The 57671-nt window shown below is 74.3% G+C and carries 18 protein-coding genes, 1 pseudogene and 1 riboswitch (2 of these 20 running past the window's edge); of the genes and pseudogenes, 7 read left to right on the top strand and 12 right to left on the bottom strand.

Features of this window, described 5'->3' with window-relative positions:
• Both scpA and mutA read right to left on the bottom strand, forming a co-directional pair.
• Window positions 1-601, bottom strand: the 5' portion of a protein-coding gene (gene scpA / locus MID12_RS02650; RefSeq protein WP_263164618.1) for a methylmalonyl-CoA mutase. 1631 nt of this gene lie to the left of the window's left edge; 601 of the gene's 2232 nt are visible here — the first part of the coding sequence; the start codon lies at window positions 599-601; the stop codon falls past the left edge of the window.
• Window positions 601-2487 carry a methylmalonyl-CoA mutase small subunit gene (gene mutA / locus MID12_RS02645; RefSeq protein WP_263164616.1) on the bottom strand — a complete coding sequence of 629 codons (1887 nt, stop codon included), beginning with the start codon at window positions 2485-2487 and terminating at the stop codon, window positions 601-603. The genes scpA and mutA overlap by 1 nt, the downstream gene beginning before the upstream one ends.
• Before the next feature lie 276 nt (window positions 2488-2763).
• Window positions 2764-2977, top strand: a riboswitch (cobalamin riboswitch).
• A 163-nt stretch (window positions 2978-3140) separates the two neighbouring features.
• Here mutA and metE point away from each other — a divergent pair.
• The 4 genes from metE (at window position 3141) to MID12_RS02625 (ending at window position 9190) form a co-directional block, all read left to right on the top strand.
• On the top strand, window positions 3141-5465 hold the full coding sequence (gene metE, locus MID12_RS02640; protein WP_263164615.1) for a 5-methyltetrahydropteroyltriglutamate--homocysteine S-methyltransferase: 2325 nt from the start codon (window positions 3141-3143) through the stop codon (window positions 5463-5465).
• 306 nt (window positions 5466-5771) lie between these two features.
• Window positions 5772-6965 (top strand): ribosome small subunit-dependent GTPase A, encoded by a 1194-nt coding sequence (rsgA, locus tag MID12_RS02635; RefSeq protein ID WP_263164613.1) that lies wholly within the window; start codon window positions 5772-5774, stop codon window positions 6963-6965.
• 255 nt (window positions 6966-7220) lie between these two features.
• A complete protein-coding gene (locus MID12_RS02630; protein ID WP_263172815.1) occupies window positions 7221-8648 on the top strand; it encodes a bifunctional transcriptional activator/DNA repair enzyme AdaA in 1428 nt (475 codons plus the stop codon).
• Complete coding sequence (locus MID12_RS02625) at window positions 8645-9190, top strand: methylated-DNA--[protein]-cysteine S-methyltransferase (protein ID WP_263164612.1); 546 nt, start codon at window positions 8645-8647, stop codon at window positions 9188-9190. The genes MID12_RS02630 and MID12_RS02625 overlap by 4 nt, the downstream gene beginning before the upstream one ends.
• A 34-nt stretch (window positions 9191-9224) precedes the next feature.
• Here MID12_RS02625 and MID12_RS02620 read toward each other — a convergent pair whose 3' ends face one another.
• The 10 genes and pseudogenes from MID12_RS02620 to MID12_RS02575 all read right to left on the bottom strand — a co-directional run bounded on the left by MID12_RS02620 (window position 9225) and on the right by MID12_RS02575 (window position 29330).
• Window positions 9225-9593 carry a PPOX class F420-dependent oxidoreductase gene (locus MID12_RS02620; protein WP_040246461.1) on the bottom strand — a complete coding sequence of 123 codons (369 nt, stop codon included), beginning with the start codon at window positions 9591-9593 and terminating at the stop codon, window positions 9225-9227.
• An 81-nt stretch (window positions 9594-9674) separates the two neighbouring features.
• Window positions 9675-10157, bottom strand: a complete 483-nt coding sequence (locus MID12_RS02615) for a DUF456 domain-containing protein (protein WP_263164610.1) — start codon at window positions 10155-10157, stop codon at window positions 9675-9677.
• A 136-nt stretch (window positions 10158-10293) separates the two neighbouring features.
• Window positions 10294-11295, bottom strand: coding sequence for a helix-turn-helix transcriptional regulator (locus tag MID12_RS02610; protein WP_263164609.1), 1002 nt, complete (start codon window positions 11293-11295; stop codon window positions 10294-10296).
• 135 nt (window positions 11296-11430) lie between these two features.
• Window positions 11431-12465: a ketoacyl-ACP synthase III family protein gene (locus tag MID12_RS02605; RefSeq protein ID WP_040246457.1), complete on the bottom strand. Its 1035-nt coding sequence runs from the start codon at window positions 12463-12465 to the stop codon at window positions 11431-11433.
• 37 nt (window positions 12466-12502) lie between these two features.
• On the bottom strand, window positions 12503-14983 hold the full coding sequence (locus tag MID12_RS32355; protein ID WP_411576895.1) for a type I polyketide synthase: 2481 nt from the start codon (window positions 14981-14983) through the stop codon (window positions 12503-12505).
• A 337-nt stretch (window positions 14984-15320) separates the two neighbouring features.
• Window positions 15321-24965, bottom strand: a pseudogene (locus MID12_RS02595) (SDR family NAD(P)-dependent oxidoreductase); the annotation flags it as partial.
• A gap of 375 nt (window positions 24966-25340) precedes the next feature.
• Window positions 25341-26123, bottom strand: a complete 783-nt coding sequence (locus tag MID12_RS02590; protein WP_263164606.1) for a VC0807 family protein — start codon at window positions 26121-26123, stop codon at window positions 25341-25343.
• A 139-nt stretch (window positions 26124-26262) separates the two neighbouring features.
• Window positions 26263-26880 carry a TetR family transcriptional regulator gene (locus MID12_RS02585; RefSeq protein ID WP_263172812.1) on the bottom strand — a complete coding sequence of 206 codons (618 nt, stop codon included), beginning with the start codon at window positions 26878-26880 and terminating at the stop codon, window positions 26263-26265.
• A gap of 39 nt (window positions 26881-26919) precedes the next feature.
• Window positions 26920-27960 (bottom strand): Gfo/Idh/MocA family protein, encoded by a 1041-nt coding sequence (locus tag MID12_RS02580; RefSeq protein ID WP_263164605.1) that lies wholly within the window; start codon window positions 27958-27960, stop codon window positions 26920-26922.
• The gene (locus tag MID12_RS02575) at window positions 27957-29330 is read right to left on the bottom strand and encodes an NDP-hexose 2,3-dehydratase family protein (protein WP_040246456.1); all 1374 of its coding nucleotides are present in this window, start codon (window positions 29328-29330) and stop codon (window positions 27957-27959) included. Before MID12_RS02575 ends, MID12_RS02580 begins: the two co-directional genes overlap by 4 nt.
• A 355-nt stretch (window positions 29331-29685) precedes the next feature.
• Here MID12_RS02575 and MID12_RS02570 point away from each other — a divergent pair, with 355 nt between their 5' ends.
• From MID12_RS02570 to MID12_RS02560, 3 genes are all read left to right on the top strand, one after another.
• Window positions 29686-42093: a type I polyketide synthase gene (locus MID12_RS02570; RefSeq protein WP_263164604.1), complete on the top strand. Its 12408-nt coding sequence runs from the start codon at window positions 29686-29688 to the stop codon at window positions 42091-42093.
• 48 nt (window positions 42094-42141) lie between these two features.
• Window positions 42142-57036 carry a type I polyketide synthase gene (locus MID12_RS02565; RefSeq protein ID WP_263164601.1) on the top strand — a complete coding sequence of 4965 codons (14895 nt, stop codon included), beginning with the start codon at window positions 42142-42144 and terminating at the stop codon, window positions 57034-57036.
• Window positions 57037-57176: 140 nt separating this feature from the next.
• Window positions 57177-57671 carry the start of a glucose-1-phosphate thymidylyltransferase gene (locus tag MID12_RS02560; RefSeq protein WP_040246450.1) on the top strand. Its footprint extends 573 nt past the window's final position, so the window shows 495 of its 1068 coding nt (coding positions 1-495); its start codon is at window positions 57177-57179; its stop codon lies beyond the right edge, outside the window.

The following is a 57671-nucleotide window of genomic DNA, read 5'->3' as shown; positions in this document are numbered from 1 at the left end:
CCGGGGGCACCCCCTGCTCCTCGGCCGCGACGATGTAGAGCGCGAGCACCGGGAGCACCGCGCCGTTCATCGTCATCGAGACGCTCATCCGGTCCAGCGGGATGCCGTCGAAGAGCTGCCGCATGTCGTAGATCGAGTCGATCGCCACGCCCGCCATGCCGACGTCGCCGGTGACCCGCGGGTGGTCGCTGTCGTAGCCGCGGTGGGTCGGCAGGTCGAAGGCGACCGACAGGCCCTTCTGGCCGGCCGCGAGATTGCGGCGGTAGAAGGCGTTGGACTCCTCGGCGGTGGAGAAACCGGCGTACTGGCGGATCGTCCAGGGCTGGTTGACGTACATCGTCGGGTACGGGCCGCGCAGATAGGGGGCCACGCCCGGGTACGTACCGAGGAAGTCGAGGCCGTCGAGGTCCTCGGCGGTGTACAGCGGCTTGACGCCGATGCCCTCCGGGGTCTCCCAGAGCAGGTCGGCGTCGCTCTTGCCGGTGGACTCGCGTACCGCCGCCTGCCAGTCGGCGTGCGCGCCGCCCGCCGCCTCGTCCGATTCCAGGCCCACGGCCGAGAAGTCCGGAATGGGGCCCGGCTGCCCCGTACTTGACGACATCACGCGACACCCATCTGGTCGAGAAGCGAAGTGAGGACGGCGACCGCGTCGCTGCCCGCGAAGACGAACTCGTCGACTCCGGCCCGTTCGTAGGCCTCGCGGGCCTCGCCCGGGCGGCCCGCGAGGAAGACCCGCTCGGCGCCCGCGCCCTTGAGGGCGGCGGCGACCGCCTCGGCCTGCTCGGCGTAGAGCTTGTCGCTGGAGCAGAGGCAGGCGACCGTCGCGCCGCTCGCGGTGAAGGCCGCCGCGGCGGTCTCGGCGTCGACGCTGACCGGCTCGTGGACCGGCTCGATCCCGGCGGTCTGGAAGAAGTTGGCGGCGAAACCGGCCCGCGCGGTGTGCGCGGCGGCCGGTCCGAGCGCCGCGAGGAAGAGGCGGGGACGTGCGCCGGTGGCGGCGAGGTGCGCGTCCGAGCGGGCCCGCAGCGCCTCGAAGGCCTCGTCGCGGCGCACCCGGGGGAGCCCGCCGCGCGGGGGCTCGGGCGCCGCCTCGCGCTCCACGGACCGCTCGGTCAGATTCGGGAACTCGCTGACGCCGGTGATGGGTTCGCGCCGCTCGGCCAGCTTCGCGGAGCGCTGCCGCCAGCTCGCCGCGAGCCGGTCGCCGACGAGACCGGACCGCAGGGCCTCGGCCTGGCCGCCCGCCCGCTCGATCTCCTGGAACCAGGCCCAGGCCGCCTCGGACAGCTCCCGGGTGAGCTGCTCCACGTACCAGGAGCCGCCCGCCGGGTCGATGACGCGGGCCAGATGCGACTCCTCGATGAGGACGGAGGAGGTGTTGCGGGCGATCCGGCGGGCGAAGGCGTCCGGCAGCCCGAGCGCGCTGTCGAAGGGCAGCACGGTCACCGCGTCCGCGCCGCCGACTCCCGCGCCCAGGGTGGCGACGGTGACCCGGAGCATGTTCACCCAGGGGTCGCGGCGGGTCATCATCACCGGCGAGGTGACGGCGTGCTGGCGCTGGGCACCGGTGGTCCCCGGCGCGCCGCAGACCTCCAGGACCCGGGCCCAGAGGCGGCGCGCGGCACGGAACTTGGCGATGGTCAGGAACTGGTCCGCGCTCGCCGCGTAGCGGAACTCCAGCTGCCCGGCGGCCTGTTCGACCGGGAGGCCGGCCGCGGTCAGCTCCCGCAGATAGGCGACACCGGTCGCGAGCGAGCAGCCGAGCTCCTGCGCGGGCGAGCCGCCGGCCTCGTGGTACGGCAGGGCGTCCACCGTGAGTGCCCGCAGGCCCGGGTACTCGCTGCGGCACCGGGCGGCGAGTTCGGCCGCCGAGGCGGTGAGCGCGTCGAGGTCCGCCGCCTCACCCGTGCGGGCGAGGCGGCTGAGCGGATCGGCGCCGAGGTTGCCGAGGGCGGCGTGCCGGGGGATCTCCTGGTCCTCGTACAGCCGAAGGAGTGCCGGGGCCGCCTCGCGGGAGTCGCCGCCGGTGTCCAGGACGACGGGCGCGAGGTCGAGGTAGACGCCCTCCAGGGCGGTCTTCAGACCGGAGACCGGGATCCCGCCGGGGCCGACCGCCAGCCACAGGGCGCTCACCCCGTTCTCCAGGTCGGCGAGGACCGCGGTGTTCGTCTTCTTCGGGTCGGGGTGCGCGTGCCGCTGGCGCACCTCCCAGCCGGAGACGGCGGTCCCCTCGGGGCGGGCGCCGCGCAGATAGGGGGCGAAGCCCGGGTAGCCGGTGACGGCCGCGGCGTCCTCCGCGGTGTACAGCGGCCGGATGCTCAGCCCGTCCTCCAGGGACGTGGCGAGCGCCTCCTCGGCGGCCGGACCCGCCAGACCCTCCTTGCCCGTCTTGCGCAGGACACCTTCTACGAGGTGCTGCCACTGCTCGCGGGTGGCGTCCGGGAATTCGGCAGCCAGACTGAGTTCGTCGTCGGGGAGGACCGTCATGCGGCACAGGCTAGGGGAGCGGCCGGGGAACCGGCAGCCGTACGTCTCTGTGACCTTCCCCTCCTTGACCCCCCGCTGAGCTGCTGCTGCTCGCCGTGCGTCACCGCTTCCGGACGGCCTGGAGTAGGGGCGGGCCCCAGCGGATTTAGGGGCGGTACGAGGGCTTCCGGTGCGCGCGCCGGGGCGGCTGCGACGGGCGCGGCCGGGCCCCGGCCACCGGGCCCGCGCAGAGCCGGGGGCACGGTCGGCGGACAGGGCTGTCGGGCTCACTCCTCTAGAGTGGCACCCGTAGCTGGTTCGCCCTGTCCGCCAGGCAGCGGCGTCGTAAGAGGGAACCCGGTGGGAATCCGGGACTGCCCCGCAGCGGTGAGTGAGAACGACAGCCGTCACGTGCACTGGGCCCATGGCCTGGGAAGCGACGGCCGGTAGGTGCCTGCCCCGGCAGGCGTGCTCGCGAGTCCGAAGACCTGCCCGCTGCCCGCGCGCCACCGGTGTGCGCGGAGTTCCCGGTGACCTCGAGGGCGGGTCGGCGTGCACGAGGCGAAGCGGCCGCCCGCGCCCTTCCGGCGTACGGCGCCCCGCTGTCCGTGCCGTCCCTTCGCGCCCCCGGCCGTCCCCGGGTCCAGAGGAGAACACTCGCGAAGGAGAGTTCCTTGAACACCAAGTCCGCAGCCGCGGCAGTGAGTTCCACCGTGTACGGCTATCCGCGCCAGGGTCCCGACCGGGAGCTGAAGAAGGCGATCGAGGGCTACTGGAAGGGCCGGGTCGAGGCGCCCGCCCTGCGGGAGACCGCCCGCGCACTGCGCCGGGACATCCTGCGCCGCCTCGCGGAGAGCGGCCTCAGCGAGGTGCCGACCGGCCACTTCTCGTACTACGACCATGTCCTCGACACCAGCGTCATGGTCGGCGCGCTGCCCGAGCGGCACCGCGCCGCCGTCGAAGCCGACGCGCTCGACGGCTACTTCGCGATGGCCCGCGGCACCCAGGAGCTGGCCCCGCTGGAGATGACCAAGTGGTTCGACACCAACTACCACTACCTGGTGCCCGAACTCGGCCCGGACACCGTCTTCCGCGCCGACTCCGGCAAGCAGCTCGCCGAACTGCGGGAGGCCCAGGAGCTCGGGCTCACCGCCCGCCCCGTGCTGCTCGGCCCGGTGACCTATCTGCTGCTCGCCAAGGCGGCGCCCAAGGTGGCGGCGGACTTCGAGCCGCTCACCCTCCTGGACCGGCTGCTGCCGGTGTACGCGGAGATCCTCGCCGATCTGCGGGCCGCGGGCGCCGCCTGGGTCCAGCTCGACGAGCCCGCCCTGGTCCAGGACCGCAGCCCGGCCGAACTCAACGCCGCGGCCCGCGCCTACCGCGAGCTCGGCGCGCTCACCGACCGTCCCCGCCTGCTCGTCGCCTCCTACTTCGACCGGCTCGGCGAGGCCCTGCCGGTGCTCGCCAAGTCGCCGGTGGAGGGGCTCGCCCTCGACTTCACCGGACCCGCGGCGGCCAACCTCGACGACCTCGCCGCGGTCGGCGGCCTGCCCGGCAAGCGCCTGGTGGCCGGGATCGTCGACGGGCGCAACGTCTGGATCAACGACCACGAGAAGTCCCTCGCCGTCCTCGGCACCCTGCTCGGGCTCGCCGAGCGGGTCGACGTCGCCGCCTCCTGCTCGCTGCTGCACGTGCCCCTGGACACCGCCGCCGAACGCGAGATCGACCCGGGGATCCTGCGCTGGCTCGCCTTCGCCCGGCAGAAGACCGCCGAGGTCGTCACCCTCGCCCGCGGCCTCGCCGAGGGCACCGACGCCATCGCCCCCCAACTCGCCGCCAACCGCGCCGCTCTCGCGCTGCGCGCCGGTTCCTCCCTCGTCCACGACCCCGCCGTACGCGCCCGCGCCGCCGCGGTCACCGAGGCGGACGGGCGCCGCGGCCTGCCCTACCCGGAGCGCGCCGCCGCCCAGCGCGCCCACCTCGGGCTGCCGCTGCTGCCGACCACCACGATCGGCTCCTTCCCGCAGACCACCGGGCTGCGCACGGCCCGCGCGGACCTCAGGGCGGGCCGGATCGACGAGGCCGGGTACGAGGAGCGCATCGAGAACGAGATCCGGGAGGTCGTCTCCTTCCAGGAGGAGGCGGGCCTCGACGTCCTCGTGCACGGCGAGGCCGAACGCAACGACATGGTGCAGTACTTCGCCGAGCGGCTCACCGGCTACCTCGCCACCCGGCACGGCTGGGTGCAGTCCTACGGCACCCGCTACGTCCGCCCGCCGATCCTCGCCGGGGACATCTCCCGGCCCGAGGCGATGACGGTGCGCTGGACCCGCTTCGCCCAGTCGCTCACCGCCCGCCCGGTCAAGGGCATGCTCACCGGCCCGGTCACCATGCTCGCCTGGTCCTTCGTCCGCGACGACCAGCCGCTCGGCGACACCGCCCGGCAGGTCGCGCTCGCCCTGCGGGACGAGGTCGGCGACCTGGAGGCGGCCGGCACCTCGGTCATCCAGGTCGACGAGCCCGCCCTGCGCGAGACCCTGCCGCTGCGCTCCGGGGCGCGCGCCGCCTACCTGGACTGGGCCACCGCGGCCTTCCGGCTCACCACCGGCGGGGTCCGGTCCGACACCCAGATCCACACCCATATGTGCTACGCCGAGTTCGGCGACATCCTGCGCGCCATCGACGAGTTGGACGCCGATGTCACCAGCCTGGAGGCCGCCCGCTCGCACATGCAGGTCGCCGGTGAGCTGGCCGCCGCGGGCTACCCGCGCGAGGTCGGCCCGGGCGTGTACGACATCCACTCGCCGCGCGTCCCGGACCGCGCCGAGGTGACCGCACTGCTCCGCAAGGGCCTCGAAGCCATCCCGGCCGAGCGCCTGTGGGTCAACCCCGACTGCGGCCTCAAGACCCGCGGCTGGCCCGAGACCCGGCGGTCCCTGGCGAGCCTGGTGGCCGCCGCCCGCTCGCTGCGCGCCGAACTCTCCGGCTCCGAGGGCTGATCCACCCCGCCCGGACCGGTCCTGCGGGGCCGGTCCGGGCCACCGGGGGCCCCGAGAGGGGCGGCACGGAAATACGGTGGCACGGCCGCCGGGGCCGCCCTACTGTGTGCGGAGTTCGCCGGGCGGCCGAGAGCCGGTCCCGGCCCAGAGGAATTCCCGGGAGGTGCGACTGATGACTGTCACGGCGCAGGGCTCTGCCCGCATCCACACGCTCGTCCTTGCCACCTCCGCGGCCACCGGCTGAACACACCGCACAGCATCCGCGCGCCTGACGCGCCGCCGGGGCCGCCCCTCGAAGGGTTCCCCTTGACTTCCTCCTCCGTTTCCTCCTGCTCTTCCTCCGCTTCCTTCTCCGCCCAACAGCCTTCTGCCACCGGGCAGTCGGCGTCCCGTCCGGAGTCCGCGGACGCGTCTGCCACCGCCGCGCACTCCCTCGCCGCCTACGGCTGGGACGACGACTGGGCCGAGGCCTTCGCCCCGTACGCCCGCCAGGGGCTGGTCCCCGGCCGGGTGGTCCGGGTCGACCGCGGGCACTGCGACCTGGTCACCCCCGAGGGGCCGGTGCGCGCCGACACCGCGTTCGTCACCCCGCACGATCCGCTGCGGGTGGTCTGCACCGGGGACTGGGCCGCCGTCGACCCGGACGGCGACCCGCGTTTCGTACGGTCGCTGCTCACGCGCCGTACCGCCTTCGTGCGCTCGACCTCCTCCAAGCGCTCCGAGGGCCAGATCCTCGCGGCCAACGTCGACCAGGTGATCATCGCGGTCTCGCTCGCCGCGGAGCTGGACCTCGGCCGGATCGAGCGCTTCCTCGCGCTGGCCTGGGAGTCCGGGGCCCAGCCGCTCCTGGTGCTCACCAAGTCCGACCTGGTGCCCGACCCGGTCACCCGCTCCCACCTGCTCGCGGACGCCGAGCAGACGGCACCCGGCGTGCAGGTGCTGCCGGTCAGTGCCCGGCTCGGCGAGGGCGTCGACGTCCTCGCCGCGGTCGTCGCGGGCACCACCACCGCGCTGCTCGGCCAGTCCGGGGCGGGCAAGTCGACGCTCGCCAACGCCCTGCTCGGCGAGGACGTGATGCAGGTCCAGGCCACCCGGGACGTGGACGGCAAGGGCCGCCACACCACCACCACCCGCAATCTGCTGCCGCTCGCGGGCGGGGGCGTGCTCATCGACACCCCCGGGCTGCGCGGGGTGGGGCTGTGGGACGCCGGTACCGGTGTCGGCCAGGTCTTCGCGGAGATCGAGGAGCTGGCCGCCGAGTGCCGCTTCCACGACTGCGCCCACGAGGCGGAGCCGGGCTGCGCGGTGCTCACCGCGGTCGAGGAGGGCGCGCTGCCCGCCCGCCGGCTCGACAGCTACCGCAAGCTGATGCGCGAGAACCGGTACATCGTCGCCAAGACCGACGCCCGCCTCCGCGCCGAGCTGCGCCGCGAGTGGAAGGCCAAGGGCGCCGAGGGCCGGATGGCCGGGGAGGTCAAGCGGGGGCGGCGCTTCCGCTGAGCCCGCGCTCAGGCGGGTGAGGCCGGGCCGGGACGCGGAGGGTACGGCCCTCGCGGCAGGGCCCGGGCCCGCGCGCGTGAGGCCGGGCCCGCGGGTGCGCGGCCGGGGTGCCCGCGTGCGGGCCGCCGAGCGCCCGCCCGTGCGTGGGCCCGCCGGGGGCAGAACCCCTCGGCGGGCCCACGCCACTGGCCCCCAACGCCATGTCCGATTTCCGCCAGCCGACGCCGTGGCCCCCGGCGCACACTGGGGAGCGTGATGGACGAAGAGACCAGGTACGAGGCGGTGCGCAGCCGGGATGCGCGCTTCGACGGCGCGTTCTTCTTCGCCGTGGCGACGACCGGTATCTACTGCCGTCCCAGCTGTCCCGCGGTCACCCCGAAGCGGACCAATGTCCGCTTCTACCCGACCGCCGCCGCGGCGCAGCACTCCGGCTTCCGGGCCTGCCGCCGCTGCCGCCCCGACGCGGCGCCCGGCTCCGCCGAGTGGGACCAGCGGGCCGATGTGGTCGGCCGCGCCATGCGCATGATCGGCGACGGGGTGGTCGACCGGGAAGGGGTCGCCGGGCTCGCCGGACGCCTCGGCTACAGCGCCCGCCAGGTGCAGCGCCAGCTCACCGCGGAACTCGGCGCCGGACCGGTCGCCCTCGCCCGGGCGCAGCGCGCCCACACCGCGCGGCTGCTCTTGCAGACCACCGCGCTGCCGGTGACCGACATCGCCTTCGCGGCGGGCTTCGCCAGCGTGCGCCAGTTCAACGACACCATGCGGGCGGTGTACGACAGCACGCCCACCGCGCTGCGCGGCGCCTCCGGGAGCGGCCCGGGCGAGGGCCCGGCGAGGCGGGGCCGCGAGCGCCCGGCGGCCGGTGTCCCGCTGCGCCTCGCCCACCGCGGGCCGCACCGGACCGGCGCCCTCTTCGACCAGCTCGCCGCGGAGGCGCTGCCCGGCATCGAGCAGCTGACCGGGCCCGCGGGCGCCCGCACCTACCGGCGTACGCTCCGCCTTCCGCACGGCACCGGCATCGTGGCCGTCGGCGAGCGCGGCGGACACGGTTCGGGCACCACCGCGGCCCGCCCCGGTGGCTGGCTGGAGGCGAAGCTGCACCTCGCCGACCTGCGGGACCTGACCACCGCCGTACAGCGGCTGCGCCGGCTCTTCGACCTGGACGCGGACCCCTTCGCGGTGGACGAACGCCTGGGCGCCGACCCGGAGTTGGCGCCCCTGGTGGCCGCCCGCCCCGGGCTGCGCGCACCGGGCGCCGCCGAGGCCGAGGAGTTCGCGGTACGGGTGCTCGCGGGGCCGGAGGAGGCCCGGCGGCTCGTGCTGCGGCACGGCACCCCGCTGGAGCGGCCCTGCGGCACGCTCACCCATGTCTTCCCGGCGCCCGCCGCGCTCCGCGCCGAGCCCGGGCCGGTCGGCGCGCTCGCCGCCGCGCTGACCGAGGGGCGCCTCAGCCTCGACCCGGGCGCCGACCGGGAGGAGGCCCACCGCGCCTTCCTCGCCCTGCCCGGTGCCGACCCGGCGGCGGCCGCCCGGATCCGCGCCCGCGCCCTGGGCGACCCGGACACCGCCCACCCCGGCGAGGACCCCCCGGACAGCTGGCGGCCCTGGCGCACCTACGCACATCAGCACCTCCGCCAGGGGGCGCCCCCACTCCCGTACGCGGAAAGGAAGTCATCGCGATGACCAGCACCATGACCCCGACCCCCGGGCGGCTGGACGAGTCCGCCCCCGCCCCGGTGTACTACGCGCTCGCGGACAGCCCGGTGGGTGAACTCCTGCTCACCGGGGACGAGTCGGGGGCGCTGACCTCGCTCTCCGTGCCCGGGCAGAAGGGCGGGCGCAGCGTCCGCGCGGACTGGCGGCGCGCACCGGAGCGCTTCCGGGCCGCCGAGGAGCAGCTCGCCGCCTACTTCGTGGGCGAACTCACCGCGTTCCGGCTGCCGTTGGCGCCGGTCGGCAGCGCCTTCCGGGAGCGGGTCTGGGACGCCCTGGACGCCATCCCCTACGGGCGGACCACCAGCTACGGCGCGATCGCGGCCCGGATCGGCGCCTCCCGGGCCGCCGTCCGCGCGGTCGGGGGAGCCATCGGCGCCAATCCGCTGCTGATCGTGCGGCCCTGCCACCGGGTGCTCGGCGCGAACGGTTCACTGACCGGCTACGCGGGTGGCCTCGACCGCAAGCGGCACCTGCTGGGGCTGGAGCGGGCGCTGCCCGGCACGGGCTGACGGTGCGCGGGCTCGCCCGGGGTCCGTGCGCGGGTCACTCCTCAAGTCCCCAGCTGTGCACCCACTTCGGGTGGATGCGGATCACCTCCTCGCTGAAGTGCGGGCCCAACTCGTGCGGCCCGGTGAGGAGTTCGGCCTCCCCGCGGATCTCCACCCCGCGCACCCGCCAGGGCCGCTCGCTCACGATGTCGTCCACGACCAGGGACAGCCGTGGATTCCCCTTGAGATTGCGCCACTTCTTGCTGGTCCCCATGGACAGTCCGCCGACCAGGAGGGTCCCGTCGTCCTGCGGGAAGTAGCCGACGGGGTTCGCCTGCGGCTGGCCCTCGGTGTCGACGGTGGCCAGTCTGCCGATGCGCTGCGTGCCCAGATAGGCACGTTCCCGCTCACTGAGTCCGGTCATGTCCTGATGCTCGCAGACACATCCGGTATGCGCACGGGGCGGCGAGCGCCTTCTTGCCCGCCGCCCCGCGGCCCCGGCGCCTCAGCCCGCGATCACCGCACCCAGCCAGGCCCCCATGATCAGCAGGCAGGCGAAGAGTTCGACCAGGATCCGGCTCCCGCCGTGGCGCAGCGCGGTGCGCGTCGCGGCCGCCGCGGCGGCGTGGGAGCCGAGCCGCAGCCGCTCGGAGAGATAGCCGCCGAGCAGGAAGCCCGGCACCGCGCCCACCACCGGCAGCAGCACGAAGCCGAGCAGCGCCCCCGCGCCCGCGGCGGCGACCATCCGCCGGTCCGCCCCGTAGGACCGCAGCCGCCGCGCGGGGAGCTGCCAGCGCACCGCCTGCGCCGTGAGCAGCACCGCGCTCGCGCCGAGGAAGATCCCCCAGGCCAGGCCGTGCGGATCCGCGAGCGTCCACCACAGCACCGCGGCCCACACCAGCCACGAGCCGGGTACGCCGGGCAGCAGCACTCCGCACAGGCCGATCAGCATCACCAGCGCGACCAGCAGGAGTTCCCAGGCTCCCATCCCTCCAGCCTGCCGGAACCCGCGCCGGGCCGCAGGACGCGCGCCCCGGGGCCTCGGGCCGCTCCGGTTCAGGACCCGGAGCCGAGCTGGTTCGGGCCCCGGAGCCGCGCCGGTTCAGCACTCGGAGCCGCCCGGATCAGGACCCGGAGGAGGAGAGCGGCCGCCGTGCCTCGCGCGCGATCCAGTCGCGTTCGTAGGCGTGCCAGCCGAGCTGGAGCCGGGTGGTCACGCCGGTCAGCTCCATCAGCCGTCTGACCCGCCGCTGCACCGTGCGCAGCCCCAGGTCGAGCTGTTTGGCCACGCTCGCGTCGGTCAGCCCGGCCAGGAGCAGGGAGAGGATCTCCAGGTCCGTCTCGTCCGGTTCCGCCGTCTCCGGCTCGTCGGCCACCGGCCCGGTGCGCGGGCCGAGCCGCAGCGGCACCGCCCGGCTCCACACCGATTCGAAGAGCAGCAGGAGCGCGTCGAGCAGGGCGCTGGCGTGCACCACCACCGCCGAGGGTTCCGCGGCTCCCGCGTCCAGCGCGACCAGGGCGAACGAGCGGTCGGCGACGACCAGGTGCGCGGGGACCCGGTCGACGACGCGCAGGGCCTCGCCGGGCTCCCGTGCCGCGCCCAGCTCCGGTACGCCCCGGGGCGGTGCCAGCGCCGAGCGCTCCACCACCGTCCTGCGCAGCGCCCCCTCCGGACCCGGCTCCGCCCCGGGCCGCCCCACGGCGGATCCGGGCAGCAGGACGCACAGCTCATCGCGGGCACCCAGCACCGCCTGCGTGAAGCGCCGGGCGACCGCGGCGGTACCGCTGACGACCTCGACCGGGTCGGGTCCCGCGGGCCCGCCGGACCGGCTGCGGTACTCCTCCGCGAGCTGGGCGGCCGCCTGCGCGGCCCGGTCCAGGGCGCCGCGCCGCTCGGCGAGCAGGGCTCCCAGGGCGGCGCCCGGCGGGGCCGCGACCCAGCGCTCCGGCCGGGCCGTGGACCGGGCGGCCAGGCCGTGCCGCTCCAGTCTGCGCAGCGCCCGCTCGGTGGCGTACTCGCCGAGCATGAGCCGGCGCGCCAGTTCGGGCACCTCGGCCGCGCCCGCCGAGACGAGCGCCCGGTACGCCGACTCGTGCACCTCGTCCAGACCTATCGCACTCAGCATGCGGCGCTGTTCCTCCCCCGCTCGGTCACTGGCCGCAGTCTGGCGTGAAACGGACCGCGCGCAAAGCCCCCGGTCAGGGGCGCGGGCGGACGGGAGCGCGCCCCGCCCGCCCGCGCCGTGCTGCCGCCGGACCGCTCAGATGGCCCAGGCCGGGTGCTCGGTGACGGTGACGATGCAGGCGGTGCAGATCCAGCCCGGCCCCTGGGAGATCAGCAGGACGTGGTCGCCGGGCTCCACCTCGCGGGTGCGGACCAGGTGCTCCAGGGTGATCATCACGTCGGCGCCGCCGACATGGCCGACGCCCCGGCCGAAGTCGAAGCTGGACCGCGACATGGGCAGCCCCAGGGGCATCATCACCGAGTACTCGATCATGCGGCCGTCCATGTTGATCGGGACGACCTTGGCGAGGTCGGCGGCGTTCAGACCGGCGTCCACCAGGGCCTGGTGGATGACGGCCAGGTCGAACACGGTGAGCTTCTCCAGGGTCTCCGAGAGCGACAGCTCGGTCTCGGTGAAGTGCTCGGCGCGCGCGGCCATGTCCGCCATGGAACCCTCGGCCTCGCGCAGCAGCAGCGGGCCCTCGCCGCGGTGCCACTTCTCCAGCGCGGGCAGCACCCCCGCGTGCAGCGAGCGCACCTCGGCGAAGCCCTCCTCCGCGCTCAGCAGGACCGCGGCCCCGCCGTCGCCGAGGAAGTACGACTGGCCGTAGCCGGTCCAGCGGTCGATCTCCGGGGAGGTGAAGTTCTCGCCCGTGGTCAGCAGCACCGCCTCCGCCTCGGAGGCGCCGGTCATCTGCCCGATCGCGACCTCCAGGGTGCCGAGCATGCCGTTGCAGCCCTGCTGGAGGTAGAGCGCGGAGACCTCCGCGAGGCCCAGCTCGCGCAGGATGTACCCGGGCGGGTAGGAGCCCGCGGGGCCCTGGTAGTGGACCGCGCTGTGGATGTGCGAGGAGATCTCCTCGGGCTCCAGCTTGGAGCGCTCCAGGGCGGTACGGGCCGCCGAGACCGCCAGGTCGACGGCCGGGATGTCCCCGGAGACATGCGTACCGGTGAGGCCGTTGGCCTCCGTCACCTCCGGTTCCACCCTGCCGTCCGCGACCGCCTTCTCGGCGCTCGCCCACTCGTGCAGCGTGACTCCCAGCGAATTGATGTGGACGTTCTCTACCCTCATGGGGGATCTCCGTTTCCGTGCGGCACCGTGGCCGGTCTCAGGCGAGCAGCTCTTTCTTGATGTGCTGGGCGAGTTCGGCGGGTGAGGTGAAGTCGAAGGCGACGCCGGGCGGCAGACTCAGCCGGGTCGCGGTGTTGAGGGCGTTGCGCAGGTTGAGCGAGGTCAGGGAGTCGAAGCCGAGGTCCTTCAGCTCGGCCGTGGCGGACACCGCCTCCGCGGAGCCGTGCCCGAGCACCTTGGCGATGTGCTCCCGTACGAGATCGCTGAGCGCGGTGTCCCGCTCGGTGTCGGTGGCCATCTCGGCCAGCAGGTGCCGCAGTTCGGTCGCCCTGGCCGGTGCGTCCTGGGCCCGGGGCCGCTCCGGTGCGGGCAGTACCGACCGCAGTACGGCCGGGGTCTCGCCCGCCCGCGCCCGGGCGTAGAGGACGTTGAGGTCCCACTGCGCGGCGACGGTGAGGCCGCGACCGGTGCGCAGCGCGCTGTCGAAGAGCTGCAGGCCCTGCCCGGGCGGGAGTTCGCCGATTCCCGGCAGGGCCAGGCCCGCCTTGCCGGAGGCCAGCAGCCCGCGTCCGGCCCACACGCCCCAGGCGATCGAGGTCGCCGGTACGCCCTCGGCCCGCACCTGGTGGGCGAAGGCGTCCAGGAAGGTGTTGCCCGCCGCGTAGTTGGCCTGCCCGGCGCCGCCGAGGATGCCGGCCACCGAGGAGAAGAGGACGAAGGCCGAGAGGTCGGCTCCGCGGGTGGCCTCGCGCAGCGCGAGCGCCGCGTCCGCCTTCGCCCGCAGCACCGCGTCCAGCCGCTCGGGCGTCAGGGAGGGGACGACACCGTCGTCGATGACTCCCGCGGTGTGCACCACCGCGCGCAGCGGCCGGTCCGCGGGCAGCTCCGCGAGGGCCTTCTCCAGCGCGGTCCGGTCGGCGGCGTCGCAGGCGGCGACCGTGACCTGGGCGCCGAGGGCGGTCAGTTCCTCCCGCAGTGCCTCCGCGCCCGGCGCCTCAAGACCCTGACGGCTCGTCAGAAGCAGGTCGCGTACGCCGTGTTCGGTCACCAGATGGCGGGCGACCAGGGTGCCGAGGACTCCGGTGCCGCCGGTGACCAGGACCGTCCCGGGCCGGCCGGTGAGTATCCCGGTGTCCTCGGATCCGGCCGCCGCGGCGTCGAGCCGGGTGAGCCGGGGGACGCGGGCGGCCCGCTTGCGCAGCGCCCACTGGGGCTCGTCGGTGGTGACGGCCTTGAGCAGGGCGCGCCAGGCGGGCTTGCTCGCATCGGTGTCCACCAGCAGGAACCTGCCGGGGAACTCGGCCTGGGCCGAACGCAGCAGGCCCCACGCGGCGGAGGCCGTCAGGTCGAGCCGGCCGCCCGGACCGGTGCCGTCCCAGGCGGGGACGGCACCCCGGGTGAGCACGACCATCCGGGACCGGGCGAAGAAGGGCTGCGTCACCAGGGCCTGCGCCCAGTCGAGCACCTGCGCGGTGGACTCGTGGACGGCCTCGGCCAGTTGGGCACCACCGCGCGGCGCCTCCTCGGCGGCACAGGTCAGCACGATCACCTCGGGCGCCTTGGCGGGATCGGCGACGGTCGCCGCCAGGCTCTCCAGATCGGCGTGGGCCTCGGTGTACTGCCCCGCCGCCATCAGCCCGGACCGGGCGTGCAGCACGTCCTCGCCGACGATCGCCCAGGTGGCGGGCGTCTCCCCGGAGGCCGGGAGCTCCAGATCGCTCCAGGCCACCTGGAAGAGCCCGTCCTGCTGGGAGGCGCCCGCCGTACGGAGGTCCTGCCGGGAGGCGGGGCGCAGGGTCAGGGACTCCACCGTGAGCACCGGGGTGCCCGTCGCGTCGGCGGCCCGTACCGTCCAGGTCCCGTCGCCCGCCGGGGACAGCCGCACCCGCAGCACCGAGGCGCCGGAGGCGTGCAGCCGCACGCCCTGCCAGGCCGCGGCGTGCCAGGGGGAACCGGCCGCCGCTCCCTCGATCCGCAGCGGGTTGAGCACCGCGTCGGCCAGCACCGGGTGGAGGCCGAAGTCGCCCGCGTCCGCGCCGAGTTGCTCGGGCAGGGCGACCTCGGCGAACAGCTCCCCCTCGCGCTGCCAGACGGTACGGGTGCTCTGCGTCGCGCCGTCCTCGGGCAGGGCGTCCGCGTGCGGTACGGCCGCTGCCTCCACGGGCGGCCATGCCTCCAGGTCCCAGTCGGCGGCGCGGGCACTCGGGGTGAGGGCACCGGTGGCGTGCCGGGTCCAGGGCCTGCCGACGCCGGTCTCCCCGCGCCGCGAGTGCACCGACACCGGCCGTGTCCCCTCGGGTGAGGGGTCGCCCACGGTCACCCGCAGCTGCACCACTCCGGACTCGGGCAGCACCAGGGGGTCGGTCAGGGACAGCGACTCCAGGTGCGGGCAGCCGGTCTGGTCCGCCGCGCTGAGCACCAGGTCCACCAGCGCGGTCTCCCGGACCCGGTGCAGACCGGGGGAGTCCTCCCGGGTGAGCCACGGGTGGTTGCCCGCCGAGACGCGGCCGGTGAACACCACCGTTCCGGAGTCGGGGAGTTCGACCGCCGCGCCGAGCAGCGGGTGCTCCGCCTTGACCGCACCGATGCCCCCGCCGCCGCCGGAGGTGGGCTCCGCCTTCAGCCAGTGGTGGGTGTGTTGGAAGGGGTAGGTGGGGAGGTCGGGGTGGGGTGGGGTGGGTGGGGGTGTGGTGGGGGATGCCGTGGGTGTAGGCGTGGGTGGTGGCGGTGTGGAGGTGGGGGGGGTGTCGTGGTGGCGGTGGAGGGTGGGTTGGACGGTTGTTTGGGGTGTGGGGTTGGTGGTGTTGGAGGGTTTCTTCGAGGGGGAGGGTGAGGACGGGGTGGGGGCTGATTTCGATGTAGGTGTGGTGGCCTTGTTGGAGGAGGGTGTGGGTGGCGGTGTGGAAGTCGACGGTGTGGCGGAGGTTTTTGTACCAGTAGTCGGGGGTGAGTTGGTGGCCTTGGAGTTGGGTGCCGGTGAGGGATGAGTAGTAGGGGGTGGTGGTGGGTTTGGGGTTGAGGGTGAGGTGTGTTGGGTGAGGGGGGTGTGGAGTTGTTGCATTTGGGGGCTGTGGCTGGCGTAGTCGACGGGGATGCGGCGGTGGCGGATGCCGTGTTGGGTGCAGTGGTTTTCGATGGTGGTGAGGGTGGTGGGTGGGTGCGCTGATGACGGTGGTGGTGGGGCTGTTGATGGCGGCGATGTGGGCGTCGGTGGTGTGGAGTTGGGTGAGGAGTTGTTGGGTGGTGGTGTGGGGGAGGGCGAGGGTGGTCATGCCGGCGTTGCCGGTGAGGGTGGTGAGGAGTTGGGAGCGTTGGGTGGTGAGTTTGGCGGCGTCTTGGAGGGTGAGGGCGCCGGCGACGGTGGCGGCGGCGATTTCGCCTTGGGAGTGGCCGAGGACGGCGGCGGGTTGGATGCCGGCGTCTTGCCAGGCGGCGGCGAGGGAGACCATGACGGCCCAGAGGGTGGGTTGGATGATGTCGACGCGGTCGAGGGTGGGTTGGTCGCTTTGTTGGGTGAGGACGCCGGTGAGTGACCAGTCGACGTGGGGGTTGAGGGCTTGTTCGCATTGGTGGATGCGTTGGGTGTAGGCGTGGTTGTGGCCGAGGAGTTGGGCGGTCATGCCGGGCCATTGGGAGCCTTGGCCGGGGAAGACGAAGACGGGGTTGTGTTGTGGGGGGCTGTGGTGGGTGGAGAGGTGGGGGTGGTCGGCGTGGGTGAGGTCGCGGAGTGTGGTGATGGCGTCCTGGCGTGAGCGGGGGACCAGCCCGGCCCGGTACGAGAACACCGCACGGCTCCTGAGCGACCGCGCGACCTCCGGCAGCGGCACCTCGGGGTGCTCCTCCAGGAAGCTCGCGAGCTGTTCCCCCTGGGCGTGCAGTGCCGGTTCGTCCCGTGCCGAGAGCAGCAGCGGGACGGCGGCCTCCTCGTCCTCGACTTCGCCTTCGGCCGATGCCGTCGGCTGGGCGGGGGCCTCCTCCAGGATCACGTGGGCGTTGGTGCCGCTGATCCCGAAGGACGACACTCCGGCCCGGCGCACCCGTTCCGAGGCGGGCCACTCCCGTTCCTCCACCAGGAGTTCGACCTCACCGGTGGTCCAGTCGATGTGCGGGGAGGGCGCGTCGACGTGCAGGGTGCGGGGGAGCTTCCCGTAGCGCATGGCCTGGACGACCTTGATGACCCCGGCGATTCCGGCGGCGGCCTGGGTGTGCCCGATGTTCGACTTGAGGGAGCCGAGCCACAGGGGCCGGTCCGCGGGCCGGTCCTGACCGTAGGTGGCGAGGAGCGCCTGCGCCTCGATGGGGTCGCCGAGGGTGGTGCCGGTGCCGTGCGCCTCGACGGCGTCGATGTCGGCGGGGTTGAGGCGGGCGTTGGCGAGGGCGGTGCGGATGACGCGCTGCTGGGCGAGGCCGTTGGGCGCGGTCAGGCCGTTGGAGGCCCCGTCCTGGTTGACGGCCGAGCCGCGGATCACCGCGAGGACCGGATGCCCGGCGCGGCGGGCGTCGGACAGCCGCTCCAGGAGCACCAGACCCACCCCCTCGCCCCAGCCGGTGCCGTCGGCGGAGGCGGCGAAGGACTTGCAGCGTCCGTCGGGGGACATGGCCCGCTGCGTACTGAAGGCGGTGAAGGTGCCCGGGGTCGCGATCACCGTCACGCCGCCCGCGAGCGCCAGGGTGCACTCGCCGTTGCGCACCGCCTGCGCGGCCTGGTGCAGCGCCACCAGCGAGGAGGAGCAGGCGGTGTCCACGGTCACCGCCGGGCCTTCCAGCCCGAGGAAGTAGGCCAGGCGTCCCGAGACCATGCTGAGCGCGTTGCCGGTGAGCAGCATGCCGTCGAGGCCCTCGGGAGCCTCGTGGAGCAGGGTGGAGCCGTACTCCTGGGAGAGGGCGCCGACGAAGATCCCGGTCGAGGAGCCCTTCAGGGCGGCCCGTGCGATACCGGCGCGTTCGAAGGTCTCCCAGGCGGTCTCCAGGAGGAGCCGCTGCTGCGGGTCCATCGCCAGCGCCTCGCGCGGCGAGATCCCGAAGAACTCCGCGTCGAAACCGCCCGCGTCGTCCAGGAAGGCGCCTTCGCGGGCGTAGGACGTACCGGGGTGGTCCGGGTCCGGGTGGTACAGGGCTTCGAGGTCCCAGCCCCGGTCGGTGGGGAAGCCGGTGACGGCGTCCGTTCCGGAGGCCACCAGGTCCCACAGGTCCTTGGGGGAGGCGACGCCGCCGGGGAAGCGGCAGCCCATGGAGACGACGGCGATCGCGTCGTCGTCCGCGAGGGTGCTCACCGAGGGCTGGAGCGGGGCCGCGGTCTCGGTCCCGGCGCCGCCGACCGTCTCGTGGACATGGTCGGCCAGGGCCTGCGCGGTGGGGTGGTCGAAGACCACGGTCGGCGCGAGCCGCAGCCCGGTGGCCTCGTTGAGCCGGTTGCGCAGTTCGACGGCCGCGAGCGAGTCGAAGCCCAGCTCCTTGAAGACCGCCTCCGGGGGCACCGCCTCCGCCGACTCGTGGCCGAGCACGGAGGCCGCGTGGGTACGGACGGCCGTGAGCACCTCGCGGGCGGCCTCGGCGGGCGACAGGCCCGCCAGCCACTGGCCGTCCGCGGCCTGCACCGCGCCGGCCGCCGCGGCGCTGCGGCGCAGGGTGGTCGGCACCAGGCCGGTGAGCAGGACCGGGACGCCGTCCGGGCGGCGCCGCAGGGCGGCCGGGTCGAAGCGCGCGGCGACGAAGGCCGGGCCCTGGTCGGCCGTGGCCGCGTCGAAGAGCGCCGTGCCCTGCTCGGCCGTCAGCGGTCGTACCCCGTTGCGGGAGATCCGGCGCCGGTCGGTCTCGCCCAGGTGGGCGGTGAGGCCGCCGTCCTCCCACAGGCCCCAGGCGATCGAGGTGGCGGGCAGGCCGAGCGCGTGCCGGTGCTGGGCGAGTCCGTCCAGGAAGGCGTTGGCCGCCGCGTAGTTGGCCTGGCCGGGGCCGCCGAGGACCCCGGCGACCGAGGAGAAGAGCACGAAGCGGGCGAGGTCCGCGCCGCGGGTCAGCTCGTGCAGGTGCACGGCCGCGTCCGCCTTGGGCAGCATCACCGTGTCGATGCGCTCCGGCGTGAGCGAGGGCAGGGTGGCGTCGTCGAGCCCACCGGCCACGTGCACCACGGCCGTCAGGGGGCGGTCGAGTCCGTCCAGGAGCGCGGCGAGGGCGGCGCGGTCGGCGACGTCGCAGGCGATTGCCTCCGCCTCGGCGCCCGCCGCGGCGAGTTCCGCGACCAGGTCCGCGGCGCCCGGGGCCGCGGGGCCGCTCCTGCTGACGAGCAGCAGGTGCCGGGCTCCGTGGGCGGCCACCAGATGGCGGGCGAGGACCGCGCCGAGCCCTCCGGTGCCGCCGGTCAGCAGGACCGTGCCCTCGGGGTCCAGCGGCCTTGAGCTCTCCTCGGGATCGCCCGCGCGGACCAGCCGCGGCAGCAGCAACCCGCCGTCACGCGCGGCGAGTTGCGGCTCCCGGGCCCGGAGGGCGGCGAGCAGGGCGGCGGCGTCGGCCGCCGAGGGGGCCTCGGTGCCGGACGCGGGGTCGAGGTCGAGCAGCGTGAGCCGGTCCGGGTACTCCGCCTGGGCGGCCCTGACCAGGCCCCACAGCGGGGCGGTGGTGAGGTCGGTGCCGTGCTCGTCGGTACCGGCCGCGACCGCCCCCCGGGTGGCCACGATGAGACGGCACCCGTCGAACTCCGGTGAACCCAGGCAGTGTTGCAGGTCGGCGAGGGCCCGGTGGGCGACCCGGCGCGCCTCCTCCGCGCTCGTCCCCTCGTACTCGGCCACCGGCGGCGCGAGCAGGATCAGCACCTCGGGCACCGCGCCCCCTTCGCCGGGGAGTGCCAGGGCCTCCTGCGGCCGGGCGTGGGCCGCGACCTCGGCGCCCGCGGTACGGAGCACTCGCGCCAGCTCGTCCGCGCCGGGCCCGGTGACGGCCCAGCGCTCCCGGCCCGCGGCAGCGGGCTCGGTGGCGAGCGGGGTCCAGCCGAGCCGGAACAGCGACTGCCGGGTGAGCCGCGCCGCCGGGGCGCCCGCGCCCCCGTCCATCGGGCGCGTGGTCAACGCGCCGACCGCCAGGACCGGTTCACCGGCCGGGTCCACCGCGAAGAGGGACACCCCGTCCGAACCGGCGCCGCTCAGCCGCACCCGCAGCGCGGTCGCCCCCGAGGTGAACAGCCGTACGGAGTTCCAGGAGAAGGGCAGCCGCACTCCCTCGGCCGTGCCGGGGCCGCTCAGGATGTCGGGGTGCAGGGCGGAGTCCAGCAGACCCGGATGCACGCCCCAGCCCTCCGCGGCGCCCTCCTCGGCGAGCGCCACCTCGGCGTAGACCTCCTCGCCGCTGCGCCACATGGCGCGCAGCCCGCGGAAGAGCCGCCCGTAGCCGTAGCCCTCGCCGGCCAGCCGCTCGTAGGCGCCCGTGACGTCGACCGCTTCCGCGTCCTGCGGCGGCCAGACGGAGGGGAAGCCGCCCTCGGTGTCCTCGTCCGCGCGGCTGGGCCGCAGGAACCCCCCGGCGTGGCGCAGCCACAGCGACTCGTCGGCGGCGGCGCCGTGCGCGGCGTCCGGCGGCGCGGAGTGGATCCGCACCGCGCGCCGTCCGTCGGCGTCGGCCGCGCCCACCGTGAGTTGCAGGCTGACCGCCTCCTGTGCGCCGAGCACCAGGGGGGCTTCCAGGACCAGCTCTTCCAGGACCGAGCAGCCGAGTTCGTCACCGGCGCGGATGGCCAGCTCGACGAAGGCGGTGCCGGGGAAGAGCACGGCGCCGTCCACCACGTGGTCGGCGAGCCAGGAGTGGGTCGCCGGGGAGACGCGGCCGGTCAGGATCAGCGAGTCGGCGTCGGCGGTGTGCAGCGCCGCGCCGAGCACCGGGTGGCTGATGAGCTGCTGGCCCACCGACTCCGGGTCGCCGCCCTCGGGCAGGCTCGACAGCCAGTGGTGGGTGTGTTGGAAGGGGTAGGTGGGGAGGTCGGGGGTGGGGTGGGGTGGGTGGGGTGTGGTGGGGGATGCCGTGGGTGTAGGCGTGGGTGGTGGCGGTGTGGAGGTGGTGGGGGGTGTCGTGGTGGCGGTGGAGGGTGGGTTGGACGGTTGTTTGGGTGTGTGGGGTTGGTGGTGTTGGAGGGTTTCTTCGAGGGGGAGGGTGAGGACGGGGTGGGGGCTGATTTCGATGTAGGTGTGGTGGCCTTGTTGGAGGAGGGTGTGGGTGGCGGTGTGGAAGTCGACGGTGTGGCGGAGGTTTTTGTACCAGTAGTCGGGGGTGAGTTGGTGGCCTTGGAGTTGGGTGCCGGTGAGTGAGCTGTAGTAGGGGGTGGTGGTGGGTTGGGGGTTGAGGGTGAGGTGTTGGGTGAGGGGGGTGTGGAGTTGTTGCATTTGGGGGCTGTGGCTGGCGTAGTCGACGGGGATGCGGCGGTGGCGGATGCCGTGTTGGGTGCAGTGGTTTTCGATGGTGGTGAGGGTGGTGGTGGGTGCGCTGATGACGGTGGTGGTGGGGCTGTTGATGGCGGCGATGTGGGCGTCGGTGGTGTGGAGTTGGGTGAGGAGTTGTTGGGTGGTGGTGTGGGGGAGGGCGAGGGTGGTCATGCCGGCGTTGCCGGTGAGGGTGGTGAGGAGTTGGGAGCGTTGGGTGGTGAGTTTGGCGGCGTCTTGGAGGGTGAGGGCGCCGGCGACGGTGGCGGCGGCGATTTCGCCTTGGGAGTGGCCGAGGACGGGCGGCGGGTTGGATGCCGGCGTCTTGCCAGGCGGCGGCGAGGGAGACCATGACGGCCCAGAGGGTGGGTTGGATGATGTCGACGCGGTCGAGGGTGGGTTGGTCGCTTTGTTGGGTGAGGACGCCGGTGAGTGTGACCAGTCGACGTGGGGGTTGAGGGCTTGTTCGCATTGGTGGATGCGTTGGGTGTAGGCGTGGTTGTGGCCGAGGAGTTGGGCGGTCATGCCGGGCCATTGGGAGCCTTGGCCGGGGAAGACGAAGACGGGGTTGTGTTGTGGGGGGCTGTGGTGGGTGGAGAGGTGGGGGTGGTCGGTGCGGGTGAGGTTGCGGAGTGTGGTGATGGCGTCCTGGCGTGAGCGGGGGACCAGCCCGGCACGGTACGAGAACACCGCACGCGTACCGCTCAGGGTGCGGGCCACCTCGCGCAGCGGGACGTCCTCGTGCGTCTCCAGGAAGTCGGCGATGCGCTCGCCCTGTTCGCGCAGCGCGTCCTCGGTGCGCGCGGACAGCAGCAGGGGCACCGCGGTGTCCTCCGGCTCCGGTTCCACCGCCGGGGCCTGCTCCTCGGCGGGTTCGGGCTGCTCCAGGATCAGGTGCGCGTTGGTGCCGCTGGCGCCGAAGGAGGAGACACCCGCCCGGCGCGGACGGCCGGTCTCGGGCCAGTCGACCGTCTCGGTGAGCAGCTCGACCCCGCCGGTGGTCCAGTCGATGTGCGGGGAGGGCGCGTCGACATGCAGGGTGCGCGGGAGCTTCCCGTGGCGCATGGCCTGGACGACCTTGATCACCCCGGCGATTCCGGCGGCGGCCTGGGTGTGCCCGATGTTCGACTTGAGCGAGCCGAGCCACAGGGGCCGGTCCGCGGGCCGGTCCTGCCCGTAGGTCGCGAGCAGGGCTTCGGCCTCGATGGGGTCGCCGAGCGTGGTGCCGGTGCCGTGGCCCTCGACGGCGTCGATGTCGGCGGGGTTCAGGCGGGCGTTGGCGAGGGCGGTGCGGATGACGCGCTGCTGGGCGAGGCCGTTGGGCGCGGTCAGGCCATTGCTGGCGCCGTCCTGGTTGACGGCCGAGCCCCGGATCACCGCGAGCACCGGATGCCCGGCACGGCGGGCGTCCGACAGCCGCTCCAGGAGCACCAGACCCACCCCCTCGGAGAACCCGGTGCCGTTGGCCGCCGCCGCGTACGCCTTGCAGCGGCCGTCGGCGGAGAGCGCGCCCTGACGGCTGAACTCGACCAGTGCGGCCGGGGTGGACATTACGGTCGCGCCGCCCGCGAGCGCCAGCGAGCACTCGCCGTTGCGCAGCGACTGCGCCGCGAGGTGCAGCGCCACCAGCGAGGAGGAGCAGGCCGTGTCGACGGTGAGGGCCGGGCCCTGCAGGCCGAAGGTGTAGGAGAGGCGGCCGGAGGCGACGCTGCTCGCGGCGCCGTTGCCGAGGTAGCCCTCCAGGTTCTTGGGTACGCGGCTGTGCAGCCCGGGGCCGTAGCCGCCGTGCATCACCCCGGCGAAGACGCCGGTGGCGGTGCCCTTGAGCGAGGCCGGGTCGATACCGGCGCGTTCGAAGGTCTCCCAGGCGGTCTCCAGGAGGAGGCGCTGCTGCGGGTCCATCGCCAGCGCCTCACGCGGCGAGATCCCGAAGAACTCCGCGTCGAAACCGCCGACATCGTCCAGGAAGCCGCCCTGCCGGGCGGAGGACCTGCCGGTGCCGCCGGTCTCCTCACCGAGGAGCCGGTCCAGGTCCCAGCCGCGCTCGGCCGGCAGCGGTCCGACCGCGTCCGTCTCGGCGAGGACGAGGTCCCACAGGGCCCCCGGGGTGTCGGCCCCGCCGGGGAAGCGGCAGCCCATGGCGACCACGGCCACCGGCTCGTCCGGGTCGTGCCGTTCGGGTGCGGTGGCGGCGGCCTCGGGTGCCGTGCCGAGCATCTCGCCCTCCAGGTATGCGGCGAGGGCGGCGGCGGTCGGGTGGTCGTAGGCCAGGGCCGCGGAGAGGCGGCGGCCGGTGGCCGAGGAGAGCTTGTCCCGGAGCGTGACCGCGCCGAGGGAGGTGAGGCCGATCGCGTGCAGGGCCCGGTCGGCGGGCACCTCGTCCACCGAGTCGAGCCCCACGGCCTCCGCCACGGCGGCCCGTACGAGATCCAGCAGACCGCGCCCCGCGGCCGTGCCGTTCTCCGGTGCCGGGGCGGCGGGCAGGGGGGTGTCCTGGTCCGCGGCCTCCAGGTCGGGGCGGCCGGACACCGAGGGGTTGACGAGGAGCAGGGTGCCGGACAGTCCGGCCAGCTCGCGGCGGGCGACCTTCCCGGCTGCGTTCCGCGGGACGGCGGGGACCAGGCGGAACTCGTCGGGCACCTTGAAGTACGACAGCTCCCGGCGGCAGGCCGCGAGGAGTTCCGCCGGGTCGACGGCGCCGGGCTCGCCCACCAGATAGGCGACCGGCACCTCGCCGAGCACGGGGTGGGGGCGCCCGGCGACGGCGGCGTCGGTGACCCCGGGGACGCGGCCGAGCACCTCCTCCACCTCGCGGGGGTGGACCTTCTCCCCGCCGCGGTTGATGACCTCCTTGACCCGGCCGGTGAGGGTGACGTATCCCTCGGCGTCGCGGCGGGCGAGGTCGCCGGTGCGGTACCAGCCCTCCTGCAGGACCTCCGCGGTCTCCTCAAGGCGGTTGTGGTAGCCGAGCATCAAGGCCGGGCTCTGGACCCAGAGTTCGCCCTCCTGGCCCTCGGCGGCCTCCTGCCGGGTCTCCGGATCCGTCAGGCGCAGCGCGAGTCCGGGCAGCGGCAGCCCGCAGGAACCGGGGACCCGCGGCCCGCCGGGGACGTGCGTGGTGATGGCGCCGCCGGTCTCGGTGCTTCCGTAGCTGTCGATCAGGCCGATGCCGAAGGCCTCCCCGAAGTCCTCGTGCAGACCGGCCGGGCAGGGCGAGCCCGCGGCCATGCACACCCGGAGCGTGTCCGGGCGCGGCGCGCCCCGGCGGATCTCCTGGACCATGCGGTGGAAGAGCGCGGGCGGGGAGACGAGGAAGGTGGAGCCCTCCTCGACGGCGGCTTCGAGGATCTCGTCGGCCGCGGCGCCCACCATGAGGTGCGCCGAGGCACCGGCCGCGAGCACACCGAGGACCCCGATGTTGTGCGAGACGGCGTGGAAGAGCGGCATCGGCCACAGCACCCGGTCCTCGGAACCGAGTCCGAGCAGCGGGACGTTGCAGGAGGCGGTCGCCCACAGCGAGGAGCGCAGCGTCAGGACGACGCCCTTGGGGGTGCCGGTGGTGCCCGAGGTGTAGAGCATCCAGGCGGGCTCGTCGAGGCCGCGCGCGTCGAAGGCGGCGCTGCCCGGCTCGGTGGTGGCGAGTTCCTCGAACCGGGGTACGCCGTCCGGGACTTCGCCGGGAGAGCCGGCGAGGACCAGGCCCGGCGCGGTGGTCGCCGCGCTCACCTCGCGGAGCTGCGCGGCCTGGGCGGCGGCGCCGATGACCAGTACCGCACCGCTGTCGGTGAGGTGGTGGCCGAGTTCGGCGTCGGTGGACTGGGGGTCGAGGGGTACGGCGACCCCTCCGGCGCGCGCGACGGCGAGGTAGCCCTCCACCATCTCGACGCGGTTGCCGAGGCGGAGCACCACGCGGTCGCCGGGCTCGACGCCCAGGTCCCTGAGGTGGCCCGCCAGGCAGCGCGTCCGCTCCGCCAGGAGCCGGTACGTCACCGCCCGGCGCGCGTCCCGGAAGGCGGTCTTCTCCGGAAAGCGACCGGCGTTGTGGGCAAGCAGCTCGTGCAGCGGGCGGATCAGATCATCCCGGAACTCGTCACTCACGCGTCTCAGATTCCAATCGCATCGGGAGCGGAAATGCGGTGCAGCCGACGAACCGGGGCGGAGCAGCGCCTGGCGTGAGTACGCGCGAGGGCCTGAAACCCGCTGCTGCCCGGTCAGTATCGGCAGACCGCCGCTAGGGGATCGCCTAGCGTTTCCGCCGCACCTCGCTGACCTGGGGGAACGGGTGCCGAGCGGGGTGTGGGCCGGGCGGTGGGCGGCCCGCCCGCGGACATGCCGCGGCCCCGGCCCACGGCACCGGGGTGCCGTGCGCCGGGCTCCCTCGCCCGCTGCCTGCCGGGTCGTCCACCGGGCGGGCGGGGCGGGAGGTCCTCGCGGTCCGGAGCCCGGGAAAGGGGGCACGCGGACCGCGCGGGCTCAGTGGGGTGAGGCGGAGCCGTCCGCGGCGGGTCTGCCGCTCGGGGTCTTCCGGCCGGGGCGGCGTCCCTTGCGACGCCCCAGGTCACCGAAGATCTTGCGGGTGGTGCCGCTGCGGTGGAGGGTGATCTGGGTGATGACCTGGAGCAGGATCCACGAGGCCGCGTAGAGGACCCCGTCGAGTACGGGCACCGAGTCGACCGGCAGCGTGTAGGCCATGAGCAGGCGCAGCCCGGCGTCGCACAGCAGGCCGACCCCCCACAGGATGTTCAGGCCCCGCCAGACTCCGCGGAAGGAGGCGTCCGTCGTCCACAGACGCTCAAGGAGGTCCTTCTTGGGGGGCAGCAGGGCCCGCAGCGCCTGGTAGGTGAAGGGGCGTGCGGTGAAGTGCGTGGCCAGCAGCCACAGCCCGGCCAGGGCGGTGAACAGGCCGTTGCGGGCCAGGGCGATCCGGGGGTCGTCGGTGAGCAGCGTGGCGAGCGCGCTCGTGACCAGGAGCACCATGGTGAAGACGCCGATGGCGTCGAGTCTGCGGTGGCGCGCGGCGGAGTACACGGTGTGCAGGGCGGGTGCCGAGCCGCTCAGGAGCAGCGCGTTGACCTCGCTCATGCCGCGGTCGCGCAGCAGGTAGTAGAGGGCCACCGGCAGGACGATGTCGCAGAGGACGACGAGCGCGAAGCCCCAGTGCGAGGAGCGGGAGGGCGCGTCGTCCCCGGACGGTTCGCCGTCGGAGGCGGTGGTGGGGGGAGGGGTGTCGGAGGAGCCGGGTGTGGGGGGCGTCATGAACAGAGCTCCAGAGGTTCGGCGGGCGGCCTGGCCGACCGGGTGTCCAGGGGGTGTCTTCAGAGTCCTGTGTGGTGTCCGCGGTGTCCGGTGCGGCGAGAGTGCCTGCCGGGCGCTGTGCGGGACTGTGAAGACACCCCTACTGCCGTGGCCGGGTGCACTGGTCGAAGGCGGCGGTCAGCTCCGCCGCGCACCGCTCCAGGTCCAGGTCGACGTTCTTGAGGTAGCGCCGCAGTACGCCGTCGAGCGCGCCGCGGATGGCGAGGGCCATCGTGAGCGCGTCGAACGCCCCGAACTCGCCCGCGCTGCGGCCCTGTTCGAGCAGCAGACTCAGCCGTTCCACGGAGAGCACACTGCGGGCCAGCGTCTGGGAGCGGGTGAGGTCGCGGCCGCAGTCCATCATGAGGATCTGGGCCAGCGCCTGCGTATGGGCCGGATACCGGGCGAGGAACTCGAAGTTGGCCTCGATGTACGCCCGGAGCCTGCCGCGGAAGGTCTCCTCCCGCTCCATGCGGGAGCCCGTGGTCTCCTCCGCCATCGCGAGGACCGTGGCGGCCACCTCGGAGTAGAGTTCGGGTTTCCCCGAGAAATGGTAGGAGATCATGCCGGTGCTGCGGAGATTCGCTCTCTTTGATATCTGATTGAACGACGTCTTCTGGTAGCCGATTTCGGCCAGTGTCTCGATTGCGGCCTGGATGATCTGAGTGCGCCGCGCATTCTGCGTGAAGGTGCGATTCGCCTGCTCTTCTTTGGGCATCACGACATCAAATTTACATGATCCGTTTCTGGGTATTCCTTATTCATTTCCCTGGCCGGCTGTGTCCGCACCGGCCTCCCCGGGGTCGGGGACGGGCACCTCGACGGCGCGGGCGCGCACCGCGTCGACCAGTTCCATGGTGGCCACCGCCCCGGCCGGGCGGTGTTCGCGCGCCGGGCCCCCGTGGCGGGCGGACTCGGCGAACTCATGCAGACAGGCCGCGAGTTGGTCGCAGGCGGGCAGGCTGAACCGCTCCTCGTGGTCCTGCTCCTCCAGGATCACCTCCGGCCGGTGCCCGGGCGGCGGGGTGAACGCCCGTGTCACCGTCAGCCGCGCTCGGTCGCTCCACAGCGTGTACGCGGAGGCGTAGGCGTGCTCGAAGCCGAAGGACAGCTCGGCGAGCACCCCGGCGCCGGAGACCAGGAGCACCTGCCCGGCGAGGTCGAGGCCGTCCGGGCGGGTGCGCAACGAGGCGCCGGCCACCCGCAGTTCGGGGCCCAGCAGCAGCGAGGCGGCGCGCAGCGGATAGACGCCGACGTCCAGCAGGGCGCCGCCGCCGAGGTCCGGGTCGTAGCGGATGTCGTCCTTCGGCAGCGGCGGGATGCTGAAGGAGGCCTGGAAGGAGGCGAGTCGGCCGAGTCTGCCGCTCGCCGCGAGCTTCGCGGCGAACTCGTGCTGGGTGTGGTGGAGGAACATGAAGTTCTCCCGCAGCACGAGCCCCTGCTTCTCGGCCAGGGCGCAGAGCTCCTCCGCCTCCCGGGCGTCGACCCCGATCGGCTTCTCCACCAGCACGTGCTTGCCCGCGTTCAGGGCGCGCTCGGCCCACCGGTGGTGCTGCGAGGTCGGGGTGGAGATGTAGACGGCGTCCACGTCGGGGCGGGCGAGCAGCGCCTCGCCGTCCTCCTCGGCCGCGCAGCCGAAGTGCGCGGCGAAGCGCGCCGCCTTCTGCGGGGTGCGCCCCGCCACCGCCACCAGGTCGAGGCCGGGCACCCGCGCGACCGTCGGCAGCACCCGCCGCCACGCGATCGAGGAGTGCCCGAGCGCGCCCAGCCGCAGGGGGCGCTCCGCGGCGGCGCTCACAGCGTCCTCAGCGCGGTGATCAGCGTCCGGGCCTGCACGTTCAAGTGGTGGCTGTAGCGCAGGAGTTCGTCCACCTGCGGGGTCGACACCCAGCGGAACTCGTCCGACACGACCGGCACTTCGTCCTCCACCTCGATGATCATGTAGTGGCTGCGGGCGTGCAGGAAGCGCCCGCCCTCCTCCGAGAGCACCACGTCGTAGCGGGCCTTCGCCCGGCGCTCCAGGGCCTCGGACAGATACGGCGGCAGGCTGCCCGCGGGCAGGTGCGCGTAGTTCTCCGGTACGCACTGCACGGTGGGGCCGAGCTCCACCGTCGTCAGGAAGCCCGCCTCGGCGCGGGCGCGCAGCAGTACGTGCGGCACCCCGCCCGCCCACCGGACGAAGAGCGCGGCGATCCCCGTGCCGTGCGGCTCGATCAGCGGCTGCGACCAGGCCGGGACCTCGCGGCGGCCGGAGGAGACGTCCACCGCCACCACGCTGAAGTGCCGCCCGTCCTCGCGCGCCACCGCCTCCGCGCTCCGGTGCCAGCCCTCGGTCCGCGCGAGCCCGATGGGCTCCGCGGTCACCTCGTGCACCGCCCGCCGGTCGGTGATCCAGCTCCGGATGTCGGCGTCGCTGTGCAGGGCGTCCCCGGCGGCTTCCCCCGCACGCCAGTCGGGCAGGCAGGACAGGACCGTACGGGCATCCATGTTGATCATGTCGTCCTGCCGCAGCAGCGCGTTGACCTGACCCAGCGTCAGCCAGGCGAAGTCCTCCTCCGCCGCCACCTCGGGCCCGACCTCCACGATCATGTTCCGGTTGCGTTTGTGCAGGAACCAGGAACCCTGCTCCGACTGCAGGACGTCCGCGACCACCGAACCGGGCGCGGCCCGCCGGAAGTGCTCCAGGTACGGCACCGCCGAACCCCCGTGCACCCGCGTGTAGTTGCTCTTGGTCGCCTGCACCGTCGGCGAGAGCTGCACGCCGTTGATGTTGCCCGGCTCCGCCTTGGCCTGCATCAGCAGATGCGGCACCCCGTCGAAGTACCGCAGCGCGATGCCCAGGATGCCGACCTCCGGCTGCCGGATGATCGGCTGGTCCCAGGCGGCCACCGGACCGAAGTCGGAGCGCACCCGCAGCCCGTGCACCGAGAAGAAGCGCCCGCTGGAGTGCCGCAGATCGCCGCCGGCCGCATCGAAGTCCCAGCCCCGCAGCGCCGCGAAGGGCACCCGCTCGACCCGCTGCGGCTGGGCCGCGCGCCGGTCCCGCAGCCACGCGGCGAGCTGCGCCTCGCTCAGCACGCCGCCGCCGGCCGCCGCCGAGACGGCGAGTCGCGCCCTGGTCCGGGCGTGCCCGGCAGAGGAAGGCACCAGCACCGATGTCGCTGTCATACGTCCGCCCTTTGGTTCGTCCGTGAGCACGGCGCGGCTCCGGCACACGGGGCCGGGCATGTACGGCCGTCTCCCCGCTGTGCGGGCCATGCATCGCATCGTCCCGGCAGGACACCGCCGCGCGTCCAGCGCCCGGCGCGGGTTTCGGGAATACGCCTAGTCTTTGCCGTCCGACCGCGCCGAAACCCTGCCGAAAGGCGGCCCGCAAAGCCGCCGCGGCCCCGCCGAAAAGCCGCCGCCGCGCGCTGTAGGAATTCCCCTAGAGCGTTTAACGGCAGCCTGGCGCACACCATTTGACGTGCGACTGTGTGGGCTGCCCCCCTCACCCGACGCTCTGGTGTTTGGAGTGCCTTCGATGAACGAGCCGGTGCCCAGCTGCTCCCGGAAATCCGCTCCGGGCCACGAGCCCGTGGCCGTGGTCGGCCTTGCCTGCCGGCTGCCCGGAGCCGAGGACCCGGCTGCCTTCTGGGACCTCCTCGTACGAGGCGGGGACGCGGTCGTCGACACCCCCGAGGACCGCCGCGCCGGAGCACCCGCCGAGGGATACCCGGCACCGCACGGCGGCACCGCCCCGCACCGCGGCGGATACCTGCGCGCCCCCGCCGACTTCGACGCCGCCTTCTTCGGCATCTCGCCTCGCGAGGCCGACGCCATGGACCCGCAGGCCCGCCTCGTCCTCGAACTGGGCTGGGAGGCCCTGGAACACGCGGGCATCCCGGCCACCCGCGCCCCCCGCACCACCGCCGTGTACATCGGCTCCGACGTCTGCGACTACGCCGACCTGGCGCGCCGGCACGGCTCCGAGGCCGTCGGACACCACACCCTCACCGGACTCCAGCGCGCCCTCATCGCCAACCGCCTCTCCTACGCCCTCGGCGTCAGCGGCCCCAGCGTCACGGTGGACAGCGCCCAGTCCTCTTCCCTGGTCTCGGTCCAGATGGCCTGCGACAGCCTGCGCCTCGGCGACAGCGCGCTGGCCCTCGCCGGAGGCGTGCACCTCAACCTCAGCCCCGACAGCACCCGGGCCGCCGCCCAGTTCGGCGCCCTCAGCCCGGACGGCCGCTGCCACACCTTCGACGCCCGCGCCAACGGCTACGTCCGGGGCGAGGGCGGTGCGCTCGTCGTCCTCAAGCTGCTCTCCGCCGCCGTCGCCGACGGGGACCGGGTGCTCGCCGTGATCCGCGGCGGCGCCGTGAACAACGACGGCACGGGCCGGAGCCTGACCACCCCCGACGCCGCCGCCCAGCAGGAGGTCCTGCGGGCGGCCTGCGCCCGCGCGGGCGTCGACCCCGCCCACCTCGACTACGTCGAACTGCACGGCACGGGGACCCGGGCCGGCGACCCCGTCGAGGCCACCGCCCTCGGCGCCGTCCTCGGCCGCGCGGACGGCCGCGCGACCCCGCTCGCCGTCGGCTCGGTGAAGACCAACATCGGCCACCTCGAAGGCGCCGCGGGCGCCGCGGGACTCCTGAAGACCGTGCTGTGCCTGGCCCACGGCACCCTCGTGCCGAGCCTGCACCACCGTGAACCGCACCCCGCCGTCGACCTGGCCGGACTCAACCTCCGGGTGCAGACCGCCACCGGACCGTGGACCCCCGCCGCGCCGGACCGGCCGCTGCTCGCGGGCGTCTCCTCCTTCGGCATGGGCGGCACCAACGCCCACCTCGTCCTCGCCCAGGCCCCCGCCGCCGAGCAGGCGCCCCGCGCCCCGCGCGAAGCCCCCGCGACCGTCCCGTGGCTGCTGTCCGCCCACACCCCCCAGGCGTTCAAGGCCCAGGCCGAACGGCTCGCGGACCACGTCACCCGGCACCCCGCCGACCCCGTCGACACCGCCTGGTCGCTCCTGGAGACCCGCGCCCACCTCCCGCACCGCGCCGTGGTCGTCGGCACCGACCCGGAGGACCTGGTGCGCGGCCTCGCCACCGCCCTGCCGGCCGGACCCGTGCGGGGCGACATCGACCGCCCCGTGTTCGTCTTCCCCGGGCAGGGCAGCCAGTGGGTCGGCATGGCGGGCCAACTCCTCGCCGAGGCACCGGCGTTCGCCACCCGGCTCGCCGAGTGCGCCGAGGCCCTGGCCCCGCACGTCGACTGGGACCTGATGGCCGTCCTGCGCGGCGACCCGGACGCCCCCTCCCTGGACCGCTCGGACGTCGTCCAGCCCGCCCTGTGGGCGGTCATGGTCTCCCTGGCCGCGCAGTGGCAGGCGCACGGCGTACGGCCCGCCGCCGTCGTCGGCCACTCCCAGGGCGAGATCGCCGCCGCCTGCGTCGCGGGAGCGCTCGGCCTGGCGGACGCCGCCCGCGTAGTCGCCCTGCGCAGCAAGGTCCTCGTCCCGCTCGAAGGGCTCAGCGGCATGGTCTCGCTGGCCCTCACCGAAGCCGACACCCGCCGCTTCACCGCGCGCTGGGGCGAGCGCGTCACCCTCGCCGCCCTCAACGGCCCCTCCTCCACGGTGGTCTCCGCCGACGCGGACACCGTCCTCGACATCCTCGCCACGGCCGAGCGCGAGCAGATCCGCGCACGCCGCGTCGGGATCGACTACGCCTCCCACTCCCCGCACGTCGAACCGGCCAGGGAGGAGATGCTGCGGCAGCTCGCCCCCCTCACCCCGCGCACCCCGCAGGTGCCGTTCCTCTCCACCGTCACCGGCGACTGGATCCAGGGCCCGGACACCGACGCCGGATACTGGTACGACAACCTGCGCAAGCCGGTGCTCCTGGAACCTGTGGTGCGCACCCTCACCGAGGCCGGCCACGGCGCCTTCCTCGAAGTCAGCCCGCACCCCGTGCTCACCGCGCCGGTCCAGGACACCGTGGAGACGGCCGCCGGACGCGAGAGCGCCGTGGTGACCGGGACCCTGCGCCGCGAGGACGGCGGCCCCGCACGCTTCCAGACCTCGCTCGCCGCCCTCTGGGTGCGCGGGGCCGACGTCGACTGGACCCCCTTCTTCACGGGCCTCGCACCGCGCCGCGTCGCACTGCCCACCTACGCCTTCCAGCGCCGCCGCCACTGGCTCGACGACGCCCCGGCGGCCCCCACCGCGGCTTCGGCCGAACCCGCCGCCGCCCCCGCGCGGCAGGCCGATCCCACGCCCGGCCCGGAGACGGACACCCCCGTCGAGAACCCCCTCGACCTGGTCCGCGCCCACGCCGCCGTCGTCCTCGGCCACCACGACGCCACCGAGATCGACCCCCAACTCTCCTTCAAGGAACTGGGATTCGACTCGGTGACCGCCGTCGAACTCCGCGACCGCCTCGCCTCCGCCACGGGCCGCAGCCTGCCCGCCACCGCCGTCTACGCGTACCCGACACCGGCCCGCCTCGCGCACCACCTGGGCGCCGGGGAGGACGAGAGCGCGCCCGAGCCGACCGGAGCGGGCGCCGCCGACGCGGACGACCCGGTGGTGATCGTCTCCATGGGCTGCCGCCTCCCCGGCGGGGTGGGCAGCCCCGAGGAGCTGTGGCACCTGGTGCGGGAGGAGGCGGACGCCCTCTCCCCGTTCCCGACCGACCGGGGCTGGGACCTGGACGGCCTCTTCGACACCGACCCCGACACCTCGGGCACCACCTATGTCCGCAGCGGCGGATTCCTCGACACCGCCACCCAGTTCGACGCCGCCTTCTTCGGGATCTCGCCGCGCGAGGCCCTCGCCATGGACCCGCAGCAGAGACTGCTCCTCGAAACCGTCTGGGAGACCCTGGAGCGCGCCGGAGTCGACCCCCGCTCCCTCGCCCAGTCGCCCACCGGAGTCTTCGTCGGGGCGACCGCCGCCGAGTACGGCCCCCGGCTGCACGAGGCCACCGAGGACGTCGAGGGCCACCTCCTCACCGGCACCACGGCCAGCGTGGCCTCCGGCCGGATCTCCTACGCGCTGGGCCTGGAGGGTCCCGCGGTGACGGTGGACACGGCCTGCTCCTCCTCGCTGGTGGCGCTGCACCTGGCGGTCCGCGCCCTGCGCGCGGGCGAATGCTCCCTCGCACTCGCGGCGGGAGCCACCGTCATGGCGAGCCCCGGCATGTTCGTGGAGTTCAGCCGTCAGCGGGGGCTCGCGGCCGACGGCCGCTGCAAGCCCTTCGCCGCCGAGGCGGACGGCACCGGCTGGGCCGAGGGCGTCGGCGTACTGCTCCTGGAGCGTCTGTCGGACGCGCGGGCGAACGGGCACCAAGTGCTCGCGGTGGTCCGCGGTTCCGCGATCAACCAGGACGGCGCCTCCAACGGGCTGAGCGCCCCCTCCGGTCCGGCCCAGCAGCGGGTGATCCGCGCCGCCCTGGCGGACGCGGGCGTGCCCGCCTCCGGGGTCGATGTGGTGGAGGCGCACGGTACGGGGACGAAGCTGGGCGACCCGATCGAGGCGCAGGCCCTGCTCGCCACCTACGGCCGGGAACACGACGCCGCGAACCCGCTCTGGCTGGGCTCGGTGAAGTCCAACATCGGCCACACCCAGGCCGCGGCCGGTGTCGCCGGGGTCATCAAGACGGTCCAGGCGATGCGCGCGGGTACGTTGCCCAAGTCCCTGCACGCGGACCGGCCTTCACCGATCGTGGACTGGTCGAGCGGGGGTGTCGCCCTCCTCGGCAGCGCCCGCCCCTGGGACACCGAGGACGGCCGTCCGCGCCGGGCCGCGGTCTCCTCCTTCGGCATCAGCGGCACCAACGCCCACGTCATCCTGGAGCAGCCGCCCGCCCTCGCGGAGGACGCTTCCGCGACCGAACCGGCGGCCCCCGCAGCCGAGTTGCCCTGGCTGCTCTCCGCCCGCAACGCCGACGCCCTCGCCGCACAGCACGACCGGCTCCGCGAGTACGTCGCCGCCCATGAGCCCCGTCCGGTGGACGTGGCGTGGTCGTTGGCGGCGGGGCGGAGCGTGTTCGAGCATCGCGCGGTGGTGATGGGGGGTGAGGTGGTCGCTTCGGGTGCGGCGGCTGCTTCCGGTTCCAACGGCTCCGAGCCGGTGTTCGTGTTCCCGGGGCAGGGGGCCCAATGGGTGGGCATGGCGGTGGAGTTGCTGGATTCCTCGCCGGTTTTCGCTGAGCGTTTCGGTGAGTGTGCGGCGGCGCTTGAGGAGTTCGTGGAGTGGTCGTTGTTCGATGTGGTGCGGGGTGTGGAGGGTGCGCCGGGCTTTGATCGGGTGGATGTGGTGCAGCCCGCTTTGTGGGCGGTGATGGTGTCGTTGGCTGCCTTGTGGGAGTCGTACGGTGTGCGGCCTGCTGCGGTGGTCGGGCATTCGCAGGGTGAGATCGCGGCGGCGTGTGTTGCCGGTGCGTTGAGTTTGGTGGATGGGGCGCGGGTGGTGGCGCTGCGCAGTCGGGCGTTGGTGTCGTTGGCTGGTCGTGGCGGCATGGTGTCGGTGGCGGTGGATCGTGCGCGGGCTGAGGAGTTGGCGGGGCGTTGGCCGGGCCGGGTGTCGGTTGCGGCGTTGAACGGTCCGTCGTCGACGGTGGTGTCCGGTGATGCGGATGCGCTGGATGAGTTGGTGGGGCAGGCGGATGAGTTGGGGGTACGGGCGCGTCGGATCGAGGTGGATTACGCCTCGCATTCGGCTCATGTGGACGCCATTGAGGGCGAGTTGGCGGAGCTGCTTGCGCCTGTGGTGGCCCGGGAGCCTGAGGTGCCGTTCTTTTCGACGGTGACGGGGGAGTGGGTCGCCTCGGGGGAGACGGAGGCGGGTTATTGGTTCCGTAATCTGCGCGGTCGGGTGCTGTTGGAGCCGGTGGTGCGTGCCTTGGTGGAGGAGGGCCATGGTGTCTTCGTCGAGGTGAGTCCGCACCCCGTGCTCGCTGTCCCGGTCGGTGAGACCGTCGAGGCTGCGGGGGTTGAGGGTGCGGTGGTGGGTTCGCTGCGTCGGGACCAGGGTGGTCTGGAGCGGATGTACGCCTCGCTCGGTGAGGCATGGGCGCACGGAGTCGAGGTCGACTGGAGCCCTGTCTTCGCCGGGCAGTCTCCGCGGCGGATCGATCTGCCGACGTATGCCTTCCAGCGGCAGCGGTACTGGCTGGAGTCCGCGAAGACACCCGCGGACGTGGCCGTGGATCCCGTCGAGGCGGAGTTCTGGGCGTCGGTCGAGCGGAACGATCTCGATGCGCTGGGGCGGACGCTGGGTGTGGAGGATGCGGCCTCGCTGGGCGAGGTGGTCCCGTTGCTGTCGTCCTGGCGGCGCGAGCGTCTCGACCGTTCGACGCTGGACGGCTGGCGCTACCGCATCGCCTGGCGTGAGCTCGCGGTGCCCGCTGCCGGTGAGCTGAACGGCAGTTGGCTCCTCGTCACCCCGGCCGAGGAGGAGGGGGACGACGCCCTCACCAGCGGGCTGCGGGAGGCCCTCGCCGCGCGGGCGGACCGCGTGGTCGTGCTCCCGGTGCCCGTGCGGGACGGCGACCGTGCCCGCTACGCCGCCCTGCTCTCCGCGGCCGGTGAGCCGGGCGAGTTCGCCGGTGTCCTGTCCACCTTGGGCCTGCGCGAGGAGCCGCACCCGGCAGAGGCGTCCGTGCCGCTGGGCCTGGCGGCCGGTCTCGCCCTGGTCCAGGCGCTCGGCGACACCGGCATCGAGGCGCCGCTGTGGTTCCTGACCCGGGGTGCCGTCGGCACCGGCCAGGGCGACGCCCCCACCGCCGCCCTGCAGGCGGGCGTATGGGGACTCGGCCGGGTCGCGGCCCTGGAGCACCCCGGCCGCTGGGGCGGACTCGTCGACCTGCCCGCCGATGCCGGAACCGAGACCTTCGCCCGGCTCACCGGGATACTCGCCGGGTGCGGCGACGAGGACCAACTCGCCCTGCGGGACGGGAAGGTGCTCGGGCGCCGACTGGTCCCCGCGCCCACCGGCGGCAGGGCCCCGGCGCGCGACTGGTCCCCGCGCGGCACCGTCCTCGTCACCGGGGGGACCGGAGCGCTCGGCGGCCACATCGCACGCTGGCTCGCCCGCAACGGCGCCGAGCACCTGGTGCTCACCGGCCGCCGCGGCGACGCCCCGCACCTCGACGCCCTGCGGGCGGACCTGGAGCCCTACGGCACCCGCCTCACCGTCGCCGGCTGCGACACCTCCGACCGGGACGCCGTCGCGGAACTGGTCGCCCGCCTGGACGCGGAGGGGACCCCCGTACGGGCCGTGCTGCACGCCGCGGGAGTGAGCGTGCTAGGCCCCCTCACGGAGGTGCGGGTGGAGGACCTGGCCGCCACCTTCTCCGGCAAGGTCCTCGGCGCCGACCACCTCGACGAGGTCCTGGCCGGCCGCGAGGTGGACGCCGTCGTGTACTTCTCCTCGATCTCCGGGACCTGGGGCGTCGCCGACCACGCGGCGTACGGTTCCGCCAACGCCGTACTGGACGCGCGGGCCGAGCAGCGCCGAGCCGAGGGCCGCCCCGTGCTCTCGGTCGCCTGGGGGCCCTGGGCCGGTGGCGGCATGATCGCCGAATCGGTCCAGGAGGACCTGCGGCGCCGCGGGGTGCCGGTCATCGCGCCGGAGACCGCGGTGGTCGGCCTTCAGCAGGCGCTCGACCACGACGAGAGCTATGTGGCCGTGGCCGACGTCGACTGGGGGCGCTTCACCGGGGTCTTCACCTCCGTCCGCCGCAGCCCGCTCCTCGACGAACTGCCCGGCGCGCGGCCCGCGGTGCCCGAGCGGCGGACGCCGGAGGCGGCCGAGGGCCACGCCCCGGCACTCCGCGAGATCGCGGCGCTCGACCCGGCCCGGCGTACCGCGGCACTGCACACCCTGGTCGCCGGTCAGGTCGCCGCCGCCCTCGGCCACCAGGACGCCGGGGCGCTCAGCGGGGAGGCCGCCTTCAAGGAGCTGGGCTTCGACTCGCTCACCGCCGTCGAACTGCGCAACCGGCTCGGCCGCACCCTCGGACTCACCCTGCCGACCACGGTCGTCTTCGACCACCCCAGCATCGTCGCGCTCACCGCCTTCGTCCAGGAACAGGCCTTCGGCCGGGGGGAGAGCGCGGCGGAGTCGGCGCGGCCGTCCGTCCGCGCGGCAGCGGGCGAAGCCGACGATCCGGTGGTGATCGTGTCGATGGGCTGCCGCTACCCGGGCGGGGTGGGCAGCCCCGAGGAGCTGTGGCGGCTGGTGCGCGAGGAGGCCGACACCGCCGCACCGTTCCCGACCGACCGCGGCTGGGACCTGGACGGCCTCTTCGACGCCGACCCCGACCACCTCGGCACCAGCTACGTCCGCGAGAGCAGCTTCCTGAAGGACCCCGCCGGGTTCGACGCGGGCTTCTTCGGCATCTCGCCGCGCGAGGCGCTCGCCATGGACCCGCAGCAGCGGCTCCTCCTGGAGACCACCTGGGAGACCCTGGAGCGCGGCGGCATCGACCCGAAGCGCCTGCGCGGCAGCTCCACCGGCGTGTACGTGGGCCTCACGGACCAGGAGTACGCCTCCCTGCTGCGCAAGTCCTCCGGAGAGAACGAGGGGTACCTCGCCACCGGCGCCGCCGCCAGTGTGGCCTCCGGCCGGATCTCCTACGCGCTGGGCCTGGAGGGTCCCGCGGTGACGGTGGACACGGCGTGCTCCTCCTCGCTGGTGGCGCTCCACTTGGCGGTTCGCGCCCTGCGCGCGGGCGAGTGCACCCTTGCCGTGGCCGCGGCCGCCACCGTGATGTCCGGCCCCAGCCCCTTCGTCGCCTTCAGCCGCCAGCGGGCCCTCGCCCCCGACGGCCGCTGCAAGCCCTTCGCGGCCGGGGCCGACGGATTCGCGCTCGCCGAGGGCGTGGGTGTGGTGCTGCTGGAGCGTCTGTCGGACGCGCGGGCGAACGGTCACCGGGTGCTCGCGGTGGTCCGTGGCTCCGCGGTCAACCAGGACGGCGCCTCCAACGGACTGAGCGCGCCCAACGGTCCCTCGCAGCAGCGGGTGATCCGCGCCGCCCTCGCCGACGCGGGCGTGCCCGCCTCCGGGGTCGATGTGGTGGAGGCGCACGGTACGGGGACGAAGCTGGGCGACCCGATCGAGGCGCAGGCGCTCCTTGCGACGTACGGGCGGGAGCGGGACCCGGAGCAGCCGCTGTGGCTGGGTTCGGTGAAGTCCAACATCGGCCACACCCAGGCCGCTTCGGGCATGGCCGGCATTATCAAGATGGTCCAGGCCATGGCGGCCCGCACGCTGCCCAAGTCGCTGTGTGCGGAGGAGCCTTCGCCCTTCGTGGACTGGTCGGGCGGTGCGGTCGAGCTCCTGGACAGCACCCGGGAGTGGGCCGAGCCGGAGGGCCGTCCGCGCCGGGCCGCGGTCTCCTCCTTCGGCATCAGCGGCACCAACGCCCACGTCATCCTGGAAGCGCCCGAGGAGGCGCCCGCTCCCGCGCCGGAAGAGGCCGCGGACCTGCCCGGCGCGGAGATCCCGCTGCTCGTCTCCGCTCGCGAGGAGGCGGCCCTCACCGCGCAGACCCGCCGCATCCTCGACCTCAGCAAAACCGGCGACGTCCGTCCGGTGGATGTGGCGTGGTCGTTGGTGGCGGGGCGGAGTGCCTTCGAGCATCGCGCGGTGCTGCTTGGGGGCGGGGTGGTCGCTTCGGCTGTGGCGGGTGCTTCCGGTGCCAACGGCTCCAAGCCGGTGTTCGTGTTCCCGGGGCAGGGGGCCCAATGGGCCGGTATGGCCGTGGAGTTGCTGGATTCCTCGCCGGTGTTCGCCGAGCGTTTCGGTGAATGTGCGGCGGCGCTCGATGAGTTTGTGGAGTGGTCGCTGTTCGATGTGGTGCGGGGCGCTGAGGGTGCGCCGGGCTTCGATCGGGTGGATGTGGTGCAGCCCGCTCTGTGGGCGGTGATGGTGTCGCTGGCGGCGCTGTGGGAGTCGTACGGTGTGCGGCCTGCTGCGGTGGTCGGGCACTCGCAGGGTGAGATCGCTGCCGCGTGTGTTGCCGGGGCGTTGAGTCTGGTGGACGGGGCGCGGGTGGTGGCGCTGCGCAGTCGGGCGCTGTCCCCGCTGGCCGGTCGTGGCGGGATGGTGTCGGTCGCTCTGGGCAGCGGCGCTGTCGAGGATCTGGTGGGGCGTTGGGGTACCCGGCTGTCCGTGGCGGCGGTCAACGGCCCGTCCTCGACCGTCGTCTCCGGTGACGTCGGCGCTCTCGACGAGCTGATGGGCGTGGCCGAGTCCTTGGGCGTACGGACGCGCCGGATCGAGGTGGATTACGCCTCGCACTCGGCCCATGTGGACGCCATCGAGGCCGAGTTGGCGGAGCTGCTTGCACCCGTGGTGGCCCGGGAACCCGAGGTGCCGTTCTTCTCGACGGTGACGGGGGAGTGGGTCAACTCGGCGGAGACGGACGCGGGTTACTGGTTCCGCAATCTGCGCAGCCGTGTGCTGTTGGAGCCGGTGGTGCGCGCCCTGGTGGAAGAGGGCCATGGCGTCTTCGTCGAGGTGAGTCCGCATCCGGTGCTCGCCGTCCCGGTCGGAGAGACGGTCGAGGCCGCGGGTGTCGAGGGTGCCGTGGTGGGTTCGCTGCGTCGGGGCCAGGGCGGCTTGGAGCGGATGTACGGCTCGCTCGGTGAGGCGTGGGCGCATGGCGTGGAGGTCGACTGGTCTCCGGTGTTCGCGGGGTTGTCGCCGCGGCGGGTCGATCTGCCGACGTACGCCTTCCAGCGGCAGCGGTACTGGCTGGAGTCCGCGAAGACAGCCGCGGACGTGGCCGTGGATCCCGTCGAGGCGGAGTTCTGGGCGTCGGTCGAGCGGAATGATCTCGATGCGCTGGGGCGGACGCTGGGTGTGGAGGACGCGGCCTCGCTGGGGGAGGTGGTGCCGCTACTGTCGTCCTGGCGGCGCGAGCGCCTCGACCGTTCGACGCTGGACGGCTGGCGCTACCGCATCGCCTGGCGCGCACACCGCACCTCCGACTCCGCTCAGTTGAACGGCAGTTGGCTTCTGGTCACTCCGGTGAGCGGCGCCGACGAGAGCCTCGTCGAGTCGGTCCGGCAGACGATGGAGAAGGCCGGGGCCGAGGTCGACGTCCTCGCCCTGACCGGGCCCGCCGACCGCGCGGCGCTCGTCTCCCGGCTGCGTCCCCGCGACGCGGAGCCAGCGGCCGGGGTGCTGTCCCTGCTGGCGTTCGACGAGACGTCCGACCCGAGGAGCCCGGCGGTCTCCCGCGGCCTCGTGGACTCCCTGGTGCTCGCCCAGGCTCTGACCGAGGTCGGCGGGGGAAGGCTCTGGGCGCTCACCCGCGGCGCGGTGACCGTGGACGGGACGGCCGCGCCCGACCCGGTGCAGGCGGCCGTCCGGGGACTGCTGCGGGTGGCCGGTCTCGACGACCCCGAGCGCTGCGGCGGACTGATCGACCTGCCCGCCGACGGCGTCGGTGAGGACCTGCTGGCCGCCGTCCCCGCCCTGCTCGCCGCGGAGGGCACCCAGGGACGCGAGACCGAGTACGCGGTACGCGCCGAAGGCGTGCACGTCCGGCGGATGGTACGTGCTCCGCTGGACCCCTCGGCGGACGGCGGCCCGTGGCAGCCGCGCGGCACCGTCCTGGTCACCGGCGGTACCGGGGCGCTCGGCGGGCATGTCGCCCGAGACCTGGCCCGGAGCGGGGCCGAGCACCTGCTGCTCGCCAGCCGCAGCGGGGCGAAGGCGCCGGGCGCGCCGGAGCTGGAGCAGGAACTCACCGCCCTCGGCTGCAAGGTCACCCTCGCCTCCTGCGACATCGCCGACCGCGCCGCGGTCGAGGAACTGGTGCGCACGGTGCCCGCCGAGTTCCCGCTGACGGCGGTGGTGCACACCGCCGGTGCGGTGGACCTGGCCCGCCCGCTGACCGAACTGGACACCGGCACCGCGGTCGCCCTGATGCACGCCAAGGTCGCGGGCGCCCGCAACCTCCACGAGGTGCTCGCCGGACGGCCGCTGGACGCCTTCGTGCTCTTCTCCTCCGGAGCCGGAGTGTGGGGCAACACCGGACAGGCCCCCTACGCCGCCGCCAACGCCTACCTCGACGCGCTCGCCGAACTCCGTCGCGCCGAGGGCCTGCCCGCCACCGCGATCGCCTGGGGCGCATGGGCCGGCGGCGGCATGGTCGACACCGAGGTGGGCGAGAACCTCGCCCGGCGCGGAGTGCCCGCCATGCCACCCGCATTGGCGGTCCGGGCGGTGCGCGAGTCGGCCGCGGATCCGCGGGGCGCCCTCGTCGTCGCGGACATCCGCTGGGACCGGTTCCTGACCGCGTACTCCGTGCACGGGCACCGTCCGCTGCTCGACGAAGTGCCCGACGTACAGGCCCTGTTGGCCGAGCGGGCGGCCGAGGAGGCAGCCGAGGAGGCGGCGACCGGGACCGGGAACGAGCTGCTGCGCGAGCTGGCCGCGCTGCCGCAGGACAAGCGGCGGCGACGGCTGACCGAGGTGATCCGCGCACACGCGGCCGCGGTGCTCACCCTGGGCCCCGGCGAGAGCGTCAAGGCGGGCCGCGCCTTCCGCGACATGGGCTTCGACTCGCTGACGGCGGTCGACCTGCGCAACCGTCTCGGCACCTCCCTCGGCGCCAAACTGTCCGCGACCCTGGTCTTCGACCATCCGACCCCGAAGGCGCTCGCCGACCACCTGGCCGAGGAGCTGCTGCCGGAGGAGGCCGGGCCGGGGGACGGGACCGATCCGCGCCTTGAGGGCGTGGCCGACGCCTACCGGAAGGCCTCCGGACCCGCGGAACGGCAGGAACTCGCCGACGCATTGCGCGCCCTCCTCGACGAGTGGGCGCACCCGACCGACGAGCCGGAGCAGGCGGCCGTCGACGAGGAACTGGTCGACGCTTCCGACCAGGACATGTTCGAGCTGATCGACAGGGAACTCGGGATCTCCTGAGCGGACCCCCGGACACGGCTTTCCCGATTCTCGAAGGGCTGACCTGGCATGGCACAGAGCGAAAACAACGAGGACAAGCTCCGCGAGTACCTCAAGCGCGTCACCACGGACCTGCGGCACACCCGCCGCCAGCTGACCGATCTGGAGAGCCGCGCGCACGAGCCGATCGCCATCGTCGCGACCGCCTGCCGCATGCCCGGCGGCGTGGACACCCCCGAGGGCCTGTGGCAGCTCGTGACCGACGGCGTCGACACCGTCTCCGGGCTGCCCACCGACCGCGGCTGGGACATCGAGGGAAGCTACGACCCGGACCCCGAGCGGCGCGGCACCACCTATGTGCGCGAGGGCGCCTTCCTGCACGACGCCGCCGAGTTCGACGCCGGCTTCTTCGAGATCTCGCCGCGCGAGGCGCTCGCCATGGACCCGCAGCAGCGGCTCCTCCTGGAGACGACCTGGGAGGCCTTCGAGCGGGCGGGCATCGACCCCACCGGCCTGCGCGGCAGCGACACGGGCGTCTTCGTCGGCGCGAGCAACCAGGCCTACGCCATCGACGGCACCCACGCCCCCGAAGGCGTCGAGGGCCACCTCCTCACCGGCGGTTCGGCCGCCGTGCTGTCCGGCCGGGTCGCCTACAACTTCGGCTTCGAGGGCCCGGCCGTCAGCCTCGACACCATGTGCTCCTCCTCGCTGGTGGCGCTGCACCTGGCGGTGCGCGCCCTGCGCGCGGGCGAGTGCGGCATGGCCGTCGTGGGCGGCGCCACCGTGATGGCGACCCTGCGCAACTTCGTGGAGTTCAGCCGTCAGCGGGGGCTCGCGGCCGACGGCCGCTGCAAGCCTTTCGCCGCCGAGGCGGACGGCACCGGCTGGGGCGAGGGCGTCGGCGTACTGCTGCTGGAGCGTCTGTCGGACGCGCGGGCGAACGGGCACCGGGTGCTCGCGGTGGTCCGCGGTTCCGCGATCAACCAGGACGGCGCCTCCAACGGACTCACCGCCCCCAACGGCCCCTCGCAGCAGCGGGTGATCCGCGCCGCCCTCGCGGACGCCGGGGTCTCCCCGTCCGAGGTGGACGTGGTGGAGGCGCACGGTACGGGCACCAAGCTGGGTGACCCGATCGAGGCGCAGGCGCTCCTTGCGACGTACGGCCGCGAGCGGGACCCGGAGCATCCGCTGTGGCTGGGTTCGGTGAAGTCCAACATCGGCCACACCCAGGCCGCTTCGGGCGTCGCCGGAGTCATCAAGATGGTGGAGGCGCTCCGGCACGGCCTCATCCCCAAGTCCCTGCACGCGGAGGAGGCCAGCCCGCACGTCGACTGGTCCGCCGGCACCCTGCGCCTGCTCACCGACGCCGTCGCATGGCCGGAGTCCGGACGCTCCCGCCGGGCGGCCGTCTCCTCCTTCGGCGGCAGCGGCACCAACGCGCACCTCATCCTCGAACAGGCCGAAGAAGAACAGGCCGCAGAAGACGGGGAGTTGGGGACGGAAGAGTCTCCCGCCCCGGAGGCGGCGGCCCCGGGCCCCCTGCCGTGGGTGCTCTCGGCACGCTCCGAGACGGCCCTGCGCGCCCAGGCCGAACGCCTCGCCACCCGCATCGAGGAGACCGGTGCCTCCGCCGTCGACGTGGCGCACCACCTGGTGACCGGCCGCGCCGCGTTGGAGCAGCGCGCCGTCGTCGTGGGCAAGGACACCGCGGAACTGCTCACCGGCCTGCGCGCCCTCGCCACCTCGGGCTCCGGCGCCGCGGTCGTCCGTGCCACCGCCGAGAACCCTGAGGAGGCGGCGGAGCCCGTCTTTGTCTTCCCGGGGCAGGGTGCTCAATGGGCCGGTATGGCCGTGGAGTTGCTGGATTCCTCGCCTGTTTTCGCTGAGCGTTTCGGTGAGTGTGCGGCGGCGCTTGAGGAGTTCGTGGAGTGGTCGCTGTTCGATGTGGTGCGGGGTGTGGAGGGTGCGCCGGGCTTTGATCGGGTGGATGTGGTGCAGCCTGCTCTGTGGGCGGTGATGGTGTCGCTGGCTGCCTTGTGGGAGTCGTACGGTGTGCGGCCTGCTGCGGTGGTGGGCCACTCGCAGGGTGAGATCGCGGCGGCGTGTGTTGCCGGGGCTCTGAGCTTGACGGATGGGGCGCGGGTGGTGGCGCTGCGCAGTCGGGCGTTGGTGTCGTTGGCTGGTCGTGGCGGCATGGTGTCGGTGGCGGTGGATCGTGCGCGGGCTGAGGAGTTGGCGGGGCGTTGGCCGGGCCGGGTGTCGGTTGCGGCGTTGAACGGTCCGTCGTCGACGGTGGTGTCCGGTGATGCGGATGCGCTGGACGAGTTGGTGGGGCAGGCGGATGAGTTGGGCGTTCGGGCGCGTCGGATCGAGGTGGATTACGCCTCGCATTCGGCTCATGTGGACGCCATTGAGGGCGAGTTGGCGGAGCTGCTTGCGCCTGTGGTGGCCCGGGAGCCTGAGGTGCCGTTCTTTTCGACGGTGACGGGGGAGTGGGTCAACTCGGGGGAGACGGACGCAAGTTATTGGTTCCGTAATCTGCGCGGTCGGGTGCTGTTGGAGCCGGTGGTGCGTGCCTTGGTGGAGGAGGGCCATGGTGTCTTCGTCGAGGTGAGTCCGCACCCCGTGCTCGCTGTCCCGGTGGGTGAGACCGTTGAGGCTCTAGGCGTCGAAGGTGCGGTGGTGGGTTCGCTGCGTCGGGACCAGGGTGGTCTGGAGCGGATGTACGGCTCGCTCGGTGAGGCGTGGGCGCACGGAGTCGAGGTCGACTGGTCTCCCGTCTTCGCCGGGCAGTCTCCGCAGCGGGTCGATCTGCCGACGTATGCCTTCCAGCGGCAGCGGTACTGGCTGGAGTCCGGGAAGGCAGCCGGGGAAGCGGTGGCGGACCCCGTCGAGGAGGCGTTCTGGCGGACCGTCGAGGAAGGGGACCTGGGAGGCTTCGCCCGCACGCTCGGTCTGGAGGAAGTGGACGGGCTCGACGGCGTGCTGCCCGCGCTCTCGCAGTGGCGCCGCGGTCGGCGGGAGCGGGCGGTGCTGGACGGCTGGCGCTACCGGATCACCTGGCGCGACCACGCCCTGCCCACCTCCGGTGCACTGTCCGGCAGTTGGCTCCTCCTCGCCCCGCAGGAGCACCGCGACTCGGACCTGGTCGAGTCGGTCGCGGCGGCGCTGACCGCGGCGGGGGTCGACCCCGTGACCCTCGGTCTGGCCGCGGACGACCTGGACCGCGCGGACTTGGCACGCCGTCTGACGGCGGCCGTCGCGGACCCCGGGCAGGTCGCGGGCGTTGTCTCCCTGCTCGCCCTCGACGAACGGCCGGCGCCCGCCCACGACGGCGCCACCGCGGGCATGACCACCTCGCTGGTCCTCCTGCAGGCCCTGCTCGACAGCGGCATCGACGCCCGTACCTTCTTCCTCACCAGCGAGGCCGTCACCACTGGCACGGACGAGGACCCCGTACGCCGTCCGCTGCAGGCGGCGCTGTGGGGCCTCGGCCGGGTCGCCGCCCTCGAACTCCCGCGGCGGTGGGGCGGGTTGATCGACCTGCCCGGCACCCTCGACGCGGACAGCGCGCGCACGCTGTGCGCCGTGCTGGCCGGTGACGGCAAGGAGGACCAGATCGCCGTCCGCGGCGCCGCCGCCCGGATCCGCAGGCTCGTCCGCGCTCCGCTCGCCGGACGTACGGCGCCGGGGGCCTGGCGCACCTCGGGCGCCGCGCTCGTGACCGGCGGCACCGGCGGACTGGGCGCTCACGCGGCCCGGCTGCTCGCCCGCAACGGCGCCGAGCACTTGGTGCTCACCAGCCGCCACGGCGACCAGGCGCCCGGCGCCGCGGAGTTGGCGGCGGAGCTGTCCGCCCTGGGCTGCCGGGTCACCCTCGCGGCCTGCGATGTCGCCGACCGCGAGGCCCTCACCCGCCTGGTGCGGGAGGTCGAGGCGGACGGGCCCGCCATCCGCAGCGTCGTGCACACCGCGGGCGTGGGCATGCTCGCGCCGCTGGCCGACACCGACCTCGACTTCTTCGCGGAGGGCGCCAGGGCCAAGCTCCTCGGCGCCCGCAACCTCGACGCGCTCTTCGACCACGACCGGCTGGACGCCTTCGTCCTGTACTCCTCCGTCGCCGGTACCTGGGGCAGCGGCGACCACGGCGCCTACTCGGCGTCCAACGCCTATGTCGACGCCCTCGCCGAGAACCGGCGGGCCCGCGGCCTCACCGGTGTCTCCCTCGCCTGGGGCATCTGGAGCCCCGAGGGCGGCGGCATGGCCGTCAACGTCGTACGGGAGCAACTGCGTTGGCGGGGCATCCCGTTCATGGACGCCCAGCTCGCCGTCGACGGACTCCAGCAGGCCCTCGACCACGACGAGACGATCCTCGCGATCGCGGACATCGACTGGGAGCGCTTCGTCCCGGTCTTCACCGCCGCCCACCCCCGGCCGCTGCTGCACGAGGTCCCCGAGGTCGCCGCGGTCCTCGCGGCGGCCGAGGAGGCCGCGGCGCCCGCCGCCGACCGCGCCGGAAGCCTGCGCGCCGAACTCGCCTCGCTGGGCGCGGCCGAACGCGACCGCACCCTGACCGAGCTGGTACGCACCGAGGTGGCCGCCGCGCTCGGCTACACCGACAGCGGCGAGATCTCCGTCAGCCGCGCCTTCCGGGAACTCGGCTTCGACTCGCTCACCGCCGTCGAACTGCGCAACCGGCTCAACACGGCCACCGGTCTCGCCCTCCCCGCCACCATCGTCTTCGACTACCCGAACGTCCGCGAACTCGCCGCGCACCTGGCCCACTTGCTGCTCGGCGACACCGCCGCGGAACCGGAACCGGCGGCGCCCGCCGTGCGCGCCTCGCACGAGGACGAGCCCATCGCGATCGTCTCCATGGGCTGCCGCTTCCCGGGCGGCGTACGCACCCCCGAGGAGTTCTGGCAGCTCGTCCTCGACGAATCCGACGCGATCACCGGACTGCCCGAGGACCGCGGCTGGAACCTCGACACCCTCTACGACCCGGACCCCGACCGGGCCGGGACCACCTATGCCCGCGAGGGCGGATTCCTGCACGACGCGGCCGAGTTCGACGCGGGCTTCTTCGGTATCTCGCCCCGCGAGGCCATGGCGATGGACCCGCAGCAGCGCCTGCTCCTCGAAACCTCCTGGGAGACCCTGGAGCGCGCCGGAATCGCCCCCGACACCCTGCGCGGCAGCGACACCGGCGTCTTCCTCGGCGTCTCCCACCAGGGCTACGGGGCCCGGGGCGAGATCCCCGAGGGGCTTGAGGGCCATCTGATCACCGGCACCGTCACCAGCATCGCCTCGGGCCGGGTCTCCTACACGCTGGGACTCGAAGGCCCCGCCGTGACCATGGACACCGGCTGCTCCTCCGCCCTGGTCGCCCTGCACACGGCGCTGCGCTCGCTGCGCTCGGGCGAGTGCTCCCTCGCGCTGACCGGCGGCGCCGCGGTGATGGGCGAGCCCATCGGCCTCGTCGGCTTCAGCCGCCAGCGCGGCCTCGCCGAGGACGGCCGCTGCAAGCCCTTCGCCGCCGGAGCCGACGGCATGGGCATGGCCGAGGGCGTCGGCATGGTGCTCCTGGAGCGTCTGTCGGACGCGCGGGCGAACGGGCACCGGGTGCTCGCGGTGGTCCGCGGTTCCGCGATCAACCAGGACGGCGCCTCCAACGGACTCACCGCCCCGAGCGGCCCCTCGCAGCAGCGGGTCATCCGCGCCGCCCTGGCGGACGCGGGCGTCCCGGCCTCCGAGGTGGACGTGGTCGAGGCGCACGGTACGGGTACCAAGCTGGGCGACCCGATCGAGGCGCAGGCCCTGCTGGCGACGTACGGCCGGGAACACGACGCCGAGAACCCGCTCTGGCTGGGTTCGGTGAAGTCCAACATCGGCCACACCCAGGCCGCTTCGGGCATGGCGGGCCTGATCAAGATGGTCCAGGCGATGCAGGCGGGGATCCTGCCCAGGTCCCTGCACGCCGAGGAGATCTCCCCCTTCGTGGACTGGTCCACCGGCCATGTCGCCCTGCTCGACCGGGCCCGCCCCTGGGAGCGCAAGGACCGCCCCTACCGGGCCGCCGTCTCCTCCTTCGGCGTCAGCGGCACCAACGCGCACCTCATCCTCGAACAGGCCGAACCGCAGGAGGCGAGCCCGGCACCCGCCGCCCGGCAGGAGCGGACCCTCGTGCCGTGGGTGCTCTCGGCCCGCACGGAGGGCGCCCTGCGCGCGCAGGCGGAGCGGCTCGCCGACTGGGCGCAGGACACGGAGGCGGCCCCGGCCGACATCGCCCACGCCCTCCTCAACGAGCGCGGCGCGCTGGAGGAGCGCGCGGTGATCGTCGGCGAGGACCGCGGCGAACTCCTCGCGGCGGTACGCGCCTTGGCCGCCGGGACCCCCGCACCCGAGGTGTCCCGGGGCAGCACCGCCAACCCGGGCGACCCCGCCTCCCCGGTGTTCGTCTTCCCGGGGCAGGGTGCCCAATGGGCCGGTATGGCCGTGGAGTTGCTGGATTCCTCGCCGGTTTTCGCCGAGCGTTTCGGTGAGTGTGCGGCGGCTCTTGAGGAGTTCGTGGAGTGGTCGCTGTTCGATGTGGTGCGGGGTGTGGAGGGTGCGCCGGGCTTCGATCGGGTGGATGTGGTGCAGCCCGCGCTGTGGGCGGTGATGGTGTCGTTGGCTGCCTTGTGGGAGTCGTACGGTGTGCGGCCTGCTGCGGTGGTCGGACATTCGCAGGGTGAGATTGCCGCTGCCTGCGTCGCCGGTGCGTTGAGTCTGGTGGACGGGGCGCGGGTGGTGGCGCTGCGCAGTCGGGCGCTGTCCCCGCTGGCCGGTCGTGGCGGGATGGTCTCGGTCGCTCTGGGCAGCGGCGCTGTCGAGGATCTGGTGGGGCGTTGGGGTACCCGGCTGTCCGTGGCGGCGGTCAACGGCCCGTCCTCGACCGTCGTCTCCGGTGATGTCGGCGCTCTCGACGAGCTGATGGGCGTGGCCGAGTCCCTGGGCGTAAGGGCCCGCCGGATCGACGTCGACTACGCCTCGCACTCGGTGCACGTCGACGAACTCCGGGACGAGCTGGCCGAGTTGCTGGCCCCCGTCGTCGCCAGGACCCCGGAGGTCCCCTTCTTCTCGACGGTCACCGGCGAGTGGGTCACCACCGCGGAGACGGACGGCGGCTACTGGTTCCGCAACCTGCGGGGCCGGGTGCTCCTGGAGCCGGTGGTCCGCGCCCTGGCGGGCGCAGGGCACGGGGTGTTCGTCGAGATCAGCCCGCACCCGGTGCTCGCCGTGCCGGTGGGCGAGACCCTGGAGGCCGCCGGTGGCGAGGCCGCCGTGGTCGGTTCGCTGCGCCGCGGCGACGGCGGACCGGCGCGCATGTACTCCTCGCTCGGCGAGGCGTGGGCCCGCGGGGTCGGCGTCGACTGGTCCCCGGTCTTCGCGGACCTCTCCCCGCGGCGGGTCGACCTGCCCACGTACGCCTTCCAGCGGCAGCACTACTGGCTGCCCTCGGCGGAGCCGGGGACCGCGGCCGACGGCGGTGCGGAGGCCGGGACGTCCACCCTGGACGAGGAGTTCTGGGCCTCGGTCGAGAACAACGACGTCGACTCGCTCGCCCAGACCCTCGGCATGGAGGACGTGCGCTCGCTCGGCGACATCGTGCCCGCGCTGTCCTCCTGGCGGCGGGAGCGCAGGAACCGCTCCACCCTGGACCGCTGGCGCTACCGCGTCGCCTGGCAGCCCCGCGCCGACCTGCCCGCCGACGCCGACACCCTGCACGGCACCTGGCTCGTCCTCGCCCCGCGCGGACACGAGGACACCCCGCTGGTCCGCGAGGTCTTCGCCGCCGTCGCCGCGCGGGCACCCGAGGCCCGCCTCGTGGTGGCCGGTGAACCGGAGGCCGAGCGGGAGCGCATGGCGGAGCTGCTGCGGCAGAGCACCGAGGGCGAGCAGGAGATCGGCGGTGTCCTGTCCCTGCTGTCGCTCGACGAGTCCCCGTGGTCGCCCGAGGCCCTGCTGCCCACCGGCTTCGTCCTCATGACCGCCCTGCTCCAGGCCCTCGGCGACGCCCGGGTCGACGCCGCCCTGTGGTGCGCCACCCGGGGCGCCGTCTCCGTACGGCGCACCGACGTACTGGGCAGCCCCCGACAGGCCATGAGCTGGGGACTCGGCCGGATCGCGGCCATGGAGTACCCGCAGCGCTGGGGCGGCCTCGTCGACCTGCCCGAGACGGTCGACGCGCGCGCCGGGCGCCGCCTGGTCGCCGCGCTGTCCGGCGCGCTGGAGGAGGACCACGTCGCCCTGCGCCAGGCCGGGATACTCGCCCGGCGCCTGGTACGCGCCGGAGAGGGGCCGCGCCCCGACGGCGCCTGGCAGCCGCGGGGCACCGTCCTCGTCACCGGCGGCACCGGCGGCCTGGGCGCCCATGTCGCCCGCTGGCTCGCCCGGACCGGCGCCGAGCACCTGGTCCTCGCCTCCCGCCGCGGGCCCGACGCCCCCGGAGCGGAGGAACTCCTCGCCGAACTCACCGGACTCGGCACCCCGGCGACGGCGGTCGCCTGCGATGTCTCCGACCCGGAGGCGGTCCGCGCGCTCCTCGCCGAACTGCCCGGCGAGGCGCCCCTGACCGCGGTCGTGCACACCGCCGGGATCATTGACGACGGCGTCATCGACAGCCTCACCCCGCAGCGCGCCCACGCTGTCATGCGGCCCAAGGCCGACGCCGCGCTCGTCCTCGACGCCGCGACCCGCGGCCTCGACCTGGACGCCTTCGTCCTCTTCTCCTCCATGGCCGGCACCCTCGGCGGCTCCGGCCAGGGCAGTTACGCCGCCGCCAACGCCTTCCTCGACGCGCTGGCCGCCCGCCGCCGCGCCGAGGGCCTGCCCGCCACCTCGATCGGCTGGGGCACCTGGGGCGGCGGCGGCATGGTGAGCGCGGAGGTCGCCGAACAGCTGCGCCGCAACGGCGTCCCGCCGATGGACCCCGAACTGGCCATCGCCTCCTTGCAGAAGGCGCTCGACCAGGACGAGGAGTTCCTCGTCGTCGCCGACGTCGACTGGAAGCTCATCACGGCGCGGGCCTTCGCCGCGCTGCGCGAGTTCCCCGAGGCCCGCAGGGCGGCCGCGCCGGAGCAGGCCGACAAGGAAGCCGACCACGCCGACGGGCCGCCGCTGATCCGGCGCCTCGCGGCGATGGCGCCCGAGGAGCGGCGCGGCGCGCTGCTCACCGAGATCCGCACCCAGGCCGCCTCCGTGCTCGGCCACCCCGACACCGAGGCGGTCCCCCCGGGCCGCGCCTTCCGCGACCTCGGCTTCGACTCGCTCACCGCGGTCGAACTGCGCAACCGCTTCTCCGAGATGACCGGCCTGCGGCTGCCCGTCACCCTCGTCTTCGACCACCCCTCGGCCGCCGCCCTCATGGCCCACCTCGACGCGGAACTCTTCGCGACCGGGGACGCGGCCCAGGGCGCGGAGAGCCTGCCCACCCGGTCGGTCGACGACGACCCCGTGGTGATCGTCGGCATGAGCTGCCGCTTCCCCGGCGGCGTCACCTCCCCCGAGGAACTCTGGCGCCTGGTCACCGAAGGCACCGACGCCATCAGCCCCTTCCCCGCCGACCGCGGCTGGGACGTGGAGAACCTCTACGACCCCGACCCGGAGCGCCTCGGCCACTCCTACGCCCGGCACGGCGGCTTCCTGCACGACGCCGACCGCTTCGACCCCGCCTTCTTCGGCATCTCGCCGAGGGAAGCCGTGGCCATCGACCCGCAGCACCGGCTGCTCCTGGAGACCTCCTGGGAGGCCTTCGAACGCGCCGGTATCGACCCGGAGCAGATGCGCGGCGCCCAGGCCGGTGTCTTCGTCGGCTCCAACTACAACGACTACGGAAGCCGCGCGGCCCAGGCCCCCGAAGGACTGGAGGGCTATCTGGCCACCGGCAGCGCCAGCAGCGTCGCCTCCGGCCGCATCGCCTACACCTTCGGTCTCGAAGGCCCGGCGGTCACCGTCGACACCGCCTGCTCCTCCTCCCTGGTGGCCCTGCACCTCGCCGTGCAGGCCCTGCGGTCCGGGGAGTGCGAACTCGCCCTGGCCGGCGGGGTCACGGTGATCTCCACCCCGGACACCTTCGTCGAGTTCAGCCGCCAGCGGGCGCTGTCCCCCGACGGCCGCTGCAAGCCCTTCGCCGCGGAGGCGGACGGCGCGGGCTGGGCCGAGGGCGTCGGCCTGCTGCTCCTGGAACGGCTCTCGGATGCCCGGCGCAGGGGACACGCCGTCCTGGCCACCGTCGCGGGCTCGGCCGTCAACCAGGACGGTGCCTCCAACGGCCTGACCGCGCCGAGCGGTCCGGCGCAGCAGCGGGTGATCCGGCAGGCGCTCGCCTCGGCGGGTCTGTCTCCCGCGGACGTGGACGCGGTAGAGGCGCACGGCACCGGTACGACCCTGGGCGACCCGATCGAGGCGCAGGCCCTCCTCGCCACCTACGGCACCGACCGCCCCGAGGACCGGCCGCTGTGGCTCGGCACCCTGAAGTCCAACATCGGCCACACCCAGGCCGCTTCGGGCGTCGCCGGAGTCATCAAGATGGTGATGGCGCTGCGGCACGGCACCCTGCCGCGCACCCTGCACGCCGAGAACCCCTCCCCGCACATCGACTGGTCCTCGGGCGCGGTGCGCCTGCTGCACGAGGAGCAGAGCTGGGCGCCGGGCGCCGAGCCGCGCCGGGCGGGGGTCTCCTCCTTCGGCGTCAGCGGCACCAACGCCCACGTCATCCTCCAGGAGGCCGCCCCCGTGGCGGAGGCGGAACCGGCGGCCCCGGCGGCCGAGGGCGGCGGTGTCCTGCCATGGCTGCTGTCCGCCCGCGGCCGGGACGCCCTGCGCGCCCAGGCCCGCCGGCTGCTCGACCACCTCGCCGCGGCGCCGGACGCCGCCCCCGCCGACCTCGCGCTGAGCCTGGCCACCGCCCGCGCCCACCTGGACGACCGGGCGGCGATCCTGCCCGCCGAGGCCGACGCGGACACCGAAAGCCTCACCGAGGCACTGGCCGCGCTCGCCGAGGGCCGTGAACACCCGCGGCTGGCCACCGGCCGCGCCCGCGGCGGCAAGGTCGCCTTCCTCTTCTCCGGGCAGGGCGCCCAGCACGCGGGCACCGGCCGCGCCCTCTACGCGACCTACGAGGCCTTCGCCGACGCGCTCGACGCGGTCTGCCTCCACCTCGACGAGCACCTCGAAGTCCCCCTGCGGGACGTCCTGTTCGCGGAGCCCGGCACACCGGAGGCGGCCCTCCTGGACCGCACCGCCCACACCCAGGCCGGACTCTTCGCCTTCCAAGTCGCCCTCTACCGGCTGCTGGAGAGCCTCGGCGTGCGCCCCGACGTCCTCCTCGGCCACTCGGTCGGCGAGATCGCGGTCGCCCATGTGACCGGGGTCCTCGGCCTGGAGGACGCCTGCCGCCTGGTCGCCGTCCGCGGCCGGCTGATGGGCGAACTGCCCGAGGGCGGCGCCATGGTCTCCGTCCGGGCGAGCGAGGAAGAGGTACGCGCCCACCTCGGTGCCCACGCGGACCGGGTGGCGGTCGCCGTCCTCAACGGCCCCACCGGCACGGTGATTTCGGGCGACGAGGCGAGCGTGCTCGAGGTCGCCGAAGCAACAGGCGCGAAAACCAAGCGACTTCGCGTTTCCCACGCCTTCCACTCGCACCGCATGGACGGCATGCTCGCCGACTTCGCCGAGAGCATCGGGGACCTGCCGCACGCGACGCCCGCACTGCCCGTGGTCTCCACCGTCACCGGGCGGCCCGTCACGGCCGAGGAACCCTTCGACCCCGCCTACTGGACCCGCCAGGTCCGCGAGGCCGTGCGCTTCGGCGACGGCGTGCGCACCCTGGAGGAACAGGGCGTGACGACCTACGTGGAGATCGGACCCGGCGGCGTGCTCACCGCGCTCGCCGGGGACTGCGTGGAGCAGGAGGCCACCCTGGTCCCCGTGGTGCGCCGCGACACCGAGGAGACGTACTCCCTGGCCCAGGCACTGACCCGGCTGCACCTGGACGGCCACGGCATCGACTGGCCCGCCCTGTTCGCGCACTCCGGCGCCCGCCGCGTCGACCTGCCCACCTACGCCTTCCAGCGCCGCCGCTACTGGCTGGAGGCCACCGGCTCCGGCCGGGAGGCCGCCCGGGCGGGCCTGGAGACGCTGCGCCACCCGCTCCTGACGGCGGCCGTGCCGCTGGCCGGCCAGGACGGTGTCCTGCTCACCGGCACCGTCGGGGTGGACACCCGCCCCTGGCTCGCCGACCACGCCCTGGCCGACCGGATCCTCTTCCCCGCCACCGCCTTCCTGGAGCTCGCGGCACAGGCCCGCGCCCACGTCGGGGCGGCCCGGATCGCCGACCTGACCCTGGAGAGCCCGCTGCAACTCCCGGAGACCGGCGCCGTCCAGCTCCAGGTCGCCGTCGGCGCCCCCGACGCGGCGGGCGAGCGGCGCCTGACCGTCCACTCCCGGCCCGCGGGCGCGCAGGAGTGGACCCGGCACGCCGAGGGCACCCTCGCGGACACCGCCCCGGCTCCCGAGCCCGGCCCCGCCGCCTGGCCGCCCGCCGGAGCGGAGGAAGTCGACGTCTCCGGCCTGTACGAGGGGATCGCCGCCAAGGGCTTCCACTACGGCCCCGCCTTCCGCGGGCTGCGCGCCGCCTGGCGGCAGGGCACCGCGGTGCACGCGGAGATCGTCCCCGAGGACGGCGAAGTCCTCGAAGAGGCCGGGCAGTTCGGCCTCCACCCGGCCCTGCTCGACGCCGCGCTGCACACCGTCGCGCTGGCGGTCGCCGAGGACACCGGCCCCGTGGTGCCCTTCGCCTTCAGCGACGTCACCGTGCACGCCGGGGGCCCGGGCACCCTCCGGGTCAGCCTCACCCCCGAGGGCGAACACACCTACGCGGTACGGCTCTTCGACGATGCCGGAGCCCCGGTGGCCGACCTCGGCGGGCTCAGCCTGCGCCCCGTGGACACCAGCGGGCTCGCCCCCGCCGCGGGCGCCGGACACCTCCACGAGGTGCGGTGGGTGCCCTCCGCCGAGGCCGAAGGGCAGGCCCCGGCCGGGCCGCTGTGCCTGATCGGCGCCGAGCCCGGCACGCTCCCGCTGCCCGCGAGCCTCCGGGCCGAGCACCGCGCGGACCTCGCCGAACTGCTGCACACCGCCGCCGGGGACGGTGTCCCCGCCACGGTCCTCGCCGCCGTCCCGGCCACCGCACCGGGCGACCGCGCGGACGCCACCCGCGAGGCCCTGGCGTACGCCCTGCGACTGGTCACCGACTGGCTCGCCGAGGACGCCTTCACCGCCTCCCGTCTCGTGCTCCTGACCCGCGCGGCGGTCGCCACCGGCGACGGGGCGGCGGCCCGCGGCACCGACCCGGTCCAGGCCGCGGTCTGGGGGCTCCTGCGGTCCGCGCGGACCGAGAACCCCGGCCGCTTCGCCCTGATCGACCACGACGGAACCGCCGCCTCGCTGGCCCGGCTGCCGCAGGTGCTCGCGGGCGGCGCGCCCGAGACCGCGCTGCGCGAGGGCAGGGCGCTCGCCCCGCGCCTGGTCCGCACCGCGGAGCCCGCCCGGCAGGAGGCCCTGGACCTGTCCGGCCCGGGCACCGTCCTCGTCACCGGCGCGGGCGGCGTCCTCGGCAGGCAGGTGGCCCGCCACCTCGCCACCGTCCACGGCTGCCGCTCGCTGCTGCTCGCCGGACGGCGCGGCGCGCGGACCGAGGGCATGGGCGAGCTGTGCGAGGAACTGCGCGGCCTGGGCGCCGAGGTCACCGTCGCCGCCTGCGACGTCGCCGACCGGGACGCCCTCACCGCCCTCCTCGCCGGGATTCCCGCCGAGCGCCCCCTCACCGCGGTGGTGCACACCGCCGGGGTGCTCGACGACGGCGTGGTGCAGTCGCTCACCCCCGAGCGCCTGGAGGCGGTGCTGCGGGCGAAGGCCGACGCCGCCCTGCTCCTGGAGGAGGCCACCCGCGGCACCGGCGCCGCACTCGTCCTGTTCTCCTCGCTCGCCGGCACCTTCGGCGGCGCGGGCCAGGCCAACTACGCCGCCGCCAACGCCTTCCTCGACGCCTTCGCCCACCGGAGCCGGGCCGAGGGCCGCCGGGTGCAGTCCCTCGCCTGGGGGCTGTGGGCCGAACGCAGCGGCATGACCGGCAAGCTGGACGAGACGGACCTGCGCAGGGTCGCCCGCGGCGGCATCCGCCCCCTGGAGACCGCCGAGGCGCTCGCCCTGTTCGACGCGGCCCTGCGGCGGCCCGAGGCCTTCCTCGCACCCGCGCTGCTCGACCTCGCCTCGCTGCGCGGCGGCGACGGGACCGTACCCGAGCTGGTACGCGAACTGCTGCCCGCCCGGCAGCGGCCCACCGCACCCGGCAGGGCGCGGGGCGTCGCACCGGCGCAGGAAGCCCAACTCCTCGCGCGGCTCGCCCGCCTGGACGCCGAACAGCGGCCGGCCGCCGTCCTGGACGCGGTCCTCGACCAGGCCGCCCTGGTCCTCGGCCACGACAGCCCCGACACCCTCGACCCCGACCGCGGCTTCCTCGACATCGGCTTCGACTCGCTGACCGTCGTCGAACTCCGCAACCGGCTCAGCGCCCTGACCGGCATACGGCTGCCCGCGACGCTGATCTTCGACCACCCGTCCCCGCAGCGCCTCGCCGACCACCTGCTGGACCGGACGGCGGCCGCGGCGAAGCCCGCGCCCGCCGCACCGGCCACCGGCACGCCCTCGATCCTGACCCGACTCGACTCCATGGAGGGCGAGTTCCAGGAGGCGATCGCCGACGCACGGGCCCACGAAGGACTGCGCACCCGGCTGCGGCAGCTGCTCGAACGCCTCGACCGGGTCGGGATCCCCGCGCAGCCCACCGGCGGCGGCTCCGAGGAGGAGGTGTCGGACGAGGAACTGCGCGCCTTCCTCGACGGCGAACTCGGCGAATCCTGACCGGGGTGCGCCCCGGTGCCACCGCGCCGGGGCGCACCCGCCCCCCACCGGCCGCCCGGCTCCTGCCGGACACCCGCTCCGCCCGGCCGCGCTCCCGCGAGGGAGCCCGGCCGCCCCACCTCTGCCCCCTGGAGGCAACAGTGAAGGCTCTCGTGCTCGCGGGAGGAACCGGTACGCGACTGCGGCCGATCACCCATACGTCCAGCAAGCAACTGGTGCCGGTCGCCAACAAACCCATCCTCTTCTACGGCCTCGAAGCCATCGCCGCCGCCGGGATCACCGAGGTCGGCGTCATCGTCGGCAGCACCGCCGCGGAGATCGAGGCCGCCGTCGGGGACGGCTCGGACTTCGGCGTCCGCGTCACCTACATCCCGCAGAGCGAACCCCTCGGCCTCGCGCACGCCGTCCTCGTCGCCCGGCCCTTCCTCGGCGACGACGACTTCGTGATGTACCTCGGCGACAACTTCGTCCTCGACGGCATCACCGATGTGGTCGACGAGTTCCGCAAGGAGCCCTGCGACGCCCAGATCCTCCTCACCCGGGTCCCCGACCCCACGGCCTTCGGCGTCGCCACCACCGACGAGCACGGCAACGTCCTCGGCCTGGAGGAGAAGCCCAGCAGGCCCCGCAGCGAC

Origin of the sequence: Streptomyces sp. SCSIO ZS0520, from assembly GCF_025643355.1 — a bacterium.
Classification (GTDB): domain Bacteria; phylum Actinomycetota; class Actinomycetes; order Streptomycetales; family Streptomycetaceae; genus Streptomyces; species Streptomyces physcomitrii.
This window is presented reverse-complemented; position numbering and strand designations above follow the sequence as displayed.

Excerpts from the sequence above, each read along its gene's own strand:
- MID12_RS02605 (WP_040246457.1), bottom strand. The coding sequence starts at position 12,465 with ATGAGGGTAGAGAACGTCCACATCAATTCGCTGGGAGTCACGCTGCAC.
- MID12_RS02575 (WP_040246456.1), bottom strand. The coding sequence starts at position 29,330 with ATGACAGCGACATCGGTGCTGGTGCCTTCCTCTGCCGGGCACGCCCGG.
- MID12_RS02610 (WP_263164609.1), bottom strand. The coding sequence starts at position 11,295 with ATGCTGAGTGCGATAGGTCTGGACGAGGTGCACGAGTCGGCGTACCGG.
- MID12_RS02625 (WP_263164612.1), top strand. The coding sequence starts at position 8,645 with ATGACCAGCACCATGACCCCGACCCCCGGGCGGCTGGACGAGTCCGCC.
- MID12_RS02620 (WP_040246461.1), bottom strand. The coding sequence starts at position 9,593 with ATGACCGGACTCAGTGAGCGGGAACGTGCCTATCTGGGCACGCAGCGC.
- MID12_RS02570 (WP_263164604.1), top strand. The coding sequence starts at position 29,686 with ATGAACGAGCCGGTGCCCAGCTGCTCCCGGAAATCCGCTCCGGGCCAC.
- MID12_RS02615 (WP_263164610.1), bottom strand. The coding sequence starts at position 10,157 with ATGGGAGCCTGGGAACTCCTGCTGGTCGCGCTGGTGATGCTGATCGGC.
- MID12_RS02590 (WP_263164606.1), bottom strand. The coding sequence starts at position 26,123 with ATGACGCCCCCCACACCCGGCTCCTCCGACACCCCTCCCCCCACCACC.
- mutA (WP_263164616.1), bottom strand. The coding sequence starts at position 2,487 with ATGACGGTCCTCCCCGACGACGAACTCAGTCTGGCTGCCGAATTCCCG.
- MID12_RS02585 (WP_263172812.1), bottom strand. The coding sequence starts at position 26,880 with ATGCCCAAAGAAGAGCAGGCGAATCGCACCTTCACGCAGAATGCGCGG.
- MID12_RS02565 (WP_263164601.1), top strand. The coding sequence starts at position 42,142 with ATGGCACAGAGCGAAAACAACGAGGACAAGCTCCGCGAGTACCTCAAG.
- MID12_RS02630 (WP_263172815.1), top strand. The coding sequence starts at position 7,221 with ATGGACGAAGAGACCAGGTACGAGGCGGTGCGCAGCCGGGATGCGCGC.